At 71.7% G+C, this 56,978-nt stretch carries 47 protein-coding genes and 1 tRNA gene (2 of these 48 only partly in view); 22 read left to right on the top strand and 26 right to left on the bottom strand.

Annotated elements, in window-relative coordinates:
- The 3 genes from ACTWPW_RS21220 to ACTWPW_RS21210 form a co-directional block, all read right to left on the bottom strand.
- Positions 1–1,439, bottom strand: the 5' portion of a protein-coding gene (locus tag ACTWPW_RS21220) for an ATP-binding protein (protein ID WP_375111805.1). Its footprint begins 694 nt before the window's first position; 1,439 of the gene's 2,133 nt are visible here — the first part of the coding sequence; it begins with the start codon at positions 1,437–1,439; its stop codon lies beyond the left edge, outside the window.
- Positions 1,440–1,584: 145 nt separating this feature from the next.
- Positions 1,585–4,818 (bottom strand): galactose-binding domain-containing protein, encoded by a 3,234-nt coding sequence (locus tag ACTWPW_RS21215; protein ID WP_443169688.1) that lies wholly within the window; start codon positions 4,816–4,818, stop codon positions 1,585–1,587.
- Positions 4,815–6,203, bottom strand: coding sequence for a glycoside hydrolase family 43 protein (locus tag ACTWPW_RS21210; RefSeq protein ID WP_375111807.1), 1,389 nt, complete (start codon positions 6,201–6,203; stop codon positions 4,815–4,817). The genes ACTWPW_RS21215 and ACTWPW_RS21210 overlap by 4 nt, the downstream gene beginning before the upstream one ends.
- A 318-nt stretch (positions 6,204–6,521) precedes the next feature.
- Between ACTWPW_RS21210 and ACTWPW_RS21205 the strand changes: the two genes are divergently transcribed.
- Both ACTWPW_RS21205 and ACTWPW_RS21200 read left to right on the top strand, forming a co-directional pair.
- Positions 6,522–7,748 (top strand): PP2C family protein-serine/threonine phosphatase, encoded by a 1,227-nt coding sequence (locus ACTWPW_RS21205; protein ID WP_375111808.1) that lies wholly within the window; start codon positions 6,522–6,524, stop codon positions 7,746–7,748.
- 40 nt (positions 7,749–7,788) lie between these two features.
- On the top strand, positions 7,789–8,574 hold the full coding sequence (locus tag ACTWPW_RS21200) for an intradiol ring-cleavage dioxygenase (RefSeq protein ID WP_443169687.1): 786 nt from the start codon (positions 7,789–7,791) through the stop codon (positions 8,572–8,574).
- On the opposite strand, the gene ACTWPW_RS21195 is transcribed toward ACTWPW_RS21200, so the two are convergent.
- Complete coding sequence (locus ACTWPW_RS21195) at positions 8,571–9,368, bottom strand: hypothetical protein (RefSeq protein WP_443169686.1); 798 nt, start codon at positions 9,366–9,368, stop codon at positions 8,571–8,573. The two genes, ACTWPW_RS21200 and ACTWPW_RS21195, sit on opposite strands and share 4 nt — an antisense overlap.
- 114 nt (positions 9,369–9,482) lie before the next feature.
- Positions 9,483–10,544 carry a GTP-binding protein gene (locus ACTWPW_RS21190; RefSeq protein WP_443169685.1) on the bottom strand — a complete coding sequence of 354 codons (1,062 nt, stop codon included), beginning with the start codon at positions 10,542–10,544 and terminating at the stop codon, positions 9,483–9,485.
- Positions 10,545–10,724: 180 nt separating this feature from the next.
- Between ACTWPW_RS21190 and ACTWPW_RS21185 the strand changes: the two genes are divergently transcribed.
- A complete protein-coding gene (locus tag ACTWPW_RS21185) occupies positions 10,725–12,707 on the top strand; it encodes an amino acid transporter (RefSeq protein ID WP_443169684.1) in 1,983 nt (660 codons plus the stop codon).
- Here ACTWPW_RS21185 and ACTWPW_RS21180 read toward each other — a convergent pair.
- Together ACTWPW_RS21180 and ACTWPW_RS21175 are read right to left on the bottom strand one after the other, a co-directional pair.
- A complete protein-coding gene (locus ACTWPW_RS21180; RefSeq protein ID WP_443169683.1) occupies positions 12,704–13,603 on the bottom strand; it encodes an oxidoreductase in 900 nt (299 codons plus the stop codon). The genes ACTWPW_RS21185 and ACTWPW_RS21180 overlap by 4 nt on opposite strands.
- A gap of 14 nt (positions 13,604–13,617) precedes the next feature.
- Positions 13,618–14,091, bottom strand: coding sequence for a hypothetical protein (locus ACTWPW_RS21175; RefSeq protein ID WP_443169682.1), 474 nt, complete (start codon positions 14,089–14,091; stop codon positions 13,618–13,620).
- Positions 14,092–14,203: 112 nt separating this feature from the next.
- Between ACTWPW_RS21175 and ACTWPW_RS21170 the strand changes: the two genes are divergently transcribed.
- Entirely contained in the window at positions 14,204–14,836 is a 633-nt protein-coding gene (locus ACTWPW_RS21170; protein WP_443169681.1) for a TetR/AcrR family transcriptional regulator, read from the top strand.
- Complete coding sequence (locus ACTWPW_RS21165) at positions 14,833–15,999, top strand: FAD-dependent oxidoreductase (protein WP_443169680.1); 1,167 nt, start codon at positions 14,833–14,835, stop codon at positions 15,997–15,999. Before ACTWPW_RS21170 ends, ACTWPW_RS21165 begins: the two co-directional genes overlap by 4 nt.
- A 5-nt stretch (positions 16,000–16,004) precedes the next feature.
- On the opposite strand, the gene ACTWPW_RS21160 is transcribed toward ACTWPW_RS21165, so the two are convergent.
- Genes ACTWPW_RS21160 through ACTWPW_RS21145 form a run of 4 tightly spaced genes read right to left on the bottom strand, consistent with a single transcriptional unit; the run spans position 16,005 to position 24,485 of the window.
- On the bottom strand, positions 16,005–16,157 hold the full coding sequence (locus ACTWPW_RS21160; protein ID WP_375111816.1) for a hypothetical protein: 153 nt from the start codon (positions 16,155–16,157) through the stop codon (positions 16,005–16,007).
- Between the two features lie 50 nt (positions 16,158–16,207).
- A complete protein-coding gene (locus ACTWPW_RS21155; RefSeq protein WP_443169679.1) occupies positions 16,208–18,697 on the bottom strand; it encodes a PEP/pyruvate-binding domain-containing protein in 2,490 nt (829 codons plus the stop codon).
- The gene (locus tag ACTWPW_RS21150) at positions 18,694–19,404 is read right to left on the bottom strand and encodes a TetR/AcrR family transcriptional regulator (protein ID WP_443169678.1); all 711 of its coding nucleotides are present in this window, start codon (positions 19,402–19,404) and stop codon (positions 18,694–18,696) included. The genes ACTWPW_RS21155 and ACTWPW_RS21150 overlap by 4 nt, the downstream gene beginning before the upstream one ends.
- A 59-nt stretch (positions 19,405–19,463) precedes the next feature.
- Positions 19,464–24,485 (bottom strand): hypothetical protein, encoded by a 5,022-nt coding sequence (locus ACTWPW_RS21145; RefSeq protein WP_443169677.1) that lies wholly within the window; start codon positions 24,483–24,485, stop codon positions 19,464–19,466.
- 122 nt (positions 24,486–24,607) lie between these two features.
- Between ACTWPW_RS21145 and ACTWPW_RS21140 the strand changes: the two genes are divergently transcribed.
- Entirely contained in the window at positions 24,608–25,153 is a 546-nt protein-coding gene (locus ACTWPW_RS21140; protein WP_364134213.1) for a hypothetical protein, read from the top strand.
- Positions 25,154–25,360: 207 nt separating this feature from the next.
- On the opposite strand, the gene ACTWPW_RS21135 is transcribed toward ACTWPW_RS21140, so the two are convergent.
- Positions 25,361–25,864: a DinB family protein gene (locus ACTWPW_RS21135; RefSeq protein WP_443169676.1), complete on the bottom strand. Its 504-nt coding sequence runs from the start codon at positions 25,862–25,864 to the stop codon at positions 25,361–25,363.
- 41 nt (positions 25,865–25,905) lie between these two features.
- On the opposite strand from ACTWPW_RS21135, the gene ACTWPW_RS21130 reads away from it, so the two are divergent.
- Positions 25,906–26,286: a hypothetical protein gene (locus tag ACTWPW_RS21130; RefSeq protein ID WP_375111822.1), complete on the top strand. Its 381-nt coding sequence runs from the start codon at positions 25,906–25,908 to the stop codon at positions 26,284–26,286.
- Between the two features lie 79 nt (positions 26,287–26,365).
- Positions 26,366–27,037 (top strand): DUF6766 family protein, encoded by a 672-nt coding sequence (locus tag ACTWPW_RS21125; RefSeq protein WP_375111823.1) that lies wholly within the window; start codon positions 26,366–26,368, stop codon positions 27,035–27,037.
- On the opposite strand, the gene ACTWPW_RS21120 is transcribed toward ACTWPW_RS21125, so the two are convergent.
- Complete coding sequence (locus ACTWPW_RS21120; RefSeq protein WP_443169675.1) at positions 27,010–27,813, bottom strand: 1-aminocyclopropane-1-carboxylate deaminase/D-cysteine desulfhydrase; 804 nt, start codon at positions 27,811–27,813, stop codon at positions 27,010–27,012. The genes ACTWPW_RS21125 and ACTWPW_RS21120 overlap by 28 nt on opposite strands.
- A gap of 43 nt (positions 27,814–27,856) precedes the next feature.
- Between ACTWPW_RS21120 and galK the strand changes: the two genes are divergently transcribed.
- The gene (gene galK, locus ACTWPW_RS21115; RefSeq protein WP_443169674.1) at positions 27,857–28,972 is read left to right on the top strand and encodes a galactokinase; all 1,116 of its coding nucleotides are present in this window, start codon (positions 27,857–27,859) and stop codon (positions 28,970–28,972) included.
- A 45-nt stretch (positions 28,973–29,017) separates the two neighbouring features.
- On the opposite strand, the gene ACTWPW_RS21110 is transcribed toward galK, so the two are convergent.
- Complete coding sequence (locus ACTWPW_RS21110) at positions 29,018–29,794, bottom strand: enoyl-CoA hydratase-related protein (protein ID WP_443169673.1); 777 nt, start codon at positions 29,792–29,794, stop codon at positions 29,018–29,020.
- A 51-nt stretch (positions 29,795–29,845) separates the two neighbouring features.
- Between ACTWPW_RS21110 and ACTWPW_RS21105 the strand changes: the two genes are divergently transcribed.
- The gene (locus ACTWPW_RS21105; protein WP_443169672.1) at positions 29,846–30,547 is read left to right on the top strand and encodes a tyrosine-protein phosphatase; all 702 of its coding nucleotides are present in this window, start codon (positions 29,846–29,848) and stop codon (positions 30,545–30,547) included.
- Positions 30,548–30,772: 225 nt separating this feature from the next.
- Here ACTWPW_RS21105 and ACTWPW_RS21100 read toward each other — a convergent pair whose 3' ends face one another.
- The 4 genes from ACTWPW_RS21100 to ACTWPW_RS21085 form a co-directional block, all read right to left on the bottom strand.
- A complete protein-coding gene (locus ACTWPW_RS21100; protein ID WP_443169671.1) occupies positions 30,773–31,903 on the bottom strand; it encodes a nitric oxide synthase oxygenase in 1,131 nt (376 codons plus the stop codon).
- A gap of 251 nt (positions 31,904–32,154) precedes the next feature.
- Positions 32,155–32,586: a hypothetical protein gene (locus ACTWPW_RS21095; protein WP_443169670.1), complete on the bottom strand. Its 432-nt coding sequence runs from the start codon at positions 32,584–32,586 to the stop codon at positions 32,155–32,157.
- A gap of 302 nt (positions 32,587–32,888) precedes the next feature.
- Positions 32,889–33,245: a hypothetical protein gene (locus tag ACTWPW_RS21090; protein ID WP_443169669.1), complete on the bottom strand. Its 357-nt coding sequence runs from the start codon at positions 33,243–33,245 to the stop codon at positions 32,889–32,891.
- Between the two features lie 581 nt (positions 33,246–33,826).
- A tRNA-Asn gene (locus ACTWPW_RS21085) sits at positions 33,827–33,898 on the bottom strand.
- Positions 33,899–34,025: 127 nt separating this feature from the next.
- Here ACTWPW_RS21085 and ACTWPW_RS21080 point away from each other — a divergent pair.
- Positions 34,026–34,343, top strand: a complete 318-nt coding sequence (locus ACTWPW_RS21080) for a YtxH domain-containing protein (RefSeq protein ID WP_364134243.1) — start codon at positions 34,026–34,028, stop codon at positions 34,341–34,343.
- Positions 34,344–34,408: 65 nt separating this feature from the next.
- Here the strand turns inward: ACTWPW_RS21080 and ACTWPW_RS21075 are convergent, their stop codons facing one another.
- Genes ACTWPW_RS21075 through ACTWPW_RS21065 form a run of 3 tightly spaced genes read right to left on the bottom strand, consistent with a single transcriptional unit; the run spans position 34,409 to position 36,344 of the window.
- Positions 34,409–34,882 carry a hypothetical protein gene (locus tag ACTWPW_RS21075; RefSeq protein ID WP_443169668.1) on the bottom strand — a complete coding sequence of 158 codons (474 nt, stop codon included), beginning with the start codon at positions 34,880–34,882 and terminating at the stop codon, positions 34,409–34,411.
- Positions 34,879–36,153: an amylo-alpha-1,6-glucosidase gene (locus ACTWPW_RS21070; protein WP_375111832.1), complete on the bottom strand. Its 1,275-nt coding sequence runs from the start codon at positions 36,151–36,153 to the stop codon at positions 34,879–34,881. The genes ACTWPW_RS21075 and ACTWPW_RS21070 overlap by 4 nt, the downstream gene beginning before the upstream one ends.
- A gap of 32 nt (positions 36,154–36,185) precedes the next feature.
- A complete protein-coding gene (locus ACTWPW_RS21065) occupies positions 36,186–36,344 on the bottom strand; it encodes a hypothetical protein (protein ID WP_375111833.1) in 159 nt (52 codons plus the stop codon).
- Between the two features lie 177 nt (positions 36,345–36,521).
- Between ACTWPW_RS21065 and ACTWPW_RS21060 the strand changes: the two genes are divergently transcribed.
- From ACTWPW_RS21060 to ACTWPW_RS21030, 7 genes are read left to right on the top strand one after another with little or no spacing between them, the layout of a single operon-like run.
- Complete coding sequence (locus ACTWPW_RS21060; RefSeq protein ID WP_443169667.1) at positions 36,522–37,688, top strand: hypothetical protein; 1,167 nt, start codon at positions 36,522–36,524, stop codon at positions 37,686–37,688.
- A complete protein-coding gene (locus ACTWPW_RS21055; protein ID WP_443169666.1) occupies positions 37,685–39,838 on the top strand; it encodes a tetratricopeptide repeat protein in 2,154 nt (717 codons plus the stop codon). Before ACTWPW_RS21060 ends, ACTWPW_RS21055 begins: the two co-directional genes overlap by 4 nt.
- Positions 39,838–40,686, top strand: a complete 849-nt coding sequence (locus ACTWPW_RS21050; RefSeq protein ID WP_443169713.1) for a PP2C family serine/threonine-protein phosphatase — start codon at positions 39,838–39,840, stop codon at positions 40,684–40,686. Before ACTWPW_RS21055 ends, ACTWPW_RS21050 begins: the two co-directional genes overlap by 1 nt.
- Complete coding sequence (locus ACTWPW_RS21045; RefSeq protein ID WP_443169665.1) at positions 40,679–41,965, top strand: vWA domain-containing protein; 1,287 nt, start codon at positions 40,679–40,681, stop codon at positions 41,963–41,965. Before ACTWPW_RS21050 ends, ACTWPW_RS21045 begins: the two co-directional genes overlap by 8 nt.
- Positions 41,965–42,636, top strand: a complete 672-nt coding sequence (locus ACTWPW_RS21040; protein ID WP_375111837.1) for an FHA domain-containing protein — start codon at positions 41,965–41,967, stop codon at positions 42,634–42,636. The genes ACTWPW_RS21045 and ACTWPW_RS21040 overlap by 1 nt, the downstream gene beginning before the upstream one ends.
- Entirely contained in the window at positions 42,633–43,991 is a 1,359-nt protein-coding gene (locus ACTWPW_RS21035; RefSeq protein WP_375111838.1) for a hypothetical protein, read from the top strand. Before ACTWPW_RS21040 ends, ACTWPW_RS21035 begins: the two co-directional genes overlap by 4 nt.
- Positions 43,988–44,794, top strand: a complete 807-nt coding sequence (locus tag ACTWPW_RS21030; protein WP_375111839.1) for a transporter substrate-binding domain-containing protein — start codon at positions 43,988–43,990, stop codon at positions 44,792–44,794. The genes ACTWPW_RS21035 and ACTWPW_RS21030 overlap by 4 nt, the downstream gene beginning before the upstream one ends.
- Before the next feature lie 61 nt (positions 44,795–44,855).
- Here the strand turns inward: ACTWPW_RS21030 and rpoD are convergent, their stop codons facing one another.
- Together rpoD and dnaG are read right to left on the bottom strand one after the other, a co-directional pair.
- Positions 44,856–45,959, bottom strand: coding sequence for an RNA polymerase sigma factor RpoD (gene rpoD / locus ACTWPW_RS21025; protein WP_241563834.1), 1,104 nt, complete (start codon positions 45,957–45,959; stop codon positions 44,856–44,858).
- A 469-nt stretch (positions 45,960–46,428) separates the two neighbouring features.
- The gene (dnaG, locus tag ACTWPW_RS21020) at positions 46,429–48,270 is read right to left on the bottom strand and encodes a DNA primase (RefSeq protein ID WP_375111840.1); all 1,842 of its coding nucleotides are present in this window, start codon (positions 48,268–48,270) and stop codon (positions 46,429–46,431) included.
- 183 nt (positions 48,271–48,453) lie between these two features.
- Between dnaG and ACTWPW_RS21015 the strand changes: the two genes are divergently transcribed.
- Entirely contained in the window at positions 48,454–49,335 is an 882-nt protein-coding gene (locus tag ACTWPW_RS21015; RefSeq protein WP_375111841.1) for a M23 family metallopeptidase, read from the top strand.
- Here the strand turns inward: ACTWPW_RS21015 and ACTWPW_RS21010 are convergent.
- Entirely contained in the window at positions 49,301–50,458 is a 1,158-nt protein-coding gene (locus ACTWPW_RS21010; RefSeq protein ID WP_443169664.1) for an NAD(P)/FAD-dependent oxidoreductase, read from the bottom strand. The genes ACTWPW_RS21015 and ACTWPW_RS21010 overlap by 35 nt on opposite strands.
- 77 nt (positions 50,459–50,535) lie before the next feature.
- A complete protein-coding gene (locus tag ACTWPW_RS21005) occupies positions 50,536–51,756 on the bottom strand; it encodes a deoxyguanosinetriphosphate triphosphohydrolase (RefSeq protein WP_375111843.1) in 1,221 nt (406 codons plus the stop codon).
- Between the two features lie 80 nt (positions 51,757–51,836).
- On the opposite strand from ACTWPW_RS21005, the gene ACTWPW_RS21000 reads away from it, so the two are divergent.
- Positions 51,837–53,366 (top strand): M48 family metallopeptidase, encoded by a 1,530-nt coding sequence (locus tag ACTWPW_RS21000; RefSeq protein WP_443169663.1) that lies wholly within the window; start codon positions 51,837–51,839, stop codon positions 53,364–53,366.
- 71 nt (positions 53,367–53,437) lie between these two features.
- Here the strand turns inward: ACTWPW_RS21000 and ACTWPW_RS20995 are convergent, their stop codons facing one another.
- The gene (locus tag ACTWPW_RS20995; RefSeq protein ID WP_443169662.1) at positions 53,438–54,172 is read right to left on the bottom strand and encodes a phosphotransferase; all 735 of its coding nucleotides are present in this window, start codon (positions 54,170–54,172) and stop codon (positions 53,438–53,440) included.
- 199 nt (positions 54,173–54,371) lie between these two features.
- Between ACTWPW_RS20995 and ACTWPW_RS20990 the strand changes: the two genes are divergently transcribed.
- Both ACTWPW_RS20990 and ACTWPW_RS20985 read left to right on the top strand, forming a co-directional pair.
- Positions 54,372–55,082: a protein-L-isoaspartate O-methyltransferase family protein gene (locus ACTWPW_RS20990; RefSeq protein WP_375111846.1), complete on the top strand. Its 711-nt coding sequence runs from the start codon at positions 54,372–54,374 to the stop codon at positions 55,080–55,082.
- A gap of 418 nt (positions 55,083–55,500) precedes the next feature.
- Positions 55,501–56,978, top strand: partial view of a DUF4832 domain-containing protein gene (locus tag ACTWPW_RS20985; protein WP_443169661.1) — the 5' portion only. Its footprint extends 259 nt past the window's final position; only the first 1,478 of its 1,737 coding nucleotides appear in the window; it begins with the start codon at positions 55,501–55,503; its stop codon lies beyond the right edge, outside the window.

Below are 56,978 nucleotides of genomic sequence, written 5' to 3'. Positions count from 1 at the left end.
TCGCACTGCGCGGCCCTGATCTCGGCGCCGTCCGCGTCGCCCTGGGTGGCCGCCAGCAGGCCGTCGGCCCACAGGGCCTGCACGAGCGCCGGGCTGGGCCGGGTGTCCAGGTCGAGGGCCTGCTGCAGGTAGTGGCGGCCCTCCTTGGCGTAGCCGCAGCCGTACCAGAAGAAGGCCAGCGTCCCGGCCAGCTCCAGGGCCGGGAGGCCGTCCTTGGCGGCGAGCGCGACGTCGAGGGCGGCACGCAGGTTGTCGTGCTCGCCGATCATGCGGTCGTACCAGGAGATCTGGCCGGGGCCGAGCCAGCCGGTGGCGCCGCGGGTGGCCAGCGACAGGTAGTGCTCGCGATGGCGCTGCTTGAAGCGCTCCTCCTCACCGAGGGTGCGCAGCCAGCCGGCGCCGTATTCGCGCAGCGTGTCCAGCATCCGGTAGCGCTCTCCCGCGCCGGTCGGCAGCCAGGTCAGGATCGACTCGTCGGCCAGCGCGTCGAGCAGCAGCCCGATGTCGGCCTCCGGCAGCCGCTCGTCGGCGCACACCCGGCGCACGGCCTCGGCGTCGAAGTCGCCCGCGAACACCGACAGGCGCGCCCACAGCAGCCGCTCGGCGGGCTCGCACAGCTCGTGGCTCCATCCGATGGCGGTGCGCAGGGCCTGGTGCCACGGCGGGCCGGTCTCGTGCGCCGCGGCGGGGTCGTCGCCGAGCGCGGCGAACCGGTCGTCGAGCCGGTCGGCCAGGTGCCCGACGGGCAGCTCGCGCAGGCGGGCCGCGGCCAGCTCGATGGCCAGCGGGATGCCCTCCAGCCGCCGGCACAGGCGTACGACGGCCTCCTGGTCCTCGCCGGCGAGGTCGAAGCCGGGCACGGTCTCGGCGGCGCGCACGGCCAGCAGCTCCACCGCGTCGCCACCGGCCAGGGCCGCCGCGCCGCCCAGGGGCGGGACCGGCAGCGGCTCGACGACGAGCACCCGCTCCCCGGGCACCTCCAGGGGGCGGCGGCTGGTGGCCAGCACGCGCAGGCCGGGCACGGCTTCCAGCAGCGTCCCCACCGTCCTGGCGCAGGAGCCGACCAGGTGCTCACAGGTGTCGAGGACGAGCAGGACCTCGCGGCCGAACAGGTGCTCGGCCAGCACCTCGACCATGGGACGGGTGGTCTGGTCGGTGAGCCGGAGCGACTCGGCGATCGCGTGCGGCAGCAGGGTGCCGTCGTCCAGCGGGGACAACTCCACCAGCCAGGCCCCGCCGCCGAACTCGGCCCGCAGGTCGGCGGCGGCACGCAACGCGAGGCGGGACTTGCCGACGCCGCCCACGCCGGTGAGGGTCACCAGGCGCGAGCGCCGGCAGGCCCGGCGGACCTGGTCGAGCTCCGTGCGGCGCCCGATCAGGCTCGTCAGTTCCGCGGGGAGGTTACCCGCCTGCCACTTTCCTGCCATCGTGATCGCCACCCATCGGATGAAGTTGTGACTGAAGCTTGCCTGATTTTCCGGCACTCCGTCACTACAAGTGAGAAACTGGCTACTCCTTCGCAAGGAGCCAGGCACTCGTGAGGGGGCGCACCCGTTGACCCGGGCACGCCCCCTCACGGTGATGTCAGGGCCCGTAGGCCTTGGCCTCCAGCAGCCCGACGGAGCTGGTGCCGTTCCCGGTGAGCAGCACGCGCAGGCGGGTGGTGGCGGTGGCGGTGAAGGTGACGGTGTTGTAGGCGTTCTTGGTCAGCGTGTACGCCGAGGCGCCGGGCACGTCCACGTACGCGCTGCCGTTCCAGTACTGCAACTTCCACGACGCCGGCATGTCGATGCCCTGCTCGTCGTCGAAGAAGTACACCTCGGCCCGGTTCAGGTTGCGCGTCGAGGACCAGGTCAGGTCCACCCACTGCTGCCCGGTCTCGGGCCAGCAGCCCCAGCGCGGGTTGACCGTGTCGTTGGAGGAGGGCGGGTCGATGCCGTCGTTGACCGCCGCGACGCTCTCCCAGGAGGAGGTGTACGACGCCGCCGCCGTGGCCGACGTGGCCAGGTTGGACGGCGGCTGCACGCCGCCCCGGTTGTGGACCTTGATCTCGGTGAGCCCGGTCCTGGCCCCGGAGGCGGCCGTGGCCAGCACCCGCACGCGCTGGGCGGTGACGGCGGGGAACTGCACCACGTTGTAGTTGCCCCGCGGCGCGGGCGGGGACTTGGCCTGGGACGGCACGCTGACCCAGGCGGTGCCGTTGTGGTACTGGACGTCGTAGGACGCCGGTGCCCGGTAGGTCGTGCCGGCCGGGCGGCTGTCCTTGAAGTGCAGCCGGACCTCGTTGAAGGTGCGGGCGGCGCCGAAGTTGAGCTCGTACCAGTCCTGCCCGGCGGTGGTGCCGCCCCAGAACGGCTCGTTGATCGGGTAGCCGTCCACGGCGCCCGCGGTGGAGCTGCCGGAGGCGGTGGTGGAGGCCGTGGCGGTGGCGCCGGCGGCCAGGTTGGTGAGGTTGGCGGTCAGGTCCACGCCGGCCTTGGCCAGCAGGTCGACCATGCGGGCGCTGGTGTGGCTCACCTGCGCGGGCGACTGGAGGCCGGGGACGGCGGCGTTGTGCGTGACGGTGCCGCCGGTGGTCACCGCGCCGGTGGCCGGGTCCCAGGTGAACGGCACCAGCGTCGACACCGTGGCGGCGCGGCTGCCGTTGACGTAGATCGAGTAGCCCTCGGGCACGCCGGGGTAGCGGACGACGCCGTCGGCCGGGTCGTCCCAGACGATGGTCAGGTCGGCGTTGCGGTAGCGCAGGTTGTTGACGGTGAAGTGGGTCCAGCCGATGTTGATCGGCGAGAGCTCCACCTTGGCGTCGTTGCGCGGCCGCAGCCCGGCGACGTCCTCGATGACGGTCCAGTTGCCGCTGCCCAGGATGTTGTGGTGGATCCAGGAGCGGTAGGCGATCGAGGAGCCGTTCCAGTCGGCCCAGAACTCGTTGGCGTCCGGCCACTGGGTGTTGCCGTTGACGTACTGGGCCCAGGCGTTCCAGTAGAGCAGCTTCTTGTACCAGGTGGCGTCGATCCACTCGTTGGGGTAGTTCCGCAGCACCGAGGAGAGCAGGCGGAACTGCACGGTGGAGTTGATCGTGGAGAAGTTGTTGCTGCCGGTGCCGGAGGCCGCCTTGTCGGCCTGGTTGGCGGTGTAGAAGGGGAAGATCGGATACTGCGCCGGGTCGTCGAAGAGGCGCAGGGCCTGCTTGTAGGTGGCGGTGTTGGGGATGGCGCCGACGGCGAACGGGTAATAGTTGTTGATCTCCTTCCACGGCACCCATTCGTTGGTGGACTTCAGCCGGTGCTCGAAGAGCTGCCTGCCCGGGTTCCACAGCACGCTGACGATGGCGTTCTGGATCTGGGTGGCGAGCGTGCGCATCTCGGTGGCCTTGGCGGTGTTGCCGATGGCCTCGTACGCCTGGGCGGCGGCCAGCGCGCCGCTGTACTGGTAGGCGGCCTCGGCGCGGTCCATCCGGCCGGGCTTCCAGTGGAAGGAGACGGCGTCGGCGTCGTTGCCGGTCAGGGCGCCCCAGTCGTACTCGATGAGCTTGTTGTTGTCGGTGTCGTAGAAGGCGAGCTGCCCCTTGACGTCCTGCTCGGCGTAGCGGGCCAGGTTGGCGGCGATGCCGGGCTGGCCGCCGTGGATCTGGTAGCTCTTCCAGGCTGCCTCGCCGATGTACTGGGTGTAGCTGTTCGACCAGTTCTCCGGGTCGCCGGGGTTGTCGACGAAGCGCCCGTTCTTGGAGGTCTGGCCGACGCTGAGCCAGTCGCCGTAGGAGTAGATCGGGTTGCGCAGGTATTTGAGGTCGTCGATGTGCATGGGCTGGGTCAGCGCGATCGCGTTGTTGTAGCCCAGCACGCCCTCGATCGAGGTGGGGAACTGGAAGGTCTGCCCGGGGATGTCGGCGTCGAGGTGGTTGAAGCGCATCAGCCACCAGCGGTAGTAGATGTTCTTCTTGATGCCGGGCTCGGGCACGTCGATGTAGGGCACGTTCTCCGCCCACCAGCGGTTGTACGCGCGGACGTGGGTGGCGAACGCGGTGGCGGCCGAGTAGCCGGCGTAGGCGTCGTACTCGGTGCGGGAGGCCGCGATCTCGTTGGTGACGAAGCCCATGACGACCTTGACCGTCACCGTGGCCCCGGCGGCGATCGTGACCGAGCGGTTGAGGCCGCCGCTGGAGACCGTGAAGCCGTCGCCGGTCAGCCTGGGGTAGATCGTGGTCAGGTTGTTGTAGGCGTTCACCTGGCCGGTCAGCTCGCTGCCGCTGCCGCTCGTGGCGTACGGGGAGGTGGCCCTGAGCTGCAGCGTCGTCGAGGCGGAGCCGCCGTTGGTGAGGGCCAGGTTGGCCACGGCGACGTTGTTCTCGGTGATGAACTTCGTCTGGTTGACCGTGATCGAGCCGCTGGTGTGCCGGCTCTTCCAGTGGCTGGGCGCCTGCCAGCGGGAGCTCACCTGCTCGGTGAACGTGCCGGGCGTGACCGCGACGGTGAAGGCGTTGTTGTTGCTGATGCTCTCCCAGTACGCCGCCTGCCCGGCGAACCCGAGCGTGCCCGGCGTGTGGGTCTTCATGAACAGCGCCCGGCCGCGCGACATGAGCCACGTGCCCGCCGGGTCGTTGCCCGGCCGGGCCAGCAGCCGGTCCATCCAGAAATCGGTGCCCGAGCTCTCCGCGTCGTAGATGGCCTGCATCATGTTGCCGGTCGTGTACGACCCCGGCGGCGCGGGCACGGCCGGGCCGCCGAAGGTCGGGTAGCCGATCGTCTGGTCGGCGTGGGCCGGAGCGCCGGCCACGACCAGGCTCGCGATCAGCAGCAGGACGGTCAGAACGCGCCTCATGAGAAGGCCCTCCATTCGAGCACGCCGGTCGAGTAGCCGGATCGGGAGGTGATGTTCAGCCGCAGCCGGGTCGTGCTGACGGGGCTGAACGTCGTGGTGTTGAAGGTGCCGGCGGCCACGCCGCAGCCCGACGCGCCGGGCACGTTGACGTAGGCGCTGCCGTTCCAGTACTGGACCTGGCACGAGGCCGGCAGGTCGATGCCCAGGTCGTCGTCGAACCAGTAGACCTCTGACCTGGAGACGGTCTGGGCCGTGGGCCAGCGGTACTCGAGCCACTCGGTGCCCTGGTGGTTCCAGTTGCCGTAGGCGCCGTGGCTGTGGTCGGCCGAGTTCGCCGGGGTGTAGCCGTCGTTGATCGCGCCGAGGGTCTCCCAGGGCGAGACGTAGGAGGTGGAGGGGGTGGCCGTGGCCGCCAGGTTGCCGGGGTTGGTGGGGCCGCCGGTCTGCACGACCTTCTGCATGGTGCCGTCGGCGTTGAAGGAGAGCTTGTCGATGGTCACCGAGCGGCGGAAGTTGCCCCCGCCCGGGCTGGAGGCGTTGTGGTAGACCATGTACCACTGGCCCTTGAACTCGATGATCGCCGGATGGTTCGTGGTCGAGGTCACCTGGTCGAGCACGACCCCGCGGTGCGTCCACGGGCCCAGCGGGTTGCTCGCGGTGGCGTAGCGGACACACGCGTAGCCGGGGGCCGAGCAGGCCGAGTCGTTGGCGGCGTACGCGAGGTAGTAGACGCCGTTGCGCTTGAACATCCAGGGGGCCTCCCAGAAGTTCGAGACGCCGCTCGGGGTGATGACCGAGCCGTTGATCGAGGTCATGTTGGCGTTCAGGCGGGCGGCGCGCAGGCCGTAGTAGGAGCCCCAGTACATGTAGACCTGGCCGTCGTCGTCGGTGAAGACGGTCGGGTCGATGTTGAGTGGGGAGGAGTTGGGCGTGCTGTCGCTGATCAGCGGGCCGCCGATGGCGTCGGTGAACGGGCCGGTGGGGCTGTTGCCGACGGCCACGCCGATGTTCATCCAGCCGGGGCCGTTGCCGTTGACGGAGGTGTACCAGTAGTAGCGGCCGTCGGCTCCGCGCTCGACCTCGCTGGCCCAGGCGTCGGCGCCGGCCCACGAGAAGTTCGAGATCGCGAGCTTGGCGCCCTGGTCGGTGAACGTGGTGGCGTCGGTGGAGGAGAAGACGTGCCAGTCCCGCATGACGAAGTTGGTGCCGCCCGTGGGGGCCTCGTCGTGGCCGGTGTAGAGGTACAGGGTGTCTCCCACGACCAGAGCGGCCGGGTCGGCCGTGTAGATCGCGGTGGTGATCGGCGCGCCCGCGAGCGCGGGCCGCACGTCACCGAGGAGGAGCAGGAGTGCCGCGGCGAGGGCCGCCGCCCATCGTCGTCTCATGAGTGTGCCCCTTGGGAATGTGAGCGCTAACAACGTGGACTCGGGCTTACCTAAAAGGTTTTCGGGAAAGTAGAACGCCAACCAGGGCCTGTCAATCGGCCACTGCAACCAGCTGCATAGCGGTTCACCTGGGCAGATCTCCTCGCATGGCCGCTGATCAGCTAGCGAGCGCTTGATTACATTTTCGTATCGACCGAAAAGGCTTTCGGGGCTGATCGGCTCGAGGCTTTAGCCGCGCATGCCGCCAGTTGGCGGGATTCCGACCAACCGGTGCAGATAATCGCCTTCTGGAACCGGCGAAGCGGGCGATGGACACCGATGAACGGCCCTCACGAACTCGAACACCTGATGACCGGCCTGCTGGAGGCCAGCCATCAGGTCACCCTCGAACAGCTGCCCGACGTGGTGGCCAGGTTCGCCCCCGGGGCGGGGATGGAGGAGGTGGTCATCTACCTCACCGATCTGCAGCAGAACACGCTGCGGCGGCTGGTGGCGCCGGGCACGCCGCCCCGGCCCGGCGACCCGCCGGACGAGCTGCGGGTCGACTCCACGTACGGCGGGCGCGCCTTCCAGGAGGTGCGCATCCTGTACACGCCCCGCGACGCCGAGACCGGCTGCTGGTGGGTGCCCCTGATGAACGGCACCGAGCGCCTCGGCGTGCTGCGCGTCCACGCCGCCTGCCGGAAGGCGGAGAGCGAGACCGCCATCCGCCGGTTCGCCGCGCTGCTGGCGCTGATCGTGGTCAGCCGGCGCCCCTACAGCGACTGCTACCCCCGCCTCGTGCGCACGCGCCCCATGAACGTGGCCGCCGAGATGCTCTGGCACCTGATGCCGCCGCTGACCTTCGCCAACACCGAGGTGACGATCAGCGGCGTGCTGGAGCCCGCGTACGAGATCGGCGGGGACGCCTTCGACTACGCCATGGCCGAGCACGTCGTGCACCTGGCGATCTTCGACGCCATGGGACACGACCTGGCCGCCGGGCTGGCCGCCAACCTGGCGCTGACGGCCTGCCGCAACCACCGCCGCCAGGGCCTGGACCTGGCCGTCAACAGCGAGGCGATCGAGACGCTGCTGCTGGCCGAGTTCGGCGACAGCGCGCGGTTCCTGACCGCCATCATGGCCGACTTCGACCTGCGCACCGGGGTGCTGTCCTGGGTCAACCGCGGCCACCACCCGCCGGTGCTGATCCGCGGCGGGCGCTGGGTGACCACGCTGGAGTGCCCGCCCGCCCATCCGCTGGGGATCGGGCTGGACCTGCCGGTCACCACGTGCCGCGAGCAGCTCGAACCCGGCGACCGCCTGCTGCTCTACACCGACGGCATCATCGAGGCCGGCGGCCACGAGGGCAAGGAGTTCGGCATCGCCCGGTTCGTGGACTTCATCATCCGCCACTGCGCCGCCCGGCTGCCCGTCCCCGAGACGCTGCGCCGGCTGATCAAGGACGTGCTGGCCTACCACGACGGAAAGCTGCAGGACGACGCGACCGTGCTGCTCTTCGAGTGGCACGGGCCGCGCCTCCGTGGAAAGTGCCCCGGCTCGTGAGAGGTTCGGGAGGAGCATCCTGACCTCGAAGGAAACTCCAGTGGGACACGATCACGAAGGCCAGCGGGTCAGCCGGCGGCGGCTGATCGCCGGCATCAGCTCGCTCGGGCTCGGCAGCCTCATCGCCTCCTCAGGACCGGGGGTCAGGGCCACCGCCCTGGCGGACTCCCGCTTCGCCGGGGCCCGCACGTGCACGCTGACGCCGACCGCGACGCAGGGCCCCTTCTACTTCGACGCCGACAAGATCCGCAGCGACATCCGCGAGGACCGGCCGGGCACCCGGCTGCGCCTGGCCATCAAGGTCCAGGACACCGAGTCGTGCGAGCCGGTGAACGACGCGGTGGTGGAGATCTGGCACTGCGACGCGGCCGGGCTCTACTCGGGCGCGGAGAAGGAGTCGAAGAACGACGTCGGCGCTCCGCCGAGCCTCGATGACATCGCCTCGGACGGCAAGTCCGACATGGCCGACATGAAGCCCACCGACGGCAAGCGGTACCTGCGCGGCGCGCAGGTCACCAACGCCGAGGGCATCGTCGAGTTCACCACGATCTGGCCGGGCTGGTACCCGGGCCGGACGGTCCACATCCACGTCATGGTGCACGTGAGCGAGCGGCGGGTGCTGAGCACGCAGCTCATGTTCGACGAGCGGCTCAACGCCGAGGTTCTGTCGAAGCCGCCGTACACGCGGCGGGAGGGCAGGCGCGAGACGTTCAACTCCGGTGACGTCCTCTTCCGGGACGGCATGCTGCTGAAGGTCACCGAGGAGGACGACGGCTATCTCGGCACCATCGTCCTGGCCACCGACTCCGACAAGGACGGCGGCTAGTAGACCCTGCGCACGACGTGCAGCAGATACTCCTTCCGGTTGAGCGGGTTGTGGTCGGTACGCGGGCGCCGCGGGACCGGGCCGCGCACGGGCCGGTAGCGGTCGAAGTCGCACTCCAGCACGCCCTCGCCGCGGGTCAGCGAAGGGAGCTGCTGCTCCAGCTCGTGCACCCGGGCCGCCGGGATCTCCCCCTCCACCAGCGACGAGAGCTGCGTACGCGGGATCGCGCCGAGCCGGGCCAGCACGGGCAGCACCGGGCCCAGCGTGTCGGGTGGGAGCTCCAGCCGGAAGCGGTGCATCGGCTCGTACACCGTGGTCCCGGCCCGTTTCAGCGCGCTCATCAGCACCAGCGGGACCAGGTTGCGGAAGTCGCCCGCGGTGCTCGACATGCTCTTGTCGAAGACGCCGCCGGAGTGGCTCTGCCGGGCCCAGTAGCCGGAGTGCGTCAGCGTGACCAGGCAGTCCACCACCTCCCAGCCGTGCAGGCCCTGCCGCAGCGTCTCGCGTACCGTCTCCTCGATCGTCTTCATGAACGCGTACGGCAGCGACCCCAGCTCCACCTCCAGCCCGAACGCGACCCCGCTGCCGATCGCGCCCGGTTCGACGCGCAGGCCCACGGTGGCGAGGAACGGGTTCGGGGCCTTGGCGATCAGCTCGAACGCGGCGCCGGTGCCGGCGGGCCGCTCGACGCAGATCGTGGTGGTCTCGCGGAAGGTGACGTCGAGGCCGAAGTCGTTCATGAGCGTGGCCTGGACGACCTCCTTCTGCACCTCGCCGTAGAGCGAGACGGACACCTCCTGCCGCAGGTCGTCCTGGCGCAGGCCGATGAGCGGGTCCTGCTCGGCGAGCTGGGCCAGCGCGAGGTGCAGCGCGCCCCTGTCGGCGGGGCAGCCGGGGACGACGACCGTCTACAGGGTCGGCGGCGCGAAGTGGCCCCGCCCGCCGTGCTTGCCCGGCCGGCCGATGGCGTCGCCGATCCGGACGTCGGCCAGCCCCCAGAGGCGGGCGATCCGGCCCGCGGCCACCTCCGGCCGGCGCACCGCCGCGCCGCCGTCGAACACGCTGATCGCGGTGACCTTCCCCGCGCGCCCCTCGCCGAAGCTCAGCCGGTCGCGGGTGCGCAGCGTGCCGCCGAACATCCGCGCGTACGCCACCTTCTCCCCCGCCGGGCCGCGCTCGACCTTGAAGACGGTCCCCGACAGCGGCCCCGCGGGATCGCCCTGGGCGGCGGGCAGCAGCTCCCGGATGCCCGCCATCAGCGCGTCCACGCCGGCGCCGGTGATGGCCGAGCCGAAGAACACCGGGTGCGCCAGCCCCTGCCCGGTCTGGGTCACGAGCTCGGCGCGCAGCCGGGCGTAGGAGAGCGACCCCTCGTCCGCCACGTACGCGGCCAGCAGCGCGTCGGCCTGCTCGGTGAGCACGTCGGCCAGGCTCGCGGCGAAGGCGGGCCCGTCGTCGAAGGGCGCGAAGGCCGCATCGCCGGAGCCCAGGCCGGTGGCGGCTCCCATGGCGACGACGGCCGGGGAGAGCTTGGCGGCGAGCTCTCCCAGCACCCCGTCGTACCGGGCGCCGCGCCGGTCGATCTTGTTGACGAAGACGAGCGTGGGGATGCCGAGGCGGCGCAGCGTACGCATGAGCACGCGGGTCTGCGCCTGCACGCCCTCCACGGCGGAGACGACCAGGACGGCGCCGTCGAGCACGTTCAGGACCCGCTCCACCTCCGCGATGAAGTCGGGGTGGCCCGGCGTGTCGATCAGGTTGACCGTGGTGTCGCCGATGGCGAAGGAGACGACCGCGGACTTGATCGTGATGCCGCGCTGGCGCTCCAGGGCCAGGGAGTCGGTCTGGGTGTTTCCGTCATCGACGCTGCCGACCTCGTCGATGGCACCGGCGGCGTGGAGCAGCCGCTCGGTCAGGCTGGTCTTACCGGCGTCTACATGGGCCAGGATTCCCAAGTTGAGCATTCGCACCGAACGTCATGTCCTCTGGGTCGACGACTCCTTCTCTCTCGGGGGACATGAACGTTGCTCGCATTGCCTGCTCCTCGCGATCGACCGGCCGGGGGTCCAGGACACCAGAGCGGGTCTGCATGGGGCAACGGATTTACGCCTCGCTAAGGTGGGCACCGTTCACGATGAGAGGAAGATCAGGTGGACGGTAGAGGTGGGCTCGTCATCCCCGAAGTGGTCGAGAGCCCGACCCGTAAGGCGGCGCCGTCCGGCGGCCTGACGCGGTGGCTGCTGCGGCACCAGGTGCAGCCGGTCGGCCCCGAGACCGCCGAGGGGCACGCCAAGCCGCAGGCCTGGTGGAAGGTCATGTGCCTGACCGGCGTCGACTACTTCTCCACCCTGGCCTACCTGCCCGCCATCGCCGCGCTGGCCGCCGGGGCGCTGTCACCGCTGGCCACGCTGCTCATCGTGGCGCTGACGCTGCTGGGCATGCTGCCGATGTACCGGCGGGTGGCCAAGGAGAGCCCGCACGGGCAGGGGTCGGTGGCGATGCTGGAGCGGCTGCTGCCGTTCTGGCAGGGCAAGCTCTTCGTGCTGGTACTGCTGGGGTTCGTGGCCACGTCGTGGATCATCACGATCACGCTGTCGGCGGCCGACGCGTCGGTGCACGTCGTGGAGAACCCGTTCTTCCCGAGTTTCCTGCACGGCCACGAGGTCGCGCTGACCGTGGCGCTGCTGCTCGTGCTCGGCGGGGTGTTCCTGCTCGGCTTCACCGAGGCGGTCGGCGTGGCCATCCCGCTGGTGGCGCTGTTCCTCGGGCTGAACGCCGTGGTCGTCGTCGTGGGGATCACCGAGGTGCTGGCCTCCCCCGACGCGCTGTCGCGCTGGACCGACGCGCTGACCAGCGGGGGCGGCGGCCTGGGCGGGGTCATCGGGCCGGCGGTGCTGGCCTTCCCGCTGCTGGTGCTGGGCCTGTCGGGGTTCGAGACGGGCGTCAGCATGATGCCGCTGGTCGAGGCCAAGGGCGAGACCGCCGAGGCGCGGCTGAGCTCGCGCATCGGCAACACGCGCAAGCTGCTGACCGTCGCCGCGCTCATCATGAGCGTCTACCTCATCGCCACCAGCTTCGTGACGACCGTGCTCATCCCGGCCGAGGAGTTCCGGCCCGGCGGGGCGGCCAACGGCAGGGCGCTGGCGTACCTGGCCCACGAGCGGATGGGCGAGATGTTCGGCACGGTGTACGACATCAGCACCATCCTCATCCTGTGGTTCGCCGGCGCCTCCGCCATGGCCGGGCTGATCAACATCGTGCCGCGCTACCTGCCCTCCTACGGCATGGCGCCCGAGTGGGGCCGGGCCGTGCGGCCCGTGGTGCTGGTCTACACGGGCATCTGCGTGGTGCTCACGATCGCGTTCGACGCCGACGTGGACGCCCAGGCCGGCGCGTACGCCACTGGCATCCTGGCCATGATGGTCTCCGGCGCGGTCGCGGTGACGATCTCCGCCGTCCGCCGCCGGCAGCGCAGGGCCGTCGCCGGGTTCACCGTGCTGACCCTCGTCCTGCTGTACGCGCTGGTGGAGAACATCCGGGAGAAGCCCGACGGCATCGCCATCTCCGCGCTGTTCATCCTGGGCATCATCGTCATCTCGCTGGTCTCGCGCGTCTCCCGTACGACCGAGCTGCGGGCCGACCGGATCGAGTTCGACGAGGCGGCCCGGCGGCCAGTGACCGAGTCGATCGCCTTCGACGGGCAGCTCAACATCATCGCCAACCGGCGCGGCTCCGGCGACAAGGCCGAGTACGACGCCAAGGAGGCCGAGCAGCGCGGCATGAACCCGGTCCCGGGCCGGGCGGACGTGCTGTTCCTGGAGATCGACGTCATCGACCCGTCCACCTTCAGCGACGTGCTGCGCGTGCACGGGGTGGAGGTGGCGGGACACCGCGTGCTGCGGGCGGAGAGCCCGGCCGCGCCGAACGCCATCGCCGCCATCCTGCTCGCCCTGCGCGACGCGACCGACGTGCGGCCCCACTGCTACTTCGAGTGGGCGGAGGGGGCGCCGCTGATGCACCTGCTGCGCTATCTCATCCTGGGGCGGGGTGACACGGCTCCGGTCGTACGGGAGATCATCCGGGCCGGCGAGCCCGATCGGGCGCGGCGGCCGGGCATCCACGTCGGCGGTTAGAGCGCGTCCAGTGCGGCCCGGTCCTCGCCCGTCAGGACGAGGTCGGCGGCGGCGACGTTCTCCTCCAGGTGGGCGAGCGAGGTCGTGCCGGGGATGGCGAGCACGGCCGGGGAGCGGCCCAGCAGCCAGGCCAGCGCCACCTGCGCGCGCGTGGCGCCGTGCCGGGCGCTCACCTCGTCGAGCGTGCGCTCCTGCGCGGCCGACGGCGCCATGCCGGGCGGCAGCTGCGAGGTGTCCAGGCCCGGCCTGAGCAGCCCGGCGGCCAGCGGGAAGTAGGGCACGAACGCCACGCCCTGCTCCTCGCAGGCCCGCAGCACGTCCTCGCCGCCCCGGTCGAGCAGGTGGTAGCGGTTCTGCACGGCGACCACGGGCGCGATCTCGCGGGCCTCCTTGAGCTGCTCGACGGTGACCCCGCTGAGCCCCAGGTGCCGGATGAGCCCACGCTCGCGCAGCCCGGCCAGCGTGGCGAACGACTCCGCGAACGGCGTCTCGTCCGGGTGGAGCAGGCCGTCGCCGCCCACCCGCAGGTAGACCAGGTCGAGCCGGGCCCGGCCGAGGCGGGCGAGGTTCTCCTCCACCTGCTCGCGCAGCTCGGCGGGCTTGGCGGCGGCGTTGAAGGAGCGCCACTCGTCCCTGGCGACGCCGACCTTGGTGGCGATGACGAGATCGTCGGGGTAGGGGTGCAGGGCCTGCCTGATCAGTTCGTTCGCCACGTGAGGGCCGTACGCGTCGCTGGTGTCGATGTGGGTGACGCCCAGCTCGACGGCCCGGCGGAGCACCGCCAGGGCGTTGTCCGGGTTGGCCGGCGGGCCCCATACCTGGGGGCCCGGCAGCTGCATCGCGCCGTAGCCGAGCCTGCCGACGGCAAGGTCGCCGGCGAGTCGGAGCATGGTCATGTGAATCCCCTTCGTCAGGTGCGGGTGGCGAGGCGGGCACGTACGGAGTCGACGGTGACGCCGCCACCGGGATCGCGCTGGAGCTTGCCGCGTACGGTCAGGTCGTGGACGCCCTGGCGGGTGATGCCGAGCACGGCCGCCGCCACCGGGAACGGCACCGCCGACGCGGCGGGATGGCCGGCCCGGCGGAAGACGGCCCGCCCGAACGGAGTGGCCCACCAGGCGACCGGCGGATCGAACGCCGCGTCGCCCGGGCAGAGCGCGCTCACCAGGCGGATCGCGGTGTACGCGGCCGCCCGGTCGTCCTCGCCGAGCAACGTCCGCGCCCACTCCTCCGCCTGCTGCCCGAGCCGCTCGTGCAGCTCCTCACCCGCTCCGAACAGGATGTCGAGCGGGTCGAGCAGCCGGGCGGCGACGATGCGCTTCAGATCTTCGGCAAGATCCGCGTGCGTCTGTGTCCTGGTCTCCACGATGTCCCTCCAGGTCACTGCTGCTTGACGCCAATCATCAAGTACTTGCTCTTTATCGTCAAGTAGCTGCTTCAGACTTTCACGTGTACTATTTGGACAACTGCCCAAGTCAATTGCCCAAGAGGTGTTCATGGCACCGAAGTCCGCGGACCGCGGCAAGGCCACCCGCCGGCAGCTGCTCGACGCGGCCGTCGCCCTCGTGCCCGAGGTCGGCTGGGGTGGCGTCACGACCAGGCTCGTCGCCGAGCGGGCCGGGGTGGCGCCCGGCGTCGTGCACTACCACTTCGCCTCGGTCACGGACCTGCTGGTGGCGGCCGGGCTCGGCTTCACCGGGAGCCTGCTCGACTCGATGGCCGCGGAGCTGTCCGGGCAGCCGGGCATCGGCGAGGGGGTGGACTGGCTGCTGGGCGAGCTGTCGCGCTACAGCGGCACGGACCCGGCCTCGCTGGTGGTGGTGGAGATGTTCCTGGCCGCCACCCGGCTGCCGGACCTGCGCGAGCGGCTCGGCGACCAGATCGGCCGGTTCCGCTCCGCCGTGGCGTCCTGGCTGGCCGAGCGCGGCTACCAGGGCGACGCGGTCGCGGCGGCCGCGATGCTGGCGGCCTCGATCGACGGGATCATGATGCACCGCGCCCTCGACCCGGGCCTCGACCCCGCCTCCCTGGCCGCCCCCCTGCGCGCCATGTTCGGCCTGGGCCCGGCCGAGCCCGCGCCGCCCTCGGCGCCACCGGCGGAGGACATCAGGAGGAGGAGAGAATCATGAAGGCTCTGATCTGCGGCGCCGGCATCGCCGGGCTGACGCTGGCCTGGCATCTCGAGCGGGCCGGCTGGGAGGTGGAGCTGGTGGAGCGGGCGCCGGCGTTCCGCGACGGCGGCTACATGATCGACTTCTACGGTCCCGGCCACGAGGTGGCCGAGCGGATGGGGCTGCGGTCCCGGCTGCTACGGTCCCGCTACCCGGTCAACGAGCTCAGCTACGTCGACCGCGACGGAAGGCAGAGCAGCCGCCTGTCCCTGACCACCGGCATGGAAGGGGTGATCAGCCTGCTCCGCGCCGACCTGGCGCGGGCCGTCGCCGAGGACGTACGCGCCCCGACCACGTACGGCACCACCGTCGAGGCCGCCGAGCAGGACACCGCCGGGGTGTCGGTCCGGCTCACCGACGGCACCATCCGCCGGGTCGACCTGCTCGTGGGCGCGGACGGCGCCCGCTCCCGGGTGCGCGAGCTGGCGTTCGGCGACGTGACGCCGCGCTACCTCGGTCACCAGGTGGCGGCGTACATCCTGGCGGACGCGAAGCTGAGCCGCCGCGTCGGCACCCGCTACCAGATGCTCACCGAGCCCGGCCTGATGGCCGGCGCGTACGCCCTGCGCGACGACCGCCTCGCCCTGCTGTTCCTGCGCCGCGAGCCCGACCCGGCCCTGCCCGCCGACCCCGCGGCCGACCTGCGCCGCCACTTCGGCGGGCGCGGCTGGATCCTGCCCGAGGTGCTGGCGCGCTGCCCCGGCCCGCCCGAGCTCTACCACGACCTGGTGACGCAGGTGGAGATGGAGCGCTGGCACCGGGGCCGGATCGTGCTGGTGGGCGACGCGTGCCAGGCGGTGTCGCTGTTCGCCGGCCACGGGGCGTCCATGGCCATGGCGGGGGCGTGGGTGCTGGCCGACGAGCTCTCCGCGGGCGGCGACCTGCCCGGCGCCCTGGCCCGCTACCAGGGGCGGATGGCGCCGGCGATCGCCGAGGTGCAGCGGTTCGGGCGGCGCTTCGTACGGTGGATGGCCCCCTCGAACCGCTGGCGCATCGTCGCCCGCGACCTCATCTTCCGGCTGGCCGCCCTGCCCGGTGGCGGCCGCCTGTTCGTCAACTCGCTCAGCCCGGGCGGCCACCACCTCATCAGCCCTCGACGCGCTTCCCCAACGCCTCGTTGAGGCGGTTACGCCGCAGGCTCCTGGTCATCGGGTCGCCGGCCGTCCGGGTCCTGCTCGCCGTCCCTGCGGTCCAGTGCCGCGACGGCGTTCCTGAACCGGGCGCAGCGTGCCTCCAGCTCGCGTTCGTCTTCGAGAATCCACTGTTCGATCATGGTCATCAGAGTGATCACACACCGGCCGGCGGGAGGGCCGACTTGGCGCAGACTTTTCACGCCAGCAACTCGACCGTGCCCCGCTCGCCGTCCACCCTGATCCGGTCGCCGTCGCGCAGCCGCATGGTGGCGTTGCCGGTGCCGACCACGGCGGGGATGCCCAGTTCGCGGGCCACGATCGAGGCGTGCGACAGGGGCGCGCCCATGTCGGTCACCACGGCGGCCGCGCGCGGGAACATCGGCGTCCAGCCCACGTTCGTCAGCGTCGTCACGAGGATCTCGCCGGGCTTGAGCCGATCACCGTCCTCGGGCCCCGAGATGACCCGGGCGATGCCCTCCACCACGCCGGGCGCGCCGGGGAAGCCGGTCACGGTCTCGCTCACCGGCACGGAGGCGCCGCGCGCGTCATAGACGTCGGCCCGCCGCGCGGGGTCGGCCGCCCAGCGCACGGGGTCGAAGTGGCCCACGATCAGCACCGGGTAGGGCGGCAGGGCGGCGTACCGCTCGTAGGTGGCGCGCCGGGCCGGCACCCGCTCCAGCACGGACCGGTCGCCGCGCAGCAGGGCGAGCAGCTCGTCCAGGTAGAGGGAGAACACGTCGTCGCCGATCCCGGTCAGCTCCCCCGCGCGTACGGTGAAGGCCCGCAGCACCCAGAACGCCCGCATGTTCTCCGACCGCGCGGACTCCCGGTCGCGCACGACCGCGTTCCAGCGCTGGACCCGGGCCCGCATCTTGGCCTCCTTGCCCGGGTAACGCTGCGCGAAGCGGGCCCAGGCCCGCTCCCTGGCCTCGCGCTGCCGCTCCAGCAGCGCCTCGGTGTCGTCCTTCATGCCGCGCAGGCCCTCGATCAGGGCCTCGATCCGCGCGGGGTCCTCGCCGGGCCGGGGGATCGACACCTCGAACTCGTGGGGGCCGCGATGCCCGTACGTGCGGGCGAACTCGTCCCTGGTGATCTCCCCGCGCACCAGCCTGGACAGGCCCATCACCGGCCCCATGCTGGCCAGCTCGCCGTCGATGTTGACGCCGGTGAGCATGGCCTCGGCGTCCACCTCGCCCATCATCTTGCGCAGCCGGTCACGCGTGTAGACCAGCGTGGAGCCGCCCTGGCGCCCGGCGGCCTCCAGCATGCGGCAGGAGGTGACCATGTGCGGGCGGATCTCCCGCTCCCAGAGGCCGGCCAGCTCGGGGCCCGATCCGGTGGCGGCCACGCGCTCGCGCAGCTCCTCGCACCGCTGCTGGGAGGTGACCAGGAAGGCGGGCATGGCCTTGAGGTTCGCCCGCACGCGGCGCTGGAGGTGCACGGCCATGGGCAGCACGCGCTTGATGATGCCCCAGCGCGACACCCGTACCATCGGCACGTCCAGGCCGGGCGGCACCTTGCCGAAGACCTGCTCGACCGCGCCGAGCCGGCCGCTCATGCCCAGGGCGCGGGCGACGGAGTGGACGACGCTCAGGTTCATGTAGAAGCGGCCGCCGATGTTGCCCACCAGGTCGAAGCCCGGCAGCGCCGAGGAGGACATGGCCTCCCTGATGAACAGGCGCACGAACGACCACGTGATCGGCGTCATCACGTCGGGGATGGCCTCGCCCAGGTTGCCGGCGGTCCACAGGTAGTCGCCCTTGAGGCTGTCGTTCCACTCCTCCAGCGGCGCCTTGAGCCCGGTGATCGGGCGGGCCTGCACGATGGCGAACGTGCCGCCGCGCCGGGTCCACTCCACGTCCATCGGGGTGCCGTACAGGTCCTGGATGCGCGCGCCGAGCCCGGCCAGCTCCAGTGCCTGGGCGTCGTCGAGCACGGGCGCGCCGCGCAGCTCCTCGGGGACCGGGCGCTCCTCGGTGCCCGCGGCGGTGCGCACGGTCATGACCTTCTTGTCGCCGGTGCGCGACTCGGTGACCGCGCCACCGGTCACGACGATCGCGTCCGGGGTGACCTGCCCGCCGACGACCGCCTCGCCGAGCCCCCAGGAGGCGTTGATGACGGTGGCGTCGCGGGCGCCGGTGACCGGGTCGGCGGTGAACATGACGCCGGCCGCGTCGGCGTCCACCAGCTCCTGGACCACCACGGCCAGCGCCACGTCCTCGTGCGGCACGCCGTTCTGGTCGCGGTAGGCGATCGCGCGCGCGTTCCACAACGAGGCCCAGCAGCGCCTCACCGCGTCGAGCAGGGCGTCGCCGCGGATGTTGAGGTAGGTGTCCTGCTGCCCGGCGAACGACATGCCGGGCAGGTCCTCGGCGGTGGCGGAAGAGCGTACGGCCACGGGCACGTCGTCGCCGAGCCCCTCGTACGCCCGCAGGATCTCCGCGGCGATCTCGCCCGGCATGTCATGGGCGGCGAACAGCGCCGGGATCGCCCCGGGATCGGCGGCGGCCGCCCGCAGGATCTCCTCCCGGAACCCGGCCACGAACGCCCGGTACGCCTCCGTCGTGACGTGGAAGCCGCCGGGAACGGGCAGCCCGGCCCTGGTCAGCCGGGCCAGGGACGCACCCTTGCCGCCGGCGGTGGCGAGGTCGGCCGCGGCGTCGTCGAGAGGAAGAACGGCCCTCATTTGCCCTCCAACGAGAGCGCCAGCTTCCGCTGGGCGATCTCCACTGTGGTGTCGAGAAAGTCGAGAGTCGCCCGCGCGACGGCCTCGGCGTCGGCGGCGGGCAGCGGGCGGCCGGTGCTCAGGGTCCGCTCGATGGTGACGGCCACCAGGTCCGCGATCCGGTCGTCGGACGGCTTGGCTCCCGAGGGCAGGCCGTCCGGCAGGAACAGGTACCCGTAGACGATCGAGCTGACCACCATCAGGTAGTCGTCCGGATCGTCCCGCACCGCGCCGTGCTTGACCAGCTCGGCCACGTACGTGTCGAAGGACTCGCCGAGCTGGAACTGGCTCGTGCCCTCCTTCTTGCGGCGGCTGAGCTTGCCGAGGATCTCGGAGTCCGCGGACAGCACGGCCCGGAGCAGGGGCCGCCCCAGCAGCGCCCGGGCGTATTCCCCGAACAGCTCGCTCAGCGTGGCGGGCTCGCGCTCGCGCACCGCGGCCATCATGAGCACCCGCTCGCGGCGCAGCAGCGCGGCGAACATCTCGTCGCGTGTCTTCCAGTGCAGGTAGATGGTGCCCTTGGCGACGCCGGCCCGTCTGGCCACGTCGTCGATCGTGGTCTTGTCGTAGCCCCAGCGCAGCACCAGCTCGGCGACGGCGTCGAGGATCCGGTGCGCCCGCTCGAGCTGGCGCGCCGGATCCTGCGGTGGACGTCCTGCCCTGGCCATAGTCCCACCCCATTTGTTTGACTGGATGAGACTATTTGGTCATTTAATTAATGGCAAGTTCACCGGAGTTTGCCCAGCAACGCCTCCGCCTCGGGAGCGAACGAGGGGTCCGCGGTCTCGACGGCCGTGACCAGCAGGCGGCGGGCCAGCTCCAGGTCGCCGCGCTCGTACCGGATCTCGCCGAGCCGGCAGGCGGCCTCGGCCACCAGCTCCGGCTGCTCGCTCAGCCCCAGCGTCAGCTCGTAGTAGCGCAGCGCCCCGTCGCGGTCCCCCAGCCAGTAGCAGAGCTCGCCGAGGTGCGCCGCCGCCATCCCCGACTCGGAGTCGCCCGCGTCGATGACCCGCTGGTACCAGGTGAGCGCCTCCGGGTAGTCCCGCCGCCGCTTGGCCAGCGCGCCCAGGTACATCGCGGCCAGCGCGCCGGCGTGCCCCGCGCCCTCCTCGACGGCCCGGCGGTACCACCCGCTCGCCCGTTCCTCGTCCTCGTCGTGGTACGTCTGCCCGATCGCGATCATGGCCCGTACCGCGAGGTCGTCGTCACCCGCGTCCAGCACCCGCAGGTAGACCTGCCGCCCTTCCCCCACCTCGCCCGCGCCCACCAGCGCCTGCGCGAACACGCTCAGCGCGGTCGGCTCCCCGCTCCCGGCCGCCGCCCGCAGCGTGCGCAGCGACGCCTCGGTGTCGCCCTGGCGGCCCTGCAGCATGCCGAGCAGGCTGCCGAAGACGCCCTGCACGGGGCTGTCGGCGTCCCCGGCCTGCCGCTCCGCCAGGTTGTAGAAGGCCTCGGAGTCGCCCTCGGCGTCGAGCAGCGACAGCAGCCTGCCGCCGGCCACGAACCGTACGTCGGCGTTCTCGTGCTCGTTCAGCCGCTCGTAGATCGCGCGGGCCTGCGCCGTCTCGCCCAGGCTCTCCAGCCGCTCGGCCACCCGCAGGTCGGTGAACGGGCCGGGACCGGCCAGCTCGTGGTAGCGCCGCACGGCCGCCGGGTCCTCGCACAGGTCGCCCAGCTCCCGGGCCTGCTCGGCGGCCCGCGGGCCCATCAGCTCCAGCACCTCGACGGCCACGTCGTGCTCGCCGCGCCGGCACGCCTGGTAGGCGAGGGCTTCGAGGTTGCTCAGAGCGGTACGCGCGAGGTCGGTGCCGGTGCCGGCCGCCGCGGCGAACGCCCGGGCGGCGCCGAGCTGGTCGCCCTCCTCGTGCAGCCAGACGCCGAGCTGCACGCCGCCCCTGGCCACGCCGTCGCGGTCGCCGGACTCGACGGCCAGCCGCACCTCCCGACCGGCCTCCTCCGTGTCGCCCCGCTCCCGCAGGGCCCTGGCCAGGTCCACCCGCATGCTGGGCGTGGTGCCGGGGAAGCCGGTGTCGACGCCCCGGCCGTACAGCAGGGCCGCCTGCTCCAGGTCGCCCCTGGCCTTGCAGGCGTCGCCCCACGTCCAGTACGCCATGGCCACGGTCTCGGGGTCGCCGGTCGCCACGGCGCGCTCGGCCTCCGCCGCCACGGCGTCGTGGTCCTCCTCCTGGAGCAGGTGGACCAGCAGGCGGCGGACGCATTCGAGGTCGCCGGCCGCGGCGCCCCCGGCCAGCACCCGCCGTACCCCGGCGGTGTCGCCGCGCTCCGCCAGCAGCTCGGCGGCGAGGGCCGCGGTGGCGGGCAGGGCGGCGGTGGCCGCCTCGATCGCGCCGTCGAGGTCGCCGCGGCGGTGGCGTACGACGGCGAGGTAGTGCCAGGCCGTCCCGGCCGTCCCCGGCACCTCGGTGGCGGGGAGGAGACACAGCTCGGCGCGGGAGTGGTCGCCCTCGTTGGACAGGACCGCGCCCAGCTCGACCCGGGCCTCGGCCGCGATCCCGGGCTCGCCCAGCTCGGCGACGATCCGGAGGAGCGGCTCGGCCGCGCCGCCCTCCAGCTGCCGCGCCCTGACCACCACCTCCCGCAACGCCCGCTCCCTGTCCTCGGCGGCGGCTTCGGGCGCGGATGCGGGTGCGGGTGCGGATTCGGGCGCGGACAGGGCGCGGCGCAGGCCCGGCAGGTCGTCGGCGTCGAGGGCGAGCAGCACGGCGGCCACCAGCGCCGACCCCGTGCGCCCGGTCAGCGCGGCCAGCGCGCCCTCCCGGTCGCCCTCCGCCGCCAGCACCCAGGGCAGCTCCTCCTCGGTGGCCCGGCCGAGCAGGTGGCGGGCCACGGCGGAGGAGTGCGCGTCGCCCTCCCGCGCCGCGGCCCGTTCCAGCGCGAAGCGGGCGGCCTCGGCGTCACCGGCCACCGTCAGGCATCGTCCCGCGGCCAGCATGGTCTCCGGCTCCGAGGCGGGATCGATGGCCGCCGCCCGCTCGAACGCCGCCTTCGCCGCCTCCAGCTCCCCGGTCCCGGCCAGCAGCGTGCCGAGCAGGCGCTCGGACTCCCCCGTCACCGCGGGCGGCGCCGCCGTCATGGCCGCGAGCGCGCCCTCGGTGTCACCGTGCTCATGCAGCCAACCGGCAAGCCGCAACGTCACCTCGTCCGCCCCGAACGTCGCGGAGGCGGCCAGCCACTCCCGGGCCTCCTCGGCCCGCCCGCAGGCGACCAGCGACTCGCCGAGCATCGTCAGCAGCTCGTCATCGGCGTCCGGCACTCGGGCGAGCACCTCGGAGTTCTCCGGGGAGCGCGCCTGAGAGTGCGTCTGGGAGAGCGCCCGGGAGAGCACCTCCACCGCCTCGGCATGCTCCCCGAGCTCGCGCAGGATCTGGCCGGCGGAGCGGAGCGCCACGCCGTTCAGGTGGCCGTCCTCCCCCAGCGCCCCCATGAACGCCGCCACGGCCCCGCGCCGGTCGCCCGCGTCACCGCGCAGGGCACCGAGGAAACAGCCGGCCCGCTGCCGGTCCTCCGGCCGCCCGGCCGCGGCGACCAGCGAGAGCGCCGCGTCGGCGGCGGCCGTCTCGCGGGTGCGCTGCCAGGCGTGCGCGCACTCCATGGCCAGCGCGACGGCCATCGCGTACGCGTCCCCCTCGGGCAACGCCCGCGCCGCCGCCGCGAAGTCCCGGTCGAGCAGCAGCCTGCCGAACGCCCCGACCTCGTCGTCGGCCAGGGCGAACGCGGCCCGCGCGCCCTCCATGTCGTCGAGCCTGACCCTGGTGAACCCCAGCGGCAGCGCGGCCCGCGCCCGCTCCCCCTCGGCGATCAGCCGCTCGTGCAGGCGGCACGCCGCCAGCAGGTCGCCCTGCCTCTCGTACAGCGCCACCAGGTCCGCGGCGGCCTCGATCCGCAGCCCCTTGTGCCCGGTCCCGAGCACCGACTCGTACGCGGCCCGCGCCTCCCCCGGCGCGCTCTCCGCGACGAGCCCGCCCAGCAGGTACGCCACCCACGGCGCCAGCGCCGGATGCCCGTCCGCGCTGGCCCGGCGCAGCAGCTCGACCGCCTCGTCCGTGCCCGTCAGCACGTCCCTGCAGATCACCGCCGTGTACGACAGCGCCAGCGGATCCCCGGACTCCGCGGCCGTGCGGAACATCCCGGCCGCGTCCGACAGGTCGTACCCGATCGAGGCCAGCACCTGCGCGAACACGGCGGTGCCGATGGCCGAGACGGCCGGGTCGGGGTGGTCCATGGCATCGCGGTACCGGAGCAGGCCCTCCTCCCTGCCCAGCCGCTGGTGGTCGAGCATCGCGCCCAGCACGGGGTGCGGCTCCGCGCCCGACTCGCGCAGCAGATGCAGCAGGAAGGCCGCGTTGAACCCCTGGAGCACGTCGTCGCCCTCGGCCACGTACGCCAGCAGTTCGTCGGCCTGCTCCCGGTCCCCCTCGCCCAGCTCCAGCTCCGCCAGCGCCACCATGGCGCGCGGCGACTGCTCGACGGCCCCGGAGTCGGCGGCCCGGCGCAGCAGCCGCCTGGCCTCGGCCAGCTCTCCGGCCCTCAGGCGGGCCAGGCCGTCGTCGGTGTCCTGGAGCGCCTGCTCCTCGACGGGGTCGGCCAGCGGCTGCTGCCTGGCGGCGTGCTCCAGGAGCAGCGCGGCCTTGAACGCGGCGTCGGGATCCTCGTGCCGGGACGCCAGCACGGCCAGCTCCATGATCTCGTCGTGGACCTCGGGGTGCTGTTCGAGAAGCAGGCCGAGCAGGGTGACGCAGACGGAGGCCCACTCGTCCTCGCCCGCCTCCAGCACGGCGCGCAGCGCGGCCAGCGCCGCGGCGGTCTCGCCGGCCTCGGTGTGCATCTGGGCCAGGCATGCCTGCGCCTGCACGACGTACTCGCGCTGGCCGCTGGCGATCACCCGGCGGAAGATCGTCTTGGTCTCCTCCTCGTCGCCGAGCTGCGCGGTCACCTTGGCCAGCTCGACGAGCGAGGGCAGCCGGATGTCGGGCCTGGGGTCCTCGGCGGCCACCCGGTAGGCGGCGGCGGACTCGGCGTACTCGCCCAGGTCCACCAGCACCGCGCCGAGCAGCTTGTGCGCCAGGGCGTGGTGGTCGGGGTGGCCGACGGCGATCGCGTGCTCGCACATCTCGCGGGCCGAGCCGAACTCCTCGGCCTCGGCGTACATCTGGTAGAGCCGGAACGCCGACTGCGCCACCACCTCCGGGTCCCCGCAGGTCAGCAGCTCCCGGAAGTCGTCCTCGTCCTGCGCCGCGTCGTACAGGTCACGCGCCGAGGCCGGGTCCTGGTGGAACTCGGGCAGTTCCAGCCGCGCGGCCAGCTCGGCCACGGCGGGGCTGTTACACCTGCGGGCCCGCTCCAGCGCCGCCTGAGCGCCCGGCGCGTCCCCCATCTGCGTGAACACCAGCACCAGCGCCGTGTCCGCGAGCGCGGCCACCTCGAAGTCGGCCCCGTCGGAGGCGATCATCAGCACCCGGTGCGCCGCCGCCCACTCCTCGGCGTTGACCAGCATCATCCCCATGGCGATGGCCGAGCGCTGGCCGAACACCGGGTCACCCGACTGGATCACCGATCTGTGCGCCGCCTCGGCGCCGTCCAGGTCCCCCTGCTCCTGGAGTAACCCGGCCAGCAGGTGGGACGCTTCCGGGTCTCCCGTGGCCGCGATCTGCCTGAACAGCGCCGCGGCCTCATCGAGATCTCCCGCTTTCCAATGGTTCATGGCCGCGTCGAGCTGTTCTGACGCCATCGCTCACTCCAAGGTCATCCAACAATGTGAAAAAGCTACACATGTGTCACTCTCGTCACACCGCATTCCGAGATCTCCTGTCCTCCCACCGGGAACTACGGGAGCGCCGTAGCGTAGTGGTCATGGCGAAGGCGTTCTGGATCGATCAGGAGTTCGACAGGGACCGTGACGGGCGCTATGCCGTACACGTGCGCAAGAACCTGGACGAGTTCGAATGGGGCGACATCGCACCCGTACGCTTCGCCTGCACGGCCTGGCGCCTGGCCACGCCGCCGTCGCTGACCCCCGGCTACGTCCGGTGGGACCGGCGCATCCTGGAGGCGACCTGCCACCGCAACACCTGGGACGGCACGCTCTACGCGCGCGTCCGGGTCGTCTCGCCGCTGCCGGAGGAGCTGCGGCGCTCGCGGACGTGGTGGCGCGACCGCGGCTGGCTGGGCTGGCAGGAGACCTTCGGCCAGTACGTCGATCCGACCCAGCAGGACCTGGCCCGGATCCCGTTCCTGCGGGCCACCCTGCTCGTCGAGGCGCCGGTCCCGCTCGACGACCTGCCCCCGGAGCCGGAGGGCCCGCACGAGGAGGTCGAGCAGAGCGCCCACCGGGCGGTGACGGTCCTGGCCCGCGAGCTCAACGCCCTCGTCTCGCCCGTCCTCGACCAACTCACCTGACTCCCTCCCCACCCGGGCCCCCGACCGTCCGACCGCCCGAGCCCCCAAGCGCCCGAGCCCCCAAGCGCCCGAGCACCCGAGCACCCGAGCACCCGAGCACCCGAGCACCGACCGCCGTTTCCCTCCGCCGGAGCCCGGCCGCCCTTCTCCCTTCCGAAGGACCCCGGCCGAAGTGCGGCGGGAAAGGGCCGGGCGGCGGGCGACGCGCTACGCGCCGGTCGCCCCGTCGATCAACTCCCGCAGGATGTCCAGGTGCCCGTTGTGCCGGGAGGTCTCCTCGGTCATGTGCCCGATCACCCACCTGAGCGTCAGATGGCCCCCGCGGCTGTCGACCCCCTTCGACCGCTCATCCAGAGAAACCCCCTCGATCAGCCCCCGCACCTTCTGACACTGCGCCTCGTACTCGGCGACGACCTCCGCCAGCGACCTCCCCAACGCCACCGTGAACTCGGCATCCGGATCCTCGTCGGTCCACGGCCCCCGGTCCTCACCACCGAGGAACATCACCTCGAACCAGTAGTGCTCGTTCCACCGCAGGTGGTTCACCAGCCCCGAGATGGTCATCAGCGGTGACGTCGCCAGCGGCGCCCGCCTGGCGTCCTCGTCGCTCAACCCCTTGCACTTCTCCACCACCGTGGCCCGCGCGTAGTCGTGAAAAGTGAGCAGTGTGGCGCGCTCGTCCCATGTGTCGGGAGTGTCAGTCCTATCCATCGCACCAGCATGCCTGATCCTTCCGTGGGTAGCAGAGGTCCATGAGAACGCCGCTCGTCGTGCTGGTGACGGCCCTGGTCGTCAGCGCTTGCGCCGTGGACACGGCCTCGCCCGCGCGGGCGGCCGAGCGTTTCCACGCCGCCCTCTCCGCCCATCAGGAGGAGGCCGCGTGCGGGATGCTCGCCCGCAAGACCGCCGACAAGCTGCCCGACCCCGGCCAGACCTGCGCGGACGCGCTCCGGGAGCTGCGGCTCGGCCCGGGCGGGCGGGTCACGGAGGTGAGCGTGTGGGGCCAGGAGGCGCAGGTACGGCTGGCCGGCGACACGCTCTTCCTGCACCGCTTCACCGACGGCTGGCGGGTCAAGGCCGCGGGGTGCGAGCCGGTTCGCGACCTCCCGTACGACTGCGAGGTGGATGACTGATGCGCGTGATGTTCACGCTGACCATGCTGGTGATCGTGGTCGGCCTGGCGGGGTTCTACACGCTGGGGTGGTCGAAGCTGTGAGGTGGCTCAAGGAGAACTCCCTGGCGCTGGCCTTCCTGATCATGTTCCTGCTGGCCGTGGGCGGGCAGGCGGTGGCCGGGATGATGGAGTACAACGACCGGCAGCTGGCCGAGGGGGCCGAGCCCGTCTCACTCCTGCAGTACGTGGCCTCCTCCGCGTACGCGGTGAACGTGGCGGAGAACTGGCAGTCGGAGTACCTGCAGTTCTTCCTGTTCATCATGCTCACCGTCTGGCTCGTCCAGAAGGGCTCACCGGAGTCCAAGCAGCCGCACATGGCCGGGGCGGAGTCGGACAAGGACCAGCAGATCGGCCGCTACGCCGGCGACCACTCCCCGCGCTGGGCCAGGGCCAGGGGGTTCAGGCTGTGGCTGTTCAGCAACTCGCTCGGGCTGGTGATGGGGACCATCTTCCTGCTGTCGTGGCTGGCGCAGTCGGTGGCGGGGCAGGCGGCGTACAACGCCGAGCGGCTCGGTGACCTGCGCGACCCGGTCTCGTGGGGCTCGTACGTCACCTCGCCCGAGTTCTGGGACCGCAGCCTGCAGAACTGGCAGTCGGAGCTGCTGGCCGTGCTGTCGATGGTGGTGCTGTCGATCTATCTGCGCCAGCGGGGCTCACCGGAGTCGAAGCCGGTCGGGGCGGCTCACACGGCGACCGGGGTGGAGGGCTGACCGGTGACCACGGCGACGACGCGGGTGCCGGGCGCGAAGGCTCCCTGCCGGGCGAGGTCGACGATCCCGTAGAGCATCTTCGCCACATAGACCGGCTCGACCCGATATTTCGCGATAAATCCGTCCAAGGCGGGGGTCGACCTGGCGTACCCGCCGAAGTGATAGTCCAGGTTGATCGACCAGTTCGACCACGTACGCCGGTACGCCTCCCTCTGCAACCTGGCCACCTCCCCCTCCAGGAACCCACCCCCCTTCAGCACCGCGAACCCGAGCGCCCGCTTCCCCTCCGGCAGCCCCGCCGAGATCCCCGCCAGCGTCCCCCCGGTCCCGACCGGACAGCAGATGACGTCGTACGCGTCCGCGTCGATCTCTCCCGGCAGCTCCGCGCAGCCCCGCACGGCCGCCGCGTTGCTCCCGCCCTCCGGCAGGATCGTCACGTCCTCACCCCAGCGCGCCCGCAGCCCGGCCAGCACCTCCTCGGTGTGCTTGCGCCGGTAGGAGGCCCGGTCGAGGTAGGTGATCGTCATGCCGCAGGCCACCGCGCGGGCCAGCATCGGGTTCAGCGGCAGGTGCTCCTCGCCCCTGATGACCCCGATGGTTTCGATCCCGTGCCGCGCCCCGGCCTCGGCCACCGCCCTGATGTGATTGGAGTAGGCGCCGCCGAAGGTCAGCAGCCGGGAATGGCCCAGGTTGTACTTGAGCTTGCGCGGTTTGTTGTCGTCGTTCTTCAGGAACACCCGGACCTGACCGAGCCCTGGAACCAGGAGCTCCTCCATGGCGCTAGTCTACGGTCGGGCCTTTGTTGAGGAGTGTTCGATTATGCGCGTTGTTGAAGCTTTTCGTGCCGCCTTCGGCGCGTCCCCCCAGACCGTCTGGCATGCGCCGGGCCGGGTCAACCTGATCGGTGAGCACACCGACTACAACGACGGCTTCGTGCTCCCGTTCGCGGTGCCGTGGGGCGTGACGGCGGCTCTCACGCCGCGCACCGACGGGACCGTCCGCCTGCTGTCCCTCCAGTCCTCCTCCGGCGAGCCGGTCACCATGGCCACCCACGAGGAGTCCAAGGGCTGGACCCGCTACGTGGTCGGCGTCCTCGAGATGCTCGGCGACCGCGTCTCGGGCGCCGACATCGCGATCGACGGCGACGTCCCGCAGGGCGCCGGGCTGAGCTCCAGCGCGGCCCTGGAGGTGTCCGTCGCCTCGGCCCTCAACGACGTGCACGACCTGGGCATGACGCCCATGGAGCTCGCCCTGCTCAGCCAGAAGGCGGAGAACGACTTCGTCGGCATGCCCTGCGGCATCATGGACCAGGCCGCCTCGGCGCTGTCCAAGGAGGGGCACGCGCTCTTCCTCGACTGCCGCTCGCTCGGCTCCCGCAACATCCCGCTCGACCTGGCCGCCCACGGCCTGAGCATGCTCATCATCGACACGCAGGTGCACCACGAGCACGCGGGCGGCGAATACGCCAAGCGCCGCGCCGAGTGCGAGTCGGCGGCCCGCAAGCTCGGCGTCGCCGCCCTGCGCGACGTCACGGACCTGGCGGGCGCGCTGGCGCAGCTCAAGGGCGACGAGCGCAAGCGCACGGAGCACGTCGTCACGGAGAACCACCGCGTGGAGGCCCTCGTCGGCCTGCTGCGCGCGGGTGCCGTCACGGAGATCGGCGCCCTGCTCAACGCCTCCCACCTGTCACTGAGGGACCTGTACGAGGTGTCGTCGCCCGAGCTGGACGTGGCCGTGGAGGCGTCGATCAGGGGCGGGGCCCGCGGCGCGCGGATGACGGGCGGCGGGTTCGGCGGCTCGGCGATCGCGCTGGTGCCGGTGGAGCGCCTGGACAGCGTCCAGGAGTCGGTCTCCGCCGCGTACGCCGAGCGCGGCTTCCAGGCCCCCCGCTTCCTCCCGGCCACCCCGGCCCCCGGCGCCCGCCGCGTGGCCTGACCCGCACGTGCCGGGTCGGAGGAGTCACCTCCGGCCGGCGCGAGGTCAGAGGGGCGGGAAGTTCGGCGGGCGGCGCTCCAGGAAGCTGGCGACGCCCTCCGCGAAGTCCGGCCGCCCGAACGAGGCGATCATCTCCTGGGTGGCCGTCTTGGCCGACTCCTCCAGCGTGGCGTCCCAGTCGTGCCACACCTGCCGCTTGATCACCGCCATCGAGGCCGGCGAGCTGTGCAGCGCCACGTCACGGGCGTACTCGCGCACCTCGTCGAGCAGCCGTTCCCCGGGCACCGCCCGGTTGGCCAGCCCCAGCCCGTACGCCTCCCGCCCGGTGAACACCCGCCCCGACAGCAGGATGTCCATCGCCCGCTGCTGCCCCATGACGCGCGGCAGCACCCAGGAGAGCCCGTACTCGGCGACCAGCCCCCGGCGCGGGAACGCCGTCGTCCACTTGGCCTCCTCGGCCGTGAAGACGAGGTCACAGACGAGCGCGTGCACCATGCCGAGCCCCGCGCAGGCCCCGTTGACGGCCGCGATGATCGGCTTGCGGATCGTCGTGGGGAAGGTGTTGGGGCGCGGATCGGGCACCTCGTCGTACGAACCGCCCTGGATGGCGGTCAGCGTCTTGAAGTCGGCCCCGGAGCAGAACCCCTTGCCCGCGCCGGTGACCACCACGACGCGCACCCTCGGATCCTGCTCGGCCTCCGCCAGCAGGTCGAAGTAGCGCCGTCCCATGGCATCGGTCCAGGCATTGAGCGTGTCGGGCCGGTTGAAGGTCAGGGTGAGCACACCCTGGTCGTCGAGCGTCGAGAGCACGAGTTCCGCCATGCCCTAACAGAAGCATGTTCTAGGCAGGGAAGGCAAGGATACGGTGATCGGGTGAATCGAGATCTGGTGTGGGACGGGTGCCACAACGTACGCGATCTGGGCGGCCTGCCGGCCGGGGACGGGCGGCGTACGCGCTGGGGGGCGGTGGTGCGCTCCGACACGCCCGACCGGCTCACCCCTGCCGGATGGGCGGCGGCAGCGGCCCACGGCGTACGCACGATCATCGACCTGCGCACCCCCGGCGAGCACCACGCCGCCCCCGGCCACCGGCCGCCCGGCATGACCGTCGTCAACGTGCCCCTGGACCGCCCCGACGACCCCGGCCGCGAGATGTACGGGACCCCGCTCTACCTGCGCCCGTTCCTGGAACGCTGGCCGGACCGCTGCGCCCGCGCCCTGCGCGCCATCGCGCAGGCGCCGCCCGGCGGGGTGCTGGTGCACTGCGTGGCGGGCCGCGACCGTACCGGCCTGATCGCCATCCTGCTGCTCGCGCTGGCCGGCGTCGCGCCGTCCACCATCCTCGCCGACTACGAGCGCTCGGCCGCCCGCCTGCGCCCCCTCTACGCCCTGCTCGGCCAACCCGACAACGCCCTCCGCGTCGAATCCCGCCTGACCACCGCCGGAACCACCACCTCGGAGGTCGTCCTGGCCCTGCTGTCAACCCTGGACATCGAAACCACCCTGACCGCCGCCGGCCTGACCCCCTCCGACCTCACCACCCTCCGCACCCGCCTCACCACCCCCGCCCCCTGACCACCCCCGCCCACCGAGCAGCCCACCTGATCGCTCTCCCCGCGCTGCCGCCAGCCACCCCAGGGGGACCTTGGAGGCGGAGGCGGCTCAGCACCAGCCCGGTCCACCGCCCTACCCACGCACCTGATCATCCCTGCCCGCACGGCCGCCGGCCGCCTCAACGGGCCCCACCAAAGCAGGAGCGGCTTCCCCGGGACGGGACGGAACGGGACGGGACGGGGACGGTCAGCGGTGGTGGACGAAGGCGGGGGTGAGGACGCGGGTGTCGTAGTAGCGGTGGAAGACAGGCGTGGCGCCGCCCGACAGCGGCGGCACGATCCACGACCAGTCGGCCGGGCAGACCCGCCCCGCCCTCTCCTCCCGCTCCAGGTGCGTCAGAAAGCGACGCGACTCCGTGTGGTGATCGGTCATCGTCACCCCCGCCAGCTCGAACGAGTGCAGCACCGCCACGTTCAGCTCCACCAGCGCGTGGTCCCGCCACAGGGACCGCTCGGTGGAGGTGTTCAGCCCGAGCCGCTCCGCCACCACCTTGAGCTGGTCGTACCGATCCTCGTCGGCCAGGTTGCGGGCGCCGATCTCGGTGCCCATGTACCAGCCGTTGAAGGGCGCGCAGGGATAGCAGATGCCGCCGATCTCCAGGCACATGTCCGAGATGGCCGGTACGGCGTGCCAGCGCAGCCCCAGCTCCGCGAACCACGAATAGTCGGGGTGCACCAGCGGCACCTCCAGCACGGCGTCTCCAGGCAGGTTGCACAGGAGCGGGTCGCCGAGCGGCGGCTGGATGACGAGCGGCAGCACGTCGAACCGGCCGCCCCGGCCGCGCCACCCCAGGGCGGAGGCGGTCTCCGTGAGCGCCACGTTGCGCGGATCGCCCACGACGCCGTCGGGGGTGCGGTACCCGGCGTAGCGGATGAGCTGGTCGTTCATGATCCAGGGGCCGCGCAGGGCGGGGGTGTCGGGGGGCAGGACGGTGATGACGGGCCTGATCTTGCCGCTGCCCGTGGCCTCGCGCAGGTGGGCCACGCATTCGAGGGCCACCCCCTCGGCCGAGCCCACCTCCCGGCGGTCGCGCACCTTCAGCGAGCGCCAGTACAACCGCCCGATGCACCGGTTGCTGTTGCGCCAGGCCACCCTGGCCCCGAACTCCAGCTCCTCGTACGTGTGCGTGTAGGTCCCGTAACGGGCCACGTCCCTGGCGATGTCGCGCAGGCGGGCGTACAGGCCTCCGGCGGAAGGGTTCTCGGCGTGGAAGAGTTTGATGAAGCGCTCCGCCTCGCGGAGGTCGGTGGTGCGCTCGATCACCGCCTGGGCGGCGAGCGCGTCGAAGGGACGAAGGGACCTGATCCAGGTAGGCACGCGGCAACCAGCACTTCTCCGTCACGGATCGTCCCGCCGATTCCGGGTCGGCGACACGTCCTGGTGGTGGCGCCCTCTCCTCGCCACCGTCACGACTTCCCGCGGCTCCGGCCACGCGAGCGACCGGAGCTCCCATTTTCCGTGCCCCGGCCTGTCTTGTCCCGCGAATCGAAAAACGTGTGATCATCACATTACATAGCGTGAAATGGCGGACGCCCCCGAGATTCCCGGAGACGCCCGCCCCGGAAAGGTCACCTCTTGACGACGTCGTCCCACACGCAGGTGAGGTGGATGACGCGCTTGTGGTGCCAGCGCTTGCCCGCCACCTTGCCCCGCACCTTCGCCGGCAGCTCTCCGGCCGGAACGCTGATCGCCAGCCGGTCGGCGGGCACGACCATGACGCCGTCCTCGACGACGGTCTCGGCGAGCTCGGGCTCGATGAACCGTTCGTCGACGAGCTCGGCGACCTTGGCCTTGGAGAACCTCACGGCCTCGCCGTCACTCGTCCAGCACGTGAGCCTGCCGCTGTACAGCACCGGCTTGTCCGGCTTGTGAACCTTGACCTTCTCGCCGTGCCCGCCGTGCACCCTGACCGGCCCGTCGTCCGCCAGCGCTGACCCGGCCATACCGCCCAGCCCGAGCACGACCGCCGTGGCGACGATCGCGAGGCGTCGCTTCACCATTGGGATCTCCTCCCCGAGACGATTTCGACGCTCCCGAGAGTGCCGCGCCGCGCCTGAACCGAGCCTTAAGACAGCCGAAGAGATCTTCAGGTTGGAACGGCTCCCATCCGGCCTCTTCACCGATCACGGCCCGAGCACACCGTCCACCGGCCGGCCATGGACCCGGGCCTCGGGAACGCCGACCAGGCCGGGCAGTGGCTCCCGGAACGCCTCAGGCCCCACCCCTTGAGCAGGGAATGGGGCCTGAACGGTGCTCCACTCGGACGAATCTGGCGGTAGCGCAGGCTACGCCGGTTCAGCGCTCAGCAGCTCTTGGTCTTCTGGTACGGCTTCCGGTCCTGGGTCGCCACGATGGACTCGTAGACCTTTCGTCCCGAAGTGATCCGGCGGCAGTTCGAGTCACGGGCCCACGACCACGCCACCTTGACGCTCACGGAATCCTTGCAGTTGTTGGTAACCCTGGCGGTGGTCTTGACCATCACCTCGTTGAGGCTGTTCCGCTTGCCCGTGTACTCCCTGTACACGTAGGTGTCGACGCAGGACGGGACACCGGCAGCCTGGGTGGAGCCGGTTGCCTGGGCGATACCGGCAGCCTGGGCCGGGGCGGCGAACCCGGTCGCCAGGGCGGCGCCCACGAGGGCCACGCTCAGAAAACGCATTGGACGCATGGGAAGTCTCCAGTTCCTGTGGTGCAGAGATAGGTGCTGTTGTTCTTCGGACGGCCACGGGTCTGGTCCCACCGCTCTCCCTGTCCAGGAAGCCGCTCGACCCGCCGTCTGGCAAAGGACGTTAGAGAAGGCGGGTATAGCAGCGGTATGTTCCCATCGGCCGGGACCCCGCCTGCCGCGCAAGCTTCTCCGGGGAGCCGTGGACCCGAAGGGAAACCCCCGTCCATCTCAGCCCCGGGTGCGATCGGATCGGCGGAGACACCGGCACCAGGAGTCGCCTCGGGCGCTCGCCCTGCCGGCCCTCACGGTCGCGGAGCGCAAGCGGCACCGACCCGCCAGAAACGCTCAAGGCTGGTGGCCGGTGGGACATGCGGGTTCTGCGCGCGATCACCAAGTCTGCGGAGCTGAGTTCGCCGGCGGCCATCGGGCTCTCCGCGGTATCGGCTCTCATACCGACCTCAACACCGACCAGGCCGGGCAGGAGCCCCGTTCGACCCCCGGAAACGACTCAGGCCCCCTGTCCTTGATTTAGGAAGGGGGCCTGAGCTCTGTCGTCTTCAGCTCTGCCGAAGCTCCCGCGATAGGACTCGAACCTATAACCTGCCGGTTAACAGCCGGCTGCTCTGCCGTTGAGCTACGCGGGATTGAGTTGTTTGCCCACTTCGCCGGGGCCGTCGGGCCCCTTCGCTGTGCGCAGGAATAGATTAGCGCACTCCGGGAGTGCGTGTCGCATCGCGAGCGGGGTAGGCCCGGAGACAGCGGAGGTGCAAAATGCGTTATCGGATGACATTCGCTGTTGGTCTGGCCATCGGCTACGTGCTGGGCAGCCGGGCCGGCCGCGAACGGTATGAACAGATCAAGCGGACGGCCCAGCGCGTCGCCGACAACCCCCGGGTGCAGGAAGTGGCCGGGGTGGTCGGGGCGCAGGCGTCGAAGTTCGCCGGGATGGCCAGGACGAAGATGGGGGACACGCTGCAGCAGCGGATCCCGTTCCTCCACTCCGACGGGCACCAGCCCGAGACCGGCACCGGCTGGCCCGACGAGGACGCCGTGGACCAGAAGGCCCGCGAGAGCGGCATCCCCTACTGACGACGGGGCATGGGCGTGCGGAGGCCGAAGTCACGTGCCCAAGTCACGTGCGCAGGCCGGAAGAGTCACACGCCCATGCTGCGCCGCACGCCCTCCAGGGCCTGCTCGGCCTGCGCGCGCAGGCCGGGGTCCTCGGGGTCGAGCCCGTCGTCGAAGACGAACGTCCACCCGAGCATCTCGCCGCCCGGCCGGCGCCGGGCCACCAGCCGCACCCCGCCCCTTCCGGGCAGGCTGACGTGCTTGTTCACCACGATCGTGGAGTTGACGCGCTCCCGCACGGTCTCGGGCAACATGCGCGGCTCGGAGATCCGCTCGAAGTGCCGGACGCCGTCCATGGTCAGCACGCGCACCCCCTCCTCGTCCCACGACGCCTTGTCGATGTGCTCGTACGGCACCCGCGTCCCGTCCGACAGGTGGAGCGCGAGGTTCGTGGCCACCACGAAACCGTCATTCGCCGCGGCGAAGGTCAGCACCCGCTCCCCCTGCTCGATGGTCAGGGACTTGCGCACGTCGGGGGGCAGGCGGTGGAAAAGGCTCATTCCACCACCGTATCGGCGAGCAGGTCGAGGGTGAGCGCCGCGCTCCACGAGAAGTCCCGGCAGCCGCGCCCGCTGCCGTCGAAGGGGTCGAAGCACTCGCGGAAACCGGCCTGCCGGACCAGCCGCAGGGTGCCGTTGGTGAGCTGCTGGCCGAGCTGGTCGAGCGAGTGCACGGCGGCGGCCCTGCGCAGCAGCCAGTTGGTGTTCACCCAGGAGGGGCCGCGCCAGTAGCGCGTACGGTCGAACTGGGCGGCGCGGATCTCGCAGCTCGGCACGGGATAGCCGGTGGCCCCCATGAACCTGGCCGACTCCAGCACCTCCACGGCGGCGTGCAGGCGGTCGGTGGGCAGCCCCGGGTCCAGCAGCGGCCCGAACGCGCCGACGGTGCACACCCGGATGAGCCGCCCCGCGCGCAGGTCCCTGGCGTAGAAGCAGCCGTCCCACAGGCGGTCGAGGAGGGCCTGCCGGATGCGCTCGGCGTGCTCGGCGATGGGCACGGGATCGGCGCCGGCCAGCGGCGCCAGCTCCGCCAGGGCCAGGCAGGAGGCCAGCCAGATCCCGTTGAACATGGGGTCCTCGATGGCGAACGGGTGCTCGTCGCGCAGGTATTCGGGGCTGTAGCCGGCGTCGCGGTAGCGCATGGCCAGCCAGACGTAGCGGTCGTGGTCGCTGTCGGGGTGGCGCTCCTCCATCTCGACGTTGCGGTAGCCGTACCGGATGACCGGCAGCGCGTTCAGCGGCTCGTCCCAGGCCGGGCTGTCGTCCATGCCCGACTCCCAGGGATGCACGATCGCGGCCAGCCCGGCGCCGCCCAGGTCGCGGGCCGAAGCGAGGTAGGCGTGCTGGGCGGCCAGCGCCGGGTACGCCTCCCTGACGAACGCGGCGTCGCCGGTGTGCCGGTAGAGCCACCACAGCGCCAGCGCGTGCAGCGGCGGCGCGGTGAGCCCGGATGTGAGCACGTGCGGCGCGGCGGCGTGCTCCTGCGATCGCCACACGGAGGGCCCCGGGAAGTACGCCTCGCGCGTGTGGAAGACGATGTGCGGCACCATCCCGGTCGCCCACTGCCCGCGCAGCAGGCTGAGCAGCTCGTCGCGGGCCCGGTCCGGCCGGTGCCTGGCCAGGCCGATGACGACGAACGCGGAGTCCCAGCTCCATTGGTGCGGATAGAGACCTGGTGCGGGCACGGTGCCAGTGCCTGTCCAGTTCGCCTCGAGCACGGCCAGCGCCTCACGCCCGAGCGCGGCATCGTCAACCGCCGGCCGCGCCTCCATCACCCAACTATGACTGGGGATGCCTCAGGAAGCTATGTCCTCTTGGCCCACTTCGACAGGAGCATGCCGCCCAGCGCCACGGCGCCGATGATGAGACCCCACTTGAGCAGCGTGAGGGCGAAGCCCACGAGGGGGCCGAGGAGTACGAGCGCGGCGACGACGGCCGCGATGATCAGAAGTATGCGTCCCATGCCTGCAACGCTAAGAGATCGTTAAGCCGTTTGCAGGCGAGGCGGGGTTGAATCAGGGACAAGTCAGGGGAACCCCCGAGCCAAAGGAACTAAAGCCCTCAGACCCGCCGTTGAGGCGGTATAACGGGGGCATCGGGGGGCCTCTTCACGGGGAGCGTGATGAGCCTGGGACCACCAATGAGCAGGGAAGGCGCGGAGCATGCGCTGCGCGCTCGAGCCGACGAACGCGATCGCATCTCCGGCGACCTGCTCGATCTCGAATCCCACACGACCTACCAGTTGTTGAAGGGAGCCTCCTTACGCGGGGCGACCGAACGGCGCTGGGCCGCGGCGCAGGAGTCCCTGGCCGGGCTGTGGTCGCTGTACGACGCCTACCGCGCGGTGCTGCGCGACGCCGAGCAGGTCAGGGCGGCCCGCACCCGGATGGGCGCCGACCAGCTCGCCCGGCTCACCGAGCTGCTGGTGGGCACGTCCGTGGTGGTGCGGGCGGCCGCCAAGCCGGTCGAGCAGCGCTCGCTGCTCCCCCAGGCCGACCAGCGGCTGACGCTCGACGAGACCGTGGCCCGGATGGACGCCGCCTTCCGCGAGGTCACGGCGACGCTCAACGACATCGACGCCGTGTGGAACGCCGTGCTGCCCCGCCTCGACGGCACCGACGCCGACCTGCGCCGGATCCGTGAGCTGGAGCGCGAGCTGGGCGAGGCCGCCGACCTGGGCGGCCAGGAGGCGGAGCTGAAGCGGCTGCGCGCGACGGTGGTCGAGGACCCGCTCGGCGCGGCCGTCGAGCAGGACCTCGACCGGCTGGCCCGCCTGCTGGCCGGCGCCCGCGCGGAGGCCGAGCTGGCGGTGGTGGTCAAGGGCGAGTACGCCAGGCGCCGCGAGGACCTGGTGGCCGCGCTGGACCGGGTGCGCGCGGCCGAGAGCGAGGCCAGGCTGGCCCACGGCGCGGTCGTGGTCAAGATCGCCCTGCCGCCCCAGGCCCAGCCGCGCAGCCGGGTCGACGCGCTGGCCGCCGGGCTGGACGCGCTCGACGCCTCGGCCGACGCCTGGGTGCTGCGGGCCAAGCGGCTGTCGGCGCTGGAGGGCGAGGCCCGCCAGGCGGCCGAGCAGGCCCAGGCCACCGCCAAGGCGCTGTACGGGCTGGTCGGCCGCCGTGACGAGCTGCGCGGGCGGCTCGGCGCCTGCCAGGTGATGGCGGTGCGCAAGGGCCTGGCCGAGGACCCGGCCACATCGGAGCTGTACGAACGGGCGCGCGTGCTGTTGTGGAGCGCGCCCTGCGATCTGACGACGGCGGCCGCGGCCGTCGAGAACTACCAGCGCGCGATCCACGGAGGTAAGCGATGACCCGCTGCGCGCAGCCGGGCTGCACCGGGACGATCGAGGACGGCTACTGCGACCTCTGCGGCCACGCCGAGGTCTCACCACCCGTGCCCGCCCAGGTCCCCGCCCAGACGTCCACCCAGGCGTCCGGCCCGTCCTCGGAGCCCTTCCGGACCCAACCGGCGGGCAGGTCGATGAGCTCCCCGGTGAGCAGCGGCAGGTCGCGGGCTGGTGTGCTGGCCACCATCGCCGACCTGCCGTCGGTGCCCTACCGCGACCCGTCCACCGCCGTGATGGCCAACCCCGAGGTGCCCGAGGAGAAGAGGTACTGCGCCAACCCGGCGTGCGGGCAGCCGGTGGGGCGCTCCCGCGAAGGGCGGCCGGGGCTGACGGACGGGTTCTGCCCGCACTGCCGTACCCAGTTCTCCTTCACCCCCAAGCTCGGCAAGGACGACCTGGTGGCGGGCCAGTACCGGGTGCTGGGCTGCCTGGCGCACGGCGGTCTCGGCTGGATCTACCTGGCCTCCGACGAGAACCTCGACGGCCGGTGGGTGGTGCTCAAGGGCCTGCTCAACACCATGGACGCCGAGGCGCTGGCGGCGGCGGAGGCCGAGCGGAAGTTCCTGACCACGGTCGACCACCCCAACATCGTCAAGATCTTCAACTTCCAGCGCTCGGCCGGGCTCGGCTACATCGTCATGGAGTACGTCGGCGGCCAGTCGCTGCACGAGCTGCGCCGTCAGGGCCCGCTGCCGCTGCGCGAGGTCCTGCTGTACGGCCGGGAGATCCTCCAGGCGTTCGGCTACCTGCACGAGAACGGCCTGGTCTACTGCGACCTCAAGCCGGCGAACGTGATCAGGGTCGGCAGGCGGCTCAAGCTCATCGACCTGGGGGCCGTACAGCCTTTCGGCTCGCCGGTGGGCTCGTCGTGGGTCACGACCGGCTACCACGCGCCCGAGCTGAGCAGCCAGCCGTCGTCGGTGGCCTCCGACCTCTACACCGTGGCCAGGACGCTGGCGGTGCTGGCGACCTCAGGGTTCAGCCCGGCGTCGGGCGGGAAGGCCAACCCGCTGCCGGTGGACTGCGGGCACCCGTCGTTCACCCGGCTGCTGCGCAAGGCGACCGCGGCGAACCCGGCCGACAGGTTCCAGAGCGCGTGGGAGATGGAGGAGCAGCTCATCGGCGTGCTGCGCGAGGTCAGCGCGCTGGAGGACGGGGTGCCGTACCCGGCGCTCTCGACGCTGTTCGGACCGGAGCGCGGGGCGGTCGGGACCGCGCTGTCGGAGGACGGCGGCCAGGTGTTCGGGCCGCTCGACCCGGTGGCGGTGGCGGCCGCGCTGCCGGTGCCGCTGGTGGATCCGGCCGACCCGGCCGCCGGCTCGCTGGCCGGGCTGCTCGGCCGCGACGGCAGGGGGCTGATCGACCAGCTCGCCGCGCTGCCGCAGACTCCCGAGACGAAGCTGATGCGGGTCAGGCTGCTGGCCGAGGCGGGCGCGGCGGAGACGCCGGCCGCGCTGAACGAGCTGGACGGGGTGCTGCCGGGCGACTGGCGGGTCACCTGGTACCGCGGGGTGCACGCGCTGGCCACCGGGCAGGCCGACCAGGCGGTGTCGATGTTCGACGCCTGCCTGTCGCAGGTGCCCGGCGAGGCTGCGCCCAAGCTGGCGCTGGCGTTCGCGCTGGAATGCGCGGGCAAGCCGGCGACCTCCTGGTACGAGCTCGTCTGGCGCACCGACCGCTCCTACGTCAGCGCGGCGTTCGGGCTGGCCAGGCTGGGCCGGATGAGTGTGCTGGACGAGGTGCCCGCCTCGTCGGTCTACCGGGTGGCGGCGCAGGTGGCGCTGGCGGCCTCGGTGGCGCGGCGGCCCGACCCGGCCACGGCGACCCCCGACGACCTGATCCGCGCGGTCGACCGCGTGACCGGCCAGGGCGACCTCGACGCGCGCCGCCGCGACCTGCTCATCGCCGAGTTGCTGGAGTCGGCGGTGACGCACATCGGCGGGAGCCCGGTGCGGGCGAACCTGACGGTGGCCGGGGTGCCGTTCACCGAGCCGGCCCTGCGCCGGCGGCTGGAGGGCATCTACCGGAAGCTGGCCTCCGGCGCGCATTCACGCCAGGAGCGCCACGCGCTCATCGACCAGGCGAACGCCGTACGACCGAGGACGTGGTTGTGATGGACGGCCAGGACCTCACCCCCCGGGCGGCCTGCCCCGTGTGCGAGGCGCCCGTGCTGGCGGGCGACGTCTACTGCGAGGCGTGCGGCCACACCCTGGGCGCCCCGGCGTGCGCCTCCTGCGGCGCGGCGGCCGTCGACGCGGAGGGCTACTGCGAGCGGTGCGGCGCCCGCCAGCCCACCGGCCGGGACCATGCCGAGACGGTGCTGCCCGGCGGCGCGGCGGCGGTGACCGACAAGGGCCTGCGGCGCAGCCGCAACGAGGACGCGATGGCGTTGGTCGAGGCGGACGGCTCGGTCGTGACCGTGGTGTGCGACGGCGTGGGCAGCTCGCCCAGGGCCGACGAGGCGTCCGCGGTGGCCGTCGAGACCGCGGTCGCGGCACTGGCCAGGGGGGTGCCGCAACAGGAGGCGTTCGAGCTGGCGGGCCGGGCCGTGGCCAAGCTGGCGACCTCGGTGGACGACGCCCCGGCCTGCACGTACGTCTCCGCCGTGGTCGGCCGGGACGGCCGGGTCACGCTCGGCTGGGCCGGCGACACGCGTGCGTACCTGCTGCCCGGCGGCACCCTGCTGACCGAGGACGACGTGGTGGAGACCGGCGAGATCACCGCCTGGCTGGGCGCCGACGCCGGCGACGTCGGCCTGCACGTGCGCACCCTCGACCCGCAGGGCGCCGGGCTGCTGCTCGTCTGCAGCGACGGCCTGTGGCGCTATCTGGACGGCTACGCCTTCCCCGCCTCCGGCACCCCCATCGAGATGGCCCGCGAGATGCTGCGCCACGCGCTGGACTCCGGCGGCCAGGACAACGTGACGATTGCTTTGATCCCCCTAGGAGAGTCGCATGGGTGACCAGCCCGCTTTCACGCTGAACATCGACCAGAACAAGTACCTCCCCCTTGACGGCCGCGAGGTGCACGCGATCCTCACCGTCGGCTCGACCGGCGGCGCGACCGTCCAGGCGGCCCCCGCGGAGGCGGCCGAGGTGATCATCATTGACACGTCGGGCTCGATGAGCGGCAGCAAGATCCGCGAGGCCAGGCAGGCGGCCGCGACCGCCGTGCAGACCCTGCGCGACGGCGTCCACTTCGCGGTGATCGCCGGCACGGAGTCGGCCAGGGTCGTCTACCCCGGCGGCCATGCCAACCTGGTCAAGGCGAGCCCGGCCACCAGGGCCGAGGCCGAGCGGGCCATCAGCCGGCTGAGCGCGCACGGCGGCACCGCCATGGGCGAGTGGATCAAGCTGGCGGGCCACCTGCTGACCGCGCATCCCTCGGCGATCAGGCACGCGCTGCTCATGACCGACGGCCAGAACAACGAGCGCCCCGAGGTGTTCGCCTCGGTGCTGTCGGGGTGGAGCGGCAAGTTCGTGGCCGACTGCCTGGGCGTCGGCGACGACTGGGTGCCGGCCGAGCTGCGGAAGGTGGCCGAGGCGATGCTCGGCACGTTCGACTTCGTCCGTAACCAGGGGGATCTGCCGGAGTTCTTCCGCCGGCTCACGCAGACGTCGATGAGCAAGACCGTGGCCGAGCTGTCGCTGCGGGTGTGGGTGCCGCAGACCGCGACGCTGAAGTTCGTCAAGCAGGTCTCCCCCACACTGCTCGACCTGACCGGCAAGCGTACCGACGTCAACCCGCTGACCGGCGACTACCCGACCGGGTCCTGGGGCGCGGAGGAGCGCGAATACCACGTCTGCGTGGAGGTGCCGCCGGGGCAGGTCGGGCAGGAGATCCGGGCCGGGTGGGTCAAGCTCGTACGCCCCGACACCCAGGAGGTCGTGGCCAGCGGCAACGTGCTGGCCCAGTGGACCGACGACCTGGCGGCGTCCACCCGCATCAACGGGAAGGTCGCCCACTACACCGGCCAGGCCGAGCTGCACGAGCTGATCCAGGACGGGCTCAGCGCCCGGGCCATGGGCGACGTCGACACCGCGACCGCCCGCCTGGCCAAGGCGCGGCAGATCGCCGCCGACTCGGGGCGCGAGGACACCGCCCGGTTGCTGGAGAAGGTGGTGGAGGTGGATCCGGCCACCGGCACGGCCCGGCTGCGCCGGAACGTGGACAAGGCCGACGAGATCGAGCTCGACACCGGCTCCGTGCGGACGAGCCGGTTGCGCAAGGAAGGAAGCTGATGGCGACCTGCCCGCAGGGGCATCCGTCGGGCGCCGACGACTACTGCGATGTCTGCGGCACCCAGATGGCCGGGACGCCCCAGCCCCACCCCCAGCCCTCGTCCCAGCCCCAGCCCCAGCCCCAGGCCCAGGCACAGGCCCACGCTCAGCCGCAGGCGGGCGCCGAGAGCTGCCCGATCTGCCAGACGCCGCGCGCCGGGCAGTTCTGCGAGGTGTGCGGCCACGACTACAGCGGCGCCGCCCCCGTCCAGATCCCCGTGACGGGCGCCCGGTGGGAGGCGGTCACCGCGGCCGACCGTACGTACTACGAGAAGGTCATCGCCGAGGGCGGGCCGGACGCCGACGCGGTGGCCTTCCCGCCGTACTGCCCGGAGCGGTCGTTCGCGCTGCACGGCGAGCAGGTGCGCATCGGGCGGCGCAGCCGGGCCAGGAACCTGGCGCCGGAGATCGACCTGACCGGGCCGCCGGAGGACCCGGGCGTCTCGCACCTGCACGCCGTGCTGCTGTCCCAGCCGGACGGCTCGTGGCTGGTGGTGGACCCCGGCTCGTCCAACGGCACCCAGGTGAACGGCCGGCCCCTCAAGGTGAACGTGCCCGTCCGGGTCGGCCCCGGCGACCGCATCCACCTGGGCGCGTGGACCGTCATCACCATCAGGGAGGGCACCCCGTGACCGTGGTGCAGACCCGGCCCGCCCCCGTGGCGGTGCGCCGGAGCGTGCCCGGCAGGATCCGCGTCATCTCCGGCGTCACGGTCGCCTCGCTGGCCCTGCTCTTCGCCGCGCTCGCCGTGGGCAGCGCGAGCGCCCGCGACGGGCTGCGGGTCATCGGCCGCGACGCCGGCCCGCAGGTGGTCGCCACCGCCGGGCTCTACCTCGCGCTGAGCGACATGGACGCGCAGGTGGCCAACGTGCTCGTGATGGGCCAGGCCTACCCGGAGCAACGCCGGGCCGCGCTCGCCCAGTACGCGGCGCAGCGGCGCGAGGCCAACCGGGCGCTGCTGAAGGCGTTCGAGCTGTCGGGCGACAACCAGGCGGAGCGCACGACCGTGCAGTCCGTGCTCGACGGGCTCGGCGAGTACGAGCGGCTGGCCGGGCAGGCGCTGCTGCTGGACGAGCGGTCGGGGCATGCGCCCGGGCCGCCGCCGCAGGAGGTGGTGCGGACCTACCGGCAGGCCACCGACCTGATGCGGCTGGTGCTGCTGCCGCAGGCGTACAACCTGACCCTGGAGAGCGGCACGATCGTGCGCGCCACCTACGACGAGAAGGCGGTGATCGTACCGCTCGTCCGGGTCGCGGTGCTGCTGGCCGGGCTGCTCGCCCTGGGGTGCCTGATCTGGCTGCAGGTCTTCCTGGCGCGGCGCTTCCGCCGGGTGTTCGGGCCCGCGCTGCTGGTCGCCACGGTGACGACCGCGGTGGCGCTGTTCTTCGGGCTGACCGTGCTCGCGCAGGACGAGGACGCCCTGCGTACGGCCAAGGCGGCCGGGTTCGACTCGGTGCTGACCCTGGCCAAGGCCCGGGCGATCAGCAACAGCATGCAGGGCGACCAGAGCCGCTACCTGCTGGACAAGGAGCGGGCCGACACCTACGAGCACACGTTCCTGGACAAGTCGATGTCGGTCATCTACTACGACGCGGGCAACCTGCGGACCTACCACGAGGCGGTGGCCAAGGGGTCGAAGGACTTCCTCGGCATGCTGGGGCCGGAGATCGTCGGCAGGCAGGGAGAGGCGGTGTTCCAGGCGTACCGGGACTTCCAGAACGCCGACACCGCCTTCCGCGAGCTCGCCACGAGCGGCCGGACCGGCGAGGCGGTCGAGGCGCGGCTCAAGACGGTCACGACGGCGTTCGCCTCCTACGACCGGGCGCTGGTGGCGCTGGCGGACACGCACCAGAACGTGTTCCGGCGGGCGATCGAGACCGGCGAGGGCGCGCTGGACAACCTGTGGCGGCTGCTCCCCTACGCCATCGGCGCGATCGGGGTGCTGGTGATCGCCGGGGTGTGGCCACGACTCAAGGAGTACCGGTGAAGCGGGTGCTGGCGGTGGTGCTGGCCCTGGCCGCGATGGCGGTCACGGGCTGCGGGATGGGCGGGGACGAGTCGATCCTCGACAAGGACCGGCTCGTCATCGGGGTCCGCTCCGACCTGCCCTCGGTCGGGTTCCGCAAGTCCGACGGCACGTTCGAGGGCTTCGACGTGGACGTGGCCCGCTACGTCGCGGACAAGCTCGGCAAGGAGGCGACGTTCCTGGGCGTGCTGGCCGCCGACCGGGAGAAGGTGCTCGGCAACGGGCGGGCCGACCTGGTGGTGGCCACGTTCACGATCGACCAGGAACGCAAGCGGAGGGTGTTGTTCGCCGGGCCGTACCACATCTCCTACCAGGACATCCTGACCCGGCCCGGCGAGACGATCGCGAACGTGCGCGACCTCGAGGGCCGCAGGATCTGCGAGGTCAAGGGCTCGAACGCGGCCCAGCGGGTCGTGGCGGAGCGGGGGGTGGCGGCGCAGGTCGTGCCGTTCCCCGACTACAAGCAGTGCCTGGCGGCGCTGAAGGGCCGCCAGGTGGACGCGGTCACCACCAACGACGTCATCCTGGCCGGCCTGGCCGAGCAGGACGGCTCGGGGCTGCGGCTGGCCAACGCGCAGTTCAACGAGCAGCGCAGCGGGATCGGGATGGCCAGGGGCGACGTGCCCGGGTGCGAGGCGGTGAACCGGGCGATCACCGACATGTACCAGGACGGGACGGCGGAGAAGCTGCTGCGCAAGTGGTTCACCAGGTCGGGGCTGAAGTTCACCACGATCGCGGTGCCGCAGTTCGAGGGCTGCTCCTGAGAACGACGCCGGCCCGGGCGGCTAGGTGCCACCCGGGCCGGCGTCCACGTGCTTCGCGGGGTCAGTCCAGGTAGTCCCGCAACATCTGCGCGCGCGTCGGGTGGCGGAGCTTGGCCAGCGTCTTCGACTCGATCTGGCGGATGCGCTCCCGCGTGACGCCGAACTCCCTGCCCACCTCCTCCAGCGTGCGCGGATGCCCGTCGGCCAGGCCGAAGCGGAGCTGGATGATGCGCTGCTCGCGGTCGGACAGCGTGGCGAGGATGTCGTCGAGCTGGTCCTGCAGCATGATGAAGGCCGCGGCCTCCATGGGCACGACAGCGTCGGCATCCTCGATGAAGTCTCCGAGGTCGGAGTCCTCCTCGCCGATCGGCGACTGCAGCGACACGGGCTCCTGGGCGATGCGCTGGATCTCCACCACGCGATCGACAGGGAGATCCATCTCCTTGGCGATCTCCTCGGGGATCGGCTCGCGGCCGAGGTCCTGGTGGAGCTGGCGCTGCACCCTGACGAGCTTGTTGATGGTCTCCACCATGTGCACCGGGATGCGGATCGTACGAGCCTGGTCGGCGATCGCCCGGGTGATCGCCTGTCTGATCCACCAGGTGGCGTAGGTGGAGAACTTGTAGCCCTTCGTGTAGTCGAACTTCTCGACCGCCCGGATGAGCCCGAGGTTGCCCTCCTGGATCAGGTCCAGGAACAACATTCCGCGGCCCACGTACCGCTTGGCGATCGACACCACGAGCCTGAGGTTGGCTTCGATGAGCCGCTGTTTGGCTCGGGTGCCCTGCCAGACGAGCTCCCTGAACTCCGGGAAGGCCAGACGCGAGACCCCGTTGGCCAGCTTGTCCTCGGCGAACAGGCCGGCTTCGATCGACTTGGCGAGCTCCACCTCCTCCTCGGCGGTCAGCAGTGGCACACGGCCGATCTCCCGCAGATAAATACGGACAAGATCGCTGGTCGGCGCCCGCTTGCCTACGTCTTCCTCATCGGCGCGGGTGGACTCCTCGTCGCCCTGGGGCTCGAGGACCTCCACGCCGTTCTCGGCGAGCATCCGCACGACGCGTTCCAGCGCGTCGGACGGCAACTCTGATCGGTCAAGCGCGGCTGCGACGTCATCGACGGTTACGCTTCCGCGCTCCCTTCCCTTCGCGACGAGGTCCGCCACCTGATCTACCGATGGCGGCCCGCTTGGCAGCACCGATGCACCCACGGGAGACAGTCTGCAGTATTGGTTCCATCAAATGGCAGACCCATTTTTGTCACCGAAGGTAAGACGATCGTCCTTACCGAATTGAGATCGCTATAAGGTTTAGCCCGAGTTTGATCAGGAAAGTAAAGTCAATTACGCGGTCTGGATTCACGCGCCCGGCGACGCTCTCAGGTCGGACGCAACTCTTTCGCTGCCCGGATGGCGTTGTCCTCCCGCTTTGTCGCATGTTGGACCGCACCAAATTTCCTGGTCAACCACCCTGGTTTGCCGCTTGCGATCGCCGCCGAACTGTTACCAACGGGCGGCGGGATGCACCCCGCGGGCGGGGTGCCGCGCTCCGCCACGTCGCGGCCCACGCGCTCACCGTGACCGGGCGCGGGGCCGATGTGCCGGGGGCAGGCGCCGCCCTCGCCCCGGCGGGAGGTCAGCTTCCGGCGGCGCGGTCGCGCAGGACCCGGCGCTGCTGCTCCAGCGCCACCAGCTCCCCGAACAGCTTGTTGTACTCCTGCTGCTCCTCCACCGGATTCAGCCGCTGGATCCGCGACTTCACCTGCGCGATGGCCCGATCCACCGCGATGGCCTCGATGGCCGCCAGCATCGCCCCGGCATAGCGCTCCTCGGCGTGGGCGTCGGCCTGGATCGGCTCCACCGCGAACCGGGTCACCAGCCCCCGCGCCCCCTCCTCGTGCGCGTGCTCCAGCAGCCGGTCCACCCACTCGCGCCCGCCGTGCCCGGCCGCCGTGAGGCCGCCGGCCGCGGTGATCACCTTGTGCAGAGCGACGTGGTCGGGAGCCGTGAAGGCCTGCGGGTCGAGCGCGTCGAAGCGGGGCCCGAGCAGAGCCGGGCGCTGCACGGCCAGTTTGAGCAGCTCACCCTCCACGCGCACGCTCGGGTCGAGCGGCGCCGCCTGGGGGGCGCGCTGGCGGCGGCCCTGCTGGGCGCCGGACACCTCGGAGATGCGCTGCATGACGAACCGCTCGTCCATGAACCCCAGCCACCGGTCCAGGTCGATGGCGTAGCGCTTACGCAGCCCCACGTCCTTGATCCCGGCCACGATCGGCGCGGCGGCGTCGAGGGCGGCGATCTTGCCTTCGTTGCTGCGCAGGTCGTAGCGGGAGATCGTGCTCCTGATCGCGAACTGGAACAGCGGCTCCCGGCTCGCGATCAGATCCCGCACGGCCGCGTCGCCCTGCTTGATGCGCAGATCGCACGGGTCGAGCCCGTCGCTCTGCACCGCCACGTAGGTCTGCGTGACGAACTTCTGCTCGTCGGCGAACGCCCGCAGCGCCGCCTTCTGCCCCGCCGCGTCGCCGTCGAAGGTGAAGATGACCTCCCCCCGGAACTCGGCCTGGTCGAGCAGGAACCGCCGCAGGATCTTGATGTGCTCCTCGCCGAACGAGGTGCCGCAGGTGGCCACGGCGGTCGGCACCCCGGCGAGATGGCAGGCCATCACGTCGGTGTATCCCTCGACGATCACCGCCTGCGCCCGCTTGGAGATCTCCCGTTTCGCAAGATCAATGCCATAAAGCACCTGGCTCTTCTTGTAAAGCGGCGAGTCAGGCGTATTCAGATATTTCGGGCCATCATCGGAATCAAGCAACTTCCGTGCACCAAAGCCGATCACATCGCCCGTAGCATCCCGGATAGGCCAGATCAGCCGCCCCCGGAACCGGTCGATCGGCCCCCGCCGCCCCTCCTTGACCAGCCCGCCCTTCACCAGTTCGTCGGCGCTGAAGCCGCGCCCCAGGAGATGGCGGCTGAGCGCCTCCCACTCGGCGGGCGCGTAGCCGACCCCGAACATCTCCGCGTCGGCCCGCTCGAACCCGCGCTCCGACAGGAACCGCCGCCCGGGCGCCGCGTCGGGCGCCATCAGCTTGTCGGCGTAGAACTCGGCCGCCACCCGGTGCGCCTCGATCAGCCTGGCCCGCTCGCCGTGGTCGCGCCTGGGGACGTAGCCGCCCTGCTCGTACTGGAGCTGGATCCCGGCCCGCTGCGCCAGCCGCTCGACGGCCTCGCCGAACGACAGGTGCTCGATCTTCTCGACGAACGTGATCACGTCGCCGCCTTCGGAACAGCCGAAGCAGAAGAACATCCCGCGCTCGGGGGTGACGTTGAACGACGGGCTCTTCTCGTCGTGGAACGGGCACAACCCCTTGAGGTTGCCGCCTCCGGCGTTGCGCAACTGGATGTGCTCGCCGATCACGTCGGCGATGGGTGAACGCTCGCGTACGAGCGCGATGTCGACATCACGGATCCGGCCAGCCACGCCGGTGAGTCTATTCGGCCCCACCGACGGTTCCCGCCTCCTCGGGTGTCCCCGGCATGGGAAGCGGGGAGGAAGGCGAGGGTTACCTCTGGGCTGCTAAAGGGGGAAAGCGGTTATGCGAGGTCCGCCGGTCGGCTACAAAGGTAAAGGTTGTCGGTGGAAACGGTGACACGGGTGGAGATCATGCGATCGGGGCATATCGGACGATGGGCGGCCGTCACGGGCGCCGTGCTGCTGACCGCTGCCTGCACCCAGACGACAGGACTGGCGGGGGTCAGCGCCGGCTCGCCCACCACGGCCCCGATCACGGGCACCCCGGCGGTCACCGCCACGATCCCCAGCCCGACCCCCGAGCACCAGGCGGCCGAGCAGCCGCCCGCGGGCGAGGACCCGGTCAAGGTGCCGCCGCCGAAGCTGTCGAAACACACCTACACGTTCCCCGTGAAGGACTGCAAGACGACCTACCAGCGCAAGCTGCTCGTGCTGCCCAAGACGACGATCTGGGCCGGTCAGGGGTGCGCGTTCGTGGCGCCCGTCGACGGGGTCGTGGACGAGGTGAACCTGCAGAACCGGTGGAGCCCCGCCACGGACGCGGGGGCCGACCGCGAGGGCAGGTTCGTCACCATCATCGGTGACGACGGCGTCCGCTACCTCGGCGGCCACCTCGACTCGGTGGCCGACGGCATCAGGCCGGGCGTCCGGGTCAAGGGGGGCCAGCTGCTCGGCCGGGTGGGCACGACGGGCAACGCCCGCGACACCGGGCCGAACCTCTACTTCGCGATCTCGTGGAAGACCGGCCCGGCCTTCTGGTGGGTACGCCGGGGCATGGTCAAGCCGTGGGACTACCTCGACGCCTGGCAGAAGGGCAACCGTACGCTCTCCCCCAGGGAGGAGACGCTGGAGCTGCGCGGCAAGCTCGGCGAGACACCGAGGTGCACGGTGCAGTGCACGTCGAAGAAGGTGCCGCAGGCCAGCAAGACCCCGCGGCCCCAGACCACCAAGAAGCAGGACGACGACGGTGTCGTCACCGTCACCCCGTCGATAGCTCCTTTTGGTCAACGATGACGCCCGACTTGATGAGCTCCTGGATCTCGTCGACGACGTCCCAGACGTTGACGTTCATGCCGGCGACCACCCGGCCGCCGCGCAGCCAGTAGGCGATGAACTCCAGGCTCTCGGGGTCACCCCGGTAGACGATCTCGTCGTGGCCCTCGATGTCGCCGGAGAACTCCATGCCCAGGTCGTACTGGTCGGTGAAGAAGTACGGGAGCATGTCGTGGGCCACGTCCTGGCCGAGCATGGACCTGGCGGCGACCGGGCCGCCGTGCAGGGCGTTGGCCCAGTGCTCCACCCGGATGCGGCGGTCGTACGACGGGTGGAAGAACTCCGCGACGTCGCCCGCCGCGAACACGTCGGGGTGCGAGGTGCGCAGGGCGGCGTCCGTGAGGATGCCCTGGCCGACGTCGAGCCCGGCGTCGCGGGCGAGCCAGACCTCCGGCGCGGCGCCGATGCCGACCACGACGAGGTCGGCGGTCAGCCGCTCGCCGGAGCTGAGCCGCACGCCGGTCTCGGTGATCTCCGCGGCGGCCGTGCCGAAGCGCAGCTCCACGCCCTTGCTCGCGTGCAGGCGGGCGAACAGGCCGCCCAGCTCGGGGCCGAGCGCCCGGTTGAGCGCCGTGGGCTCGGGCTCGACGACGGTGACCTCGCAGCCGGCCGTACGCGCCGCCGCGGCCGTCTCCAGCCCGATCCAGGACGCGCCGACGACGAGCACCGAGGCGCCCTCGGTGAAGCGGGCCTTGAGCGCCTCGCTGTCCTCGACGGTACGCAGGTAGTACGCGGGCCCGGGCAGGCGTCTGGGCACCGCGCCGGTCGCGACGAGCAACTTGTCGTACGGCTGGCGCGACCCGTCCCCGAGCCGGACCAGGTGATGATCTAGCTCGATCCGCGTGACCCGCAGGCCGAGCCGCAGATCCACGCCGTTGTCCGCGTACCAGTCGGGGGCGTGGACGAAGATGCCGTCCCGCTCGCTCCTGCCCTGGAGATAGTCCTTGGACAGGGGAGGTCTCTCGTAGGGCCGTTCGGTCTCCGCGCCGATGAGCACGATCTCTCCGTCGAAGCCCTCCTCGCGCAGCGTCTGCGCTGCCTTGGCTCCGGCCAGCCCGGCTCCGACGATCACAAATGTGGCCATGGGCGCAGTATCCGCCCACTGAGGTCGTCGGGAAAGCCGGTTGTGTCAGGCGACCTGGCTCGTTGACGAACCTTTGGTCAGCGGGAGAGCCTCCGGTGCCAGGCCACCGCCGAGGTGTCGGTGAGCGAGGCGATCTGGTCGATCACCACGCGTACGCGGGCGGCGTCGTCCCTGGCCTCCAGGAAGGCCGGCCGGAAGGCGGGCTCCAGCGTGCCGGGGGCGCCGAGGGTGATCAGGGAAGCCAGCTCGGTGATGAGGTCGCGCTGCCTGGCCTGGTTGGCGTTGTGGTCCTTGGTGGTCATGACGTAGTGGGCGGTGACGCCCTTGAGCAGCGCGCACTCCAGCCTGGTGGCGTGCGGGACGACCAGGTCGGCGCGGTGGCGGGAGCCGTACACCTCCTTGGTGGCGGTCTGCGCGGACTGGCAGAAGCGGCCGATGAGGCCGCTGGTGAGCGCCTTGAGGCCGGCCAGGTCGGCCAGCGTGGCCTCGAAGCGGCGGGGCCAGAGCGGGTCGGCGATCAGCTTGGCGAAGACCTCCTCCAGCTCGTTGGGGTCGGCGCCGGGGGCGTACCAGGTGCGGGTGATCTCGCACACCTGGGTGCGCTCGACGGGCGACTGGAGCGCCTCCGGGGTGACGTGGCCGGAGTGCAGGGCGTCCTCGAGGTCGTGCACGGAGTAGGCGACGTCGTCGGCCCAGTCCATGATCTGCGCCTCGAAGCTCACCCGACCCTCCGGCGCCCCTTCCCTGATCCACTCGAACACCGGCAGGTCGTCGTCGTACACGCCGAACTTGGCCGCCTTGTCGCACGTCCACGGGTACTTGATGGAGGCGTCGAGCGCGGCGCGCGTCAGGTTGAGGCCCGCGCTGCGGCCGTCCTCGGTGAGCACCTTGGCCTCGAGCCGGGTGAGCAGGCGCAGGCTCTGCGCGTTGCCCTCGAAGCCGCCGCACGACGACGACAGGGCGTTGAGCGCCACCTCCCCGTTGTGCCCGAACGGCGGATGCCCCAGGTCGTGGGCCAGGCAGGCGGTCTCCACCAGGTCGGGGTCGACACCGAGGGTGGCGCCCATCTCGCGGCCCACCTGGGCGCATTCGAGGGAGTGGGTCAGCCGGGTGCGGGGGATGTGCTGGCCGCCGCCGAGCGTCTCTCCGGGGCCCACGACCTGCGTCTTCGCCGCCAGTCTGCGGAGCGCGGCGCTGTGCAGGACACGGGCGCGGTCGCGTTCGAACGCGGCGCGTTCCGGATTGCCGGGAAGTTCCGGAACCCAACGCTCTTGGTCATGCTCGTCGTAATACGGCATCTGTGAAGTGATTTTATCCAGTTTCATGTCTCCGCTAGTGTCAAGCCTCGCGAGAACCCCTTCCCCGGGAGCCCTCCCCCATGACGACAGCGTTCCGAGCAGTGCTGGCTTTTACCCTGCTCGCCGGCTTCTACGTGCTGGTCGGCCTCATCCTGGCCACCGCGATCTTCATCGACGTCATGCTCCTCGTCGACTTCCACGCCAACACGATCAAGTTCGCCATCGTGCTCACGCTGGCGGCTGGCGCGCTGGTCCGGGCCCTGATCATGGTCAGCCGCCGCCGGAACGGCGAGCAGCCCGGCGTGCCGGTCGGGCGCGAGCACGAGCCGGTGCTGTGGCAGACGGTCGAGGAGCTCGCCCACCGCGTGCGCACGGCCCCGCCGGACGAGATCCGCCTGGTCGCGGAGGTGAACGCGGCCGTGTCGGAGGACACGCGGTGGCTGGGGCTGAGGGCGACGCGGCGGCGGATGTTCATCGGGCTGCCGCTGCTGCAGACGCTCACGGTGGACGAGATGCGCGCGGTGCTCGGGCACGAGCTGGGGCACTACAGCGGCGCGCACACCCGCCTGGGGGCGCCGGTCTACCGGGGCCGCGTCTCGCTCATCGCCACCGTCCGGAGCCTGGGCAACCACCCGTTCATCCAGCGCCTGTTCACCTGGTACGCCAAGCTCTACCTCCGGGTCTCGCAGGCCGTCTCCCGCAAGCAGGAGCTGGAGGCCGACCAGCTCGCCGTCGCGATCGGCGGCCGGCAGGCCATGGCCGGCGCCCTGCGCAAGATCCACTCCACCGCGGTGGGCTGGGACCTGTACGTCAACAACTACCTGGCCTTGACGGGCGCGGGCGGGACCAGGCCGGCGGCGGTGTTCGGGGGCTTCCACGCGCTCATGAGCGACCCCGACCGCCAGGCCGAGCTCGCCAGGCTGAGCGAGCAGCCGGAGGAGGTCTCCCCGTACGACTCCCACCCGAGCCTGGCCGAGCGCCTGACGGCGATCGAGCACCTGCCGGAGCCGCAGCACGTGCCGGACCCGCGCTCGGCCCTGACGCTGCTGCTCGACGCGAACGTGGCCGTGCAGGCGGTCGAGCAGTCGATGTGGTCGCCGGAGGCGCTGGCGACGCTGCGCCCGGTGCCGTGGGAGGAGCTGATCGCGCACGGCATGTACGCCGGCCGCAACGCCGACGCGCTGCACGACCTGGCGGTGGCCGGGCAGCAGGTGATGGGGGCCTCGCGGCCGTACCTGGACGCGGCGTTCGAGGCCATCGCACGGGGGCGCCAGGCCGAGCTGGAGGCGCAGCTGCTGGAGCACGGCTGGAGCCCGTCGGAGACGCTGCTGGCCGGGGTGCTGGGGCAGGCGCTGGAGGCGGTGCTCATCCAGCTCGGCGAGGCCAGGTGGACGCTGTCCTGGTCGGGGCCGGCGCGGCTGCTGTTCGACGACGGGGAGGAGGTGGCGCTGTCGGAGTACGCGGCCCAGGTGGCGGCCAACCCGGCGGCGGTGGGCGGGCTGCGGCGGTGGCTGGGCGACCACGGGATGCGCCACGACTACGTCCCGATCGAGCAGGCCGCCCCCGCGGCGGTGCCCGCGCTGCAGGCCGGCCCGGCGGTGGCACACTAGGCAAGCGCGCGTCCCAGGGCGGCAGGGGCGCAGTGGGGGGCGAGCGCGCGTCCCAGGGCGGCGGTGGCGCACTAGGCGAGGGCGCGTTCGAGGTCGGCGCGGTGCTGGGTGACCCAGTCGTGGGCGGCCCGGACCTGCGCGACCACGCCGTCCGCGCGCAGCCTGACCGCGTGCGGCAGGCCGGCCGCCGCGTCGGCCTCGATGCCGCGCCGGCACCGGTCCTGCCACCACAGGACCGTCTCCACCACCTCGCCCCGTTCCGCCAGGCCGTAGGCGTCGCAGATCACCCGCACCCTCCGGGCCGCCGCGCCCGGCTCCGCGCCGGGCCGCAGGGCGGCGTACTGCCAGCAGACGTGCGCCACGTCGTGGATCCGCCGCCCCGGGCCCGCGATGTCCCAGTCGATGAACGCGACCGGGCGCAGCCCCGCCCCTTCGTCCCGGTAGACGGTGTTCTTCGGGGAGAGGTCGTTGTGGCAGACGACCTCTCCGTCACCGGCCGGCGGCGTGCCGGCGGTCAGGTCGTGGAACTCGCGCACCAGCTCGGCGACCCGCGCCAGGCTCTCGTCGGAGGCGACGGCGTCCGGCTGGACCTCCTCCCAGGCCACGTGGCCGTCCACGTAGCTCAGGATCTCCCGCCCCCGCTCGTCGGAGCCGAGGAAGCGCGGCGCGCCCGGCCAGCCCGCCCGCTCGAACAGGCCGAGCAGGTCATGCACGAACGCGGCCCGTCGCGCGGGCGGGCGGCGGACGGTGTCACCGACGCGGACGACGGCGTTCACGAACCCGCCGGGGAGGTGCGTTTCGGTCATGTGCACCAGCTTGCCCGATCCGCGAGGCCCCCTGATGACGCAATGTTCACGGAAAGTGACTCTATGACATCCGAGCCGAACGGGCATCCGAGTTCGCGCACGGCGAGCGAGCTCCAACGGGTTTTCCCGAGCGCCTTGCCAGGCTGCGATCGGTGGCCATACGGTCACCCTTAGCATTCGCCCGCATAAAGGAGGCGCTGTGAGCAGGCATGACGGCGGAACCCGGCGAGGCTCAGCGATGCTGCCGCACATCGCCTGGCGGCTCGAGTCGATGATCGCGGGAATCGCCGAGCGCCGCCAGCCCGCCACCGGCGCGATCGCGCAGGCGCTGCGGAAGGTGCCCCGCCACTGGTTCGTGCCCTCTCTCGGCCTGGCGCTCGACGACGACGGCGACGCCGTGCCGATCGACCGCGACACCGATCCGCCCGGCTGGTGGGACGCCGTCTACTCCGGGATGCCCATCGCCACCCCGCTGCACCAGGGCGCCGGCGGCGCCGCGTACAGGTGCGTGAACCCGGCCCCCAGCGCCGTCGTCGACCTGCTCGAACGCCTCGATCTCCGCCCCGGGCAGCGGGTGCTCGAAGTGGGGACGGGCAGCGGGTGGATCACCGCGCTGCTCTGCCGGCTGGCGGGCGAGTCGGGGAGCGTGACGTCGATCGAAGAGGACACCGGGGTGGCGGAGGCGGCCGGCCGGAACCTGGCCGCCGCCGGGATCCGCCCGCACCTGGTCGTCGGCGACTGCTCGCGCGGATGCCCGGAGCGCGGGCCGTACGACCGGGTGCTCGCGCTGTCCACCGTGCCGGACCGCTGGGTGGAGCAGACCCGGCCCGGGGCGGTGATCGTCGGCGGGTGCGACGGGGCCGCGCGGCTCGTCGTGACGGCGGGCAACATGGATGGCCACCTCAGGTGAGGAACACCTACTTCCAGCTGCGTGGGAAGTCGGAGCGAATCCGGTAAGTCCTCTTACCGGAAAGGCGACGGACGTGGTCCGCGACGAGCGGGCCGTCCCGGACGGCACGGGTCTCATCGGCGGCCGGTGAGGCGGGGTCCGGCGCGTGCAGGCCGGGGCGGCGCGGGACGCGGTGGTCGCAGTGGGCCTGTCGGGCGCCTCCGTTCGCCGCGCACGCCTGGATCGAGGCCGAGGGCCACCCGATCGGCGAGCCACCGGCCCGGTATGGGCCCACCAGCACCGAGATTAGTGTGGACTCCCTGATTATCGAGGGCCTGCTGTCCGCTTCTTCCGGGCTCCTCCGTCGTGAGGGCTTGACTTAATTCACATGGACTCCATGATTAGTCGCAAGTGATCCGCCGGCTTGCCTAGGAGCCCCATGCCCAAGCTCGCACGCAGTCTCACCCTCCTCCTCTTCCTGTGCGCGTCGGTCCTCGTCGCGCCGTCAGCCGCACTGGCCGCCATCACCGGCCAGTCGGCCACCAACACGGCCACCACCGTGACGTACCAGTTCGGCTACACCGGCAGCCCCGCCTACGCACGCACCTACATCGACACCGACCGCAACCCCGCGACCGGCTTCGCCCAGGGCGGCGTGGGCGCCGACTACTTACTGGAGAACGCCTCCCTCTACCGCCACAACGGCGGCGGCTGGAGCTGGACGCTCGTGGGCGCGGCCACGTACTCCGCCTCCGGCGGGACGGCCAGGTGGACGATCCCCCGGGCGGACATCGGCGAGAGCACCACGCCGAACGACGCCGACCTCGTCTTCCAGGTCGAGTCGCCGCTGGAGACCTCCGCCAAGTACACGCATGTTTACAGTGGGGGCGGCGGTGGCGGCACCGTGACGTACACGTCCACCAACGCCGACTTCGCCAACCCCGAGCGCGGCCTCTACCACCACACCGGCGACTGCGACAAGAACGACTTCGCCCTCGCCACCCTCCAGGGCTACCGCACCAGCCAGAACATCTCGCTGGTCATGTGCGTGTTCTACCTCGCCGAGTTCAGGACCACCCCGATCAGCCAGGCCGCGCTGGACCAGCTGCAGCAGCAGCTCGACACCGTACGGGCGGCGGGGCTGAAGATGGTCCTGCGCTTCGCGTACACCACCTCCACGGACGGCGCCGACGCGGCCAAGGACCGGGTGCTCGCCCACCTCGACCAGCTCGCGCCGTACCTGAGCGCCAACAGGGACGTCATCTACCTCATGCAGGCCGGGTTCATCGGGGCCTGGGGCGAGTGGTACTACACCCAGAACTTCGGCAACGCCGGCACGGTGACCGCGACGGACTGGGCCAACCGGAAGGCCGTGGTCGACAAGCTGCTCAGCGTCCTGCCCTCCACGCGGATGGTGCAGCTGCGCACGCCGAAGTTCAAGCGCACGATGTACTCCACCAGCCCCGTGACCTCCGGCCAGGCCCACAACGGCTCGGCCCTGGCGCGGCTCGGGCACCACAACGACTGCTTCCTGGCCAGCCCCGACGACTACGGCACCTACGAGAACACCGCCGTCGAGTATCCCTACCTGGCCTCCGACACCGCGTACGTCGCCATGGGCGGCGAGACCTGCAACCCCAACCCGCCCCGCTCCGACTGCCCGACGGCCAAGGACGAGCTGTCCCGCTTCCACTACTCCTACCTGAACACCGACTACCACACCGGCGTGCTCGGCTCCTGGAGCACCGGCGGCTGCCTGGCCGAGATCACCCGCAGCCTCGGCTACCGGTTCGCCCTGCAGAGCGGCACGTACCCGGCCACGGCCTCCCGGGGCGGCGGCCTGCCGGTCAGCATCACCCTCAAGAACGACGGGTACGCCTCCCCCTTCAACCCGCGCGGCCTGGAGCTGGTGCTGCG

The organism is Nonomuraea sp. KM90 (genome assembly GCF_052246675.1).
GTDB lineage: Bacteria > Actinomycetota > Actinomycetes > Streptosporangiales > Streptosporangiaceae > Nonomuraea.
This window is presented reverse-complemented; position numbering and strand designations above follow the sequence as displayed.

Excerpts from the sequence above, each read along its gene's own strand:
- ACTWPW_RS21110 (WP_443169673.1), bottom strand. The coding sequence starts at position 29,794 with ATGGCGGAACTCGTGCTCTCGACGCTCGACGACCAGGGTGTGCTCACC.
- ACTWPW_RS21000 (WP_443169663.1), top strand. The coding sequence starts at position 51,837 with ATGACGACAGCGTTCCGAGCAGTGCTGGCTTTTACCCTGCTCGCCGGC.
- ACTWPW_RS21150 (WP_443169678.1), bottom strand. The coding sequence starts at position 19,404 with ATGGCCAGGGCAGGACGTCCACCGCAGGATCCGGCGCGCCAGCTCGAG.
- ACTWPW_RS21050 (WP_443169713.1), top strand. The coding sequence starts at position 39,838 with ATGGACGGCCAGGACCTCACCCCCCGGGCGGCCTGCCCCGTGTGCGAG.
- ACTWPW_RS21140 (WP_364134213.1), top strand. The coding sequence starts at position 24,608 with ATGGCGAAGGCGTTCTGGATCGATCAGGAGTTCGACAGGGACCGTGAC.
- ACTWPW_RS21215 (WP_443169688.1), bottom strand. The coding sequence starts at position 4,818 with ATGAGGCGCGTTCTGACCGTCCTGCTGCTGATCGCGAGCCTGGTCGTG.
- ACTWPW_RS21005 (WP_375111843.1), bottom strand. The coding sequence starts at position 51,756 with ATGCCGTATTACGACGAGCATGACCAAGAGCGTTGGGTTCCGGAACTT.
- ACTWPW_RS21205 (WP_375111808.1), top strand. The coding sequence starts at position 6,522 with ATGAACGGCCCTCACGAACTCGAACACCTGATGACCGGCCTGCTGGAG.
- ACTWPW_RS21015 (WP_375111841.1), top strand. The coding sequence starts at position 48,454 with ATGCGATCGGGGCATATCGGACGATGGGCGGCCGTCACGGGCGCCGTG.
- ACTWPW_RS21170 (WP_443169681.1), top strand. The coding sequence starts at position 14,204 with ATGGCACCGAAGTCCGCGGACCGCGGCAAGGCCACCCGCCGGCAGCTG.
- ACTWPW_RS21180 (WP_443169683.1), bottom strand. The coding sequence starts at position 13,603 with ATGACCATGCTCCGACTCGCCGGCGACCTTGCCGTCGGCAGGCTCGGC.
- galK (WP_443169674.1), top strand. The coding sequence starts at position 27,857 with ATGCGCGTTGTTGAAGCTTTTCGTGCCGCCTTCGGCGCGTCCCCCCAG.
- ACTWPW_RS21080 (WP_364134243.1), top strand. The coding sequence starts at position 34,026 with ATGCGTTATCGGATGACATTCGCTGTTGGTCTGGCCATCGGCTACGTG.
- ACTWPW_RS21065 (WP_375111833.1), bottom strand. The coding sequence starts at position 36,344 with ATGGGACGCATACTTCTGATCATCGCGGCCGTCGTCGCCGCGCTCGTA.
- ACTWPW_RS21045 (WP_443169665.1), top strand. The coding sequence starts at position 40,679 with ATGGGTGACCAGCCCGCTTTCACGCTGAACATCGACCAGAACAAGTAC.
- ACTWPW_RS21040 (WP_375111837.1), top strand. The coding sequence starts at position 41,965 with ATGGCGACCTGCCCGCAGGGGCATCCGTCGGGCGCCGACGACTACTGC.
- ACTWPW_RS21130 (WP_375111822.1), top strand. The coding sequence starts at position 25,906 with ATGAGAACGCCGCTCGTCGTGCTGGTGACGGCCCTGGTCGTCAGCGCT.
- ACTWPW_RS21165 (WP_443169680.1), top strand. The coding sequence starts at position 14,833 with ATGAAGGCTCTGATCTGCGGCGCCGGCATCGCCGGGCTGACGCTGGCC.
- ACTWPW_RS21095 (WP_443169670.1), bottom strand. The coding sequence starts at position 32,586 with ATGGTGAAGCGACGCCTCGCGATCGTCGCCACGGCGGTCGTGCTCGGG.
- ACTWPW_RS21120 (WP_443169675.1), bottom strand. The coding sequence starts at position 27,813 with ATGGAGGAGCTCCTGGTTCCAGGGCTCGGTCAGGTCCGGGTGTTCCTG.
- ACTWPW_RS21145 (WP_443169677.1), bottom strand. The coding sequence starts at position 24,485 with ATGGCGTCAGAACAGCTCGACGCGGCCATGAACCATTGGAAAGCGGGA.
- ACTWPW_RS21070 (WP_375111832.1), bottom strand. The coding sequence starts at position 36,153 with ATGGAGGCGCGGCCGGCGGTTGACGATGCCGCGCTCGGGCGTGAGGCG.
- ACTWPW_RS21075 (WP_443169668.1), bottom strand. The coding sequence starts at position 34,882 with ATGAGCCTTTTCCACCGCCTGCCCCCCGACGTGCGCAAGTCCCTGACC.
- ACTWPW_RS21055 (WP_443169666.1), top strand. The coding sequence starts at position 37,685 with ATGACCCGCTGCGCGCAGCCGGGCTGCACCGGGACGATCGAGGACGGC.
- ACTWPW_RS21160 (WP_375111816.1), bottom strand. The coding sequence starts at position 16,157 with ATGACCATGATCGAACAGTGGATTCTCGAAGACGAACGCGAGCTGGAG.
- ACTWPW_RS21090 (WP_443169669.1), bottom strand. The coding sequence starts at position 33,245 with ATGCGTTTTCTGAGCGTGGCCCTCGTGGGCGCCGCCCTGGCGACCGGG.
- ACTWPW_RS21060 (WP_443169667.1), top strand. The coding sequence starts at position 36,522 with ATGAGCAGGGAAGGCGCGGAGCATGCGCTGCGCGCTCGAGCCGACGAA.
- ACTWPW_RS20995 (WP_443169662.1), bottom strand. The coding sequence starts at position 54,172 with ATGACCGAAACGCACCTCCCCGGCGGGTTCGTGAACGCCGTCGTCCGC.
- ACTWPW_RS21010 (WP_443169664.1), bottom strand. The coding sequence starts at position 50,458 with ATGGCCACATTTGTGATCGTCGGAGCCGGGCTGGCCGGAGCCAAGGCA.
- ACTWPW_RS21135 (WP_443169676.1), bottom strand. The coding sequence starts at position 25,864 with ATGGATAGGACTGACACTCCCGACACATGGGACGAGCGCGCCACACTG.
- ACTWPW_RS21210 (WP_375111807.1), bottom strand. The coding sequence starts at position 6,203 with ATGAGACGACGATGGGCGGCGGCCCTCGCCGCGGCACTCCTGCTCCTC.
- ACTWPW_RS21155 (WP_443169679.1), bottom strand. The coding sequence starts at position 18,697 with ATGAGGGCCGTTCTTCCTCTCGACGACGCCGCGGCCGACCTCGCCACC.